The organism is Streptomyces sp. NPDC017246, assembly GCF_044331325.1.
Lineage (GTDB): Bacteria > Actinomycetota > Actinomycetes > Streptomycetales > Streptomycetaceae > Streptomyces.
In genome coordinates this window covers 553,503-609,678 of sequence record NZ_JBIRMW010000002.1, presented here as the reverse complement: position 1 = coordinate 609,678, position 56,176 = coordinate 553,503, and the positions used below count along the sequence as shown (strand labels likewise).

At 71.6% G+C, this 56,176-nt stretch carries 52 protein-coding genes and 3 pseudogenes (2 of these 55 only partly in view); 24 read left to right on the top strand and 31 right to left on the bottom strand.

Translation table 11 applies throughout. The annotated features are described in order from the left end of the window. The 5 genes from ACH4MY_RS07610 to ACH4MY_RS07590 form a co-directional block, all read right to left on the bottom strand. Positions 1–719 carry the start of a tetratricopeptide repeat protein gene (locus ACH4MY_RS07610; RefSeq protein ID WP_397998883.1) on the bottom strand. 1,285 nt of this gene lie to the left of the window's left edge, so the window shows 719 of its 2,004 coding nt (coding positions 1–719); it begins with the start codon at positions 717–719; its stop codon lies off the left edge, out of view. Beyond that, positions 716–1,168, bottom strand: coding sequence for a hypothetical protein (locus ACH4MY_RS07605; RefSeq protein WP_397998880.1), 453 nt, complete (start codon positions 1,166–1,168; stop codon positions 716–718). The genes ACH4MY_RS07610 and ACH4MY_RS07605 overlap by 4 nt, the downstream gene beginning before the upstream one ends. 253 nt (positions 1,169–1,421) lie before the next feature. Beyond that, positions 1,422–2,084: a DUF5063 domain-containing protein gene (locus ACH4MY_RS07600; protein ID WP_397998877.1), complete on the bottom strand. Its 663-nt coding sequence runs from the start codon at positions 2,082–2,084 to the stop codon at positions 1,422–1,424. A 35-nt stretch (positions 2,085–2,119) separates the two neighbouring features. Further along, positions 2,120–2,719: a recombination mediator RecR gene (gene recR / locus ACH4MY_RS07595; protein ID WP_397998874.1), complete on the bottom strand. Its 600-nt coding sequence runs from the start codon at positions 2,717–2,719 to the stop codon at positions 2,120–2,122. Between the two features lie 104 nt (positions 2,720–2,823). After that, positions 2,824–3,159, bottom strand: coding sequence for a YbaB/EbfC family nucleoid-associated protein (locus ACH4MY_RS07590; protein WP_015034576.1), 336 nt, complete (start codon positions 3,157–3,159; stop codon positions 2,824–2,826). A gap of 268 nt (positions 3,160–3,427) precedes the next feature. Between ACH4MY_RS07590 and ACH4MY_RS07585 the strand changes: the two genes are divergently transcribed. Then, positions 3,428–4,132, top strand: coding sequence for an SLATT domain-containing protein (locus tag ACH4MY_RS07585; protein ID WP_397999406.1), 705 nt, complete (start codon positions 3,428–3,430; stop codon positions 4,130–4,132). A 73-nt stretch (positions 4,133–4,205) separates the two neighbouring features. On the opposite strand, the gene ACH4MY_RS07580 is transcribed toward ACH4MY_RS07585, so the two are convergent. The 3 genes from ACH4MY_RS07580 to ACH4MY_RS07570 form a co-directional block, all read right to left on the bottom strand. Next, positions 4,206–4,859 carry a hypothetical protein gene (locus ACH4MY_RS07580; protein ID WP_397998872.1) on the bottom strand — a complete coding sequence of 218 codons (654 nt, stop codon included), beginning with the start codon at positions 4,857–4,859 and terminating at the stop codon, positions 4,206–4,208. A 153-nt stretch (positions 4,860–5,012) separates the two neighbouring features. Next, entirely contained in the window at positions 5,013–5,720 is a 708-nt protein-coding gene (locus tag ACH4MY_RS07575; protein WP_397998869.1) for a GntR family transcriptional regulator, read from the bottom strand. 76 nt (positions 5,721–5,796) lie between these two features. Continuing rightward, on the bottom strand, positions 5,797–7,161 hold the full coding sequence (locus ACH4MY_RS07570; RefSeq protein WP_397998867.1) for an aspartate aminotransferase family protein: 1,365 nt from the start codon (positions 7,159–7,161) through the stop codon (positions 5,797–5,799). A 178-nt stretch (positions 7,162–7,339) separates the two neighbouring features. On the opposite strand from ACH4MY_RS07570, the gene ACH4MY_RS07565 reads away from it, so the two are divergent. Beyond that, positions 7,340–7,963: a DJ-1/PfpI family protein gene (locus ACH4MY_RS07565; RefSeq protein ID WP_397998865.1), complete on the top strand. Its 624-nt coding sequence runs from the start codon at positions 7,340–7,342 to the stop codon at positions 7,961–7,963. Further along, positions 7,963–8,481, top strand: coding sequence for a MarR family winged helix-turn-helix transcriptional regulator (locus ACH4MY_RS07560; RefSeq protein WP_397998862.1), 519 nt, complete (start codon positions 7,963–7,965; stop codon positions 8,479–8,481). The genes ACH4MY_RS07565 and ACH4MY_RS07560 overlap by 1 nt, the downstream gene beginning before the upstream one ends. Positions 8,482–8,487: 6 nt before the next feature. Here ACH4MY_RS07560 and ACH4MY_RS07555 read toward each other — a convergent pair whose 3' ends face one another. Both ACH4MY_RS07555 and ACH4MY_RS07550 read right to left on the bottom strand, forming a co-directional pair. After that, on the bottom strand, positions 8,488–9,027 hold the full coding sequence (locus ACH4MY_RS07555; protein WP_397998859.1) for a VOC family protein: 540 nt from the start codon (positions 9,025–9,027) through the stop codon (positions 8,488–8,490). A gap of 62 nt (positions 9,028–9,089) precedes the next feature. Beyond that, positions 9,090–9,314 (bottom strand): annotated as a pseudogene (locus tag ACH4MY_RS07550) (hypothetical protein); the annotation flags it as partial. 41 nt (positions 9,315–9,355) lie between these two features. Here ACH4MY_RS07550 and ACH4MY_RS07545 point away from each other — a divergent pair. Beyond that, entirely contained in the window at positions 9,356–9,616 is a 261-nt protein-coding gene (locus ACH4MY_RS07545) for a DUF397 domain-containing protein (RefSeq protein WP_397998856.1), read from the top strand. A gap of 4 nt (positions 9,617–9,620) precedes the next feature. Here the strand turns inward: ACH4MY_RS07545 and ACH4MY_RS07540 are convergent, their stop codons facing one another. Beyond that, on the bottom strand, positions 9,621–10,541 hold the full coding sequence (locus ACH4MY_RS07540; protein ID WP_397998855.1) for a glycoside hydrolase family 19 protein: 921 nt from the start codon (positions 10,539–10,541) through the stop codon (positions 9,621–9,623). Positions 10,542–10,651: 110 nt separating this feature from the next. Then, entirely contained in the window at positions 10,652–11,134 is a 483-nt protein-coding gene (locus tag ACH4MY_RS07535) for a MarR family winged helix-turn-helix transcriptional regulator (protein WP_397998852.1), read from the bottom strand. A gap of 95 nt (positions 11,135–11,229) precedes the next feature. Between ACH4MY_RS07535 and ACH4MY_RS07530 the strand changes: the two genes are divergently transcribed. After that, positions 11,230–12,156 (top strand): haloalkane dehalogenase, encoded by a 927-nt coding sequence (locus ACH4MY_RS07530; RefSeq protein WP_397998850.1) that lies wholly within the window; start codon positions 11,230–11,232, stop codon positions 12,154–12,156. Between the two features lie 121 nt (positions 12,157–12,277). Here ACH4MY_RS07530 and ACH4MY_RS07525 read toward each other — a convergent pair whose 3' ends face one another. Continuing rightward, complete coding sequence (locus ACH4MY_RS07525; RefSeq protein WP_397998847.1) at positions 12,278–13,219, bottom strand: FG-GAP repeat domain-containing protein; 942 nt, start codon at positions 13,217–13,219, stop codon at positions 12,278–12,280. 157 nt (positions 13,220–13,376) lie between these two features. Then, positions 13,377–14,318, bottom strand: a complete 942-nt coding sequence (locus ACH4MY_RS07520; protein WP_397998844.1) for an NADP-dependent oxidoreductase — start codon at positions 14,316–14,318, stop codon at positions 13,377–13,379. Between the two features lie 183 nt (positions 14,319–14,501). Between ACH4MY_RS07520 and ACH4MY_RS07515 the strand changes: the two genes are divergently transcribed. Then, positions 14,502–16,040, top strand: coding sequence for a substrate-binding domain-containing protein (locus ACH4MY_RS07515; RefSeq protein ID WP_397998841.1), 1,539 nt, complete (start codon positions 14,502–14,504; stop codon positions 16,038–16,040). A 26-nt stretch (positions 16,041–16,066) separates the two neighbouring features. After that, on the top strand, positions 16,067–17,956 hold the full coding sequence (locus ACH4MY_RS07510; protein ID WP_397998838.1) for a serine/threonine-protein kinase: 1,890 nt from the start codon (positions 16,067–16,069) through the stop codon (positions 17,954–17,956). On the opposite strand, the gene ACH4MY_RS07505 is transcribed toward ACH4MY_RS07510, so the two are convergent. Beyond that, complete coding sequence (locus ACH4MY_RS07505; protein ID WP_397999403.1) at positions 17,944–18,849, bottom strand: LysR family transcriptional regulator; 906 nt, start codon at positions 18,847–18,849, stop codon at positions 17,944–17,946. The two genes, ACH4MY_RS07510 and ACH4MY_RS07505, sit on opposite strands and share 13 nt — an antisense overlap. Before the next feature lie 98 nt (positions 18,850–18,947). Here ACH4MY_RS07505 and ACH4MY_RS07500 point away from each other — a divergent pair, with 98 nt between their 5' ends. Next, a complete protein-coding gene (locus tag ACH4MY_RS07500) occupies positions 18,948–19,778 on the top strand; it encodes an oxidoreductase (protein WP_397998835.1) in 831 nt (276 codons plus the stop codon). Positions 19,779–19,935: 157 nt separating this feature from the next. Here the strand turns inward: ACH4MY_RS07500 and ACH4MY_RS07495 are convergent, their stop codons facing one another. Continuing rightward, a complete protein-coding gene (locus ACH4MY_RS07495) occupies positions 19,936–21,219 on the bottom strand; it encodes an adenylosuccinate synthase (RefSeq protein WP_397998832.1) in 1,284 nt (427 codons plus the stop codon). 109 nt (positions 21,220–21,328) lie between these two features. On the opposite strand from ACH4MY_RS07495, the gene ACH4MY_RS07490 reads away from it, so the two are divergent. Both ACH4MY_RS07490 and ACH4MY_RS07485 read left to right on the top strand, forming a co-directional pair. Then, positions 21,329–22,171: a diacylglycerol kinase gene (locus tag ACH4MY_RS07490; RefSeq protein ID WP_397998829.1), complete on the top strand. Its 843-nt coding sequence runs from the start codon at positions 21,329–21,331 to the stop codon at positions 22,169–22,171. 202 nt (positions 22,172–22,373) lie between these two features. Beyond that, positions 22,374–23,747, top strand: coding sequence for a hypothetical protein (locus ACH4MY_RS07485; RefSeq protein ID WP_397998826.1), 1,374 nt, complete (start codon positions 22,374–22,376; stop codon positions 23,745–23,747). On the opposite strand, the gene ACH4MY_RS07480 is transcribed toward ACH4MY_RS07485, so the two are convergent. Next, positions 23,720–24,226: a GbsR/MarR family transcriptional regulator gene (locus tag ACH4MY_RS07480; RefSeq protein ID WP_397999400.1), complete on the bottom strand. Its 507-nt coding sequence runs from the start codon at positions 24,224–24,226 to the stop codon at positions 23,720–23,722. The two genes, ACH4MY_RS07485 and ACH4MY_RS07480, sit on opposite strands and share 28 nt — an antisense overlap. 83 nt (positions 24,227–24,309) lie before the next feature. Between ACH4MY_RS07480 and ACH4MY_RS07475 the strand changes: the two genes are divergently transcribed. The 3 genes from ACH4MY_RS07475 to ACH4MY_RS07465 all read left to right on the top strand — a co-directional run bounded on the left by ACH4MY_RS07475 (position 24,310) and on the right by ACH4MY_RS07465 (position 27,028). Further along, on the top strand, positions 24,310–25,206 hold the full coding sequence (locus tag ACH4MY_RS07475; protein ID WP_397998823.1) for an ATP-binding cassette domain-containing protein: 897 nt from the start codon (positions 24,310–24,312) through the stop codon (positions 25,204–25,206). Then, on the top strand, positions 25,203–26,774 hold the full coding sequence (locus ACH4MY_RS07470; protein WP_397998820.1) for an ABC transporter permease: 1,572 nt from the start codon (positions 25,203–25,205) through the stop codon (positions 26,772–26,774). Before ACH4MY_RS07475 ends, ACH4MY_RS07470 begins: the two co-directional genes overlap by 4 nt. A gap of 89 nt (positions 26,775–26,863) precedes the next feature. Then, entirely contained in the window at positions 26,864–27,028 is a 165-nt protein-coding gene (locus ACH4MY_RS07465) for a hypothetical protein (protein ID WP_397998818.1), read from the top strand. 49 nt (positions 27,029–27,077) lie between these two features. Here the strand turns inward: ACH4MY_RS07465 and ACH4MY_RS07460 are convergent, their stop codons facing one another. From ACH4MY_RS07460 to ACH4MY_RS07420, 9 genes and pseudogenes are all read right to left on the bottom strand, one after another. Continuing rightward, on the bottom strand, positions 27,078–28,274 hold the full coding sequence (locus tag ACH4MY_RS07460; protein WP_397998815.1) for a cytochrome P450: 1,197 nt from the start codon (positions 28,272–28,274) through the stop codon (positions 27,078–27,080). Positions 28,275–28,358: 84 nt separating this feature from the next. Next, positions 28,359–29,021 carry a response regulator gene (locus ACH4MY_RS07455; RefSeq protein ID WP_397998812.1) on the bottom strand — a complete coding sequence of 221 codons (663 nt, stop codon included), beginning with the start codon at positions 29,019–29,021 and terminating at the stop codon, positions 28,359–28,361. After that, a complete protein-coding gene (locus ACH4MY_RS07450) occupies positions 29,018–30,340 on the bottom strand; it encodes a sensor histidine kinase (RefSeq protein ID WP_397999397.1) in 1,323 nt (440 codons plus the stop codon). Before ACH4MY_RS07450 ends, ACH4MY_RS07455 begins: the two co-directional genes overlap by 4 nt. Positions 30,341–30,417: 77 nt before the next feature. Beyond that, positions 30,418–32,637: an FG-GAP repeat domain-containing protein gene (locus ACH4MY_RS07445; protein ID WP_397998809.1), complete on the bottom strand. Its 2,220-nt coding sequence runs from the start codon at positions 32,635–32,637 to the stop codon at positions 30,418–30,420. A 151-nt stretch (positions 32,638–32,788) separates the two neighbouring features. Further along, positions 32,789–33,658, bottom strand: a complete 870-nt coding sequence (locus tag ACH4MY_RS07440; protein WP_397998806.1) for an alpha/beta hydrolase — start codon at positions 33,656–33,658, stop codon at positions 32,789–32,791. Between the two features lie 114 nt (positions 33,659–33,772). Next, a complete protein-coding gene (kynU, locus tag ACH4MY_RS07435) occupies positions 33,773–34,999 on the bottom strand; it encodes a kynureninase (protein WP_397998802.1) in 1,227 nt (408 codons plus the stop codon). Continuing rightward, a complete protein-coding gene (locus tag ACH4MY_RS07430) occupies positions 34,992–35,849 on the bottom strand; it encodes a tryptophan 2,3-dioxygenase family protein (RefSeq protein ID WP_397998799.1) in 858 nt (285 codons plus the stop codon). The genes kynU and ACH4MY_RS07430 overlap by 8 nt, the downstream gene beginning before the upstream one ends. Before the next feature lie 120 nt (positions 35,850–35,969). Continuing rightward, the gene (locus ACH4MY_RS07425; protein ID WP_397998796.1) at positions 35,970–36,884 is read right to left on the bottom strand and encodes a DUF3152 domain-containing protein; all 915 of its coding nucleotides are present in this window, start codon (positions 36,882–36,884) and stop codon (positions 35,970–35,972) included. A gap of 195 nt (positions 36,885–37,079) precedes the next feature. Then, positions 37,080–37,235, bottom strand: a pseudogene (locus tag ACH4MY_RS07420) (DUF3151 family protein); the annotation flags it as partial. Between the two features lie 36 nt (positions 37,236–37,271). Between ACH4MY_RS07420 and ACH4MY_RS07415 the strand changes: the two are divergent. Beyond that, positions 37,272–37,505, top strand: coding sequence for a hypothetical protein (locus ACH4MY_RS07415; protein WP_397999444.1), 234 nt, complete (start codon positions 37,272–37,274; stop codon positions 37,503–37,505). Between the two features lie 312 nt (positions 37,506–37,817). Here ACH4MY_RS07415 and ACH4MY_RS07410 read toward each other — a convergent pair whose 3' ends face one another. After that, positions 37,818–38,135, bottom strand: a complete 318-nt coding sequence (locus ACH4MY_RS07410) for a hypothetical protein (protein WP_397998793.1) — start codon at positions 38,133–38,135, stop codon at positions 37,818–37,820. Between the two features lie 412 nt (positions 38,136–38,547). On the opposite strand from ACH4MY_RS07410, the gene ACH4MY_RS07405 reads away from it, so the two are divergent. From ACH4MY_RS07405 to ACH4MY_RS07365, 9 genes are all read left to right on the top strand, one after another. Beyond that, positions 38,548–38,949: a hypothetical protein gene (locus ACH4MY_RS07405; protein ID WP_397998790.1), complete on the top strand. Its 402-nt coding sequence runs from the start codon at positions 38,548–38,550 to the stop codon at positions 38,947–38,949. 560 nt (positions 38,950–39,509) lie between these two features. Then, on the top strand, positions 39,510–40,061 hold the full coding sequence (locus ACH4MY_RS07400; protein ID WP_397998787.1) for a hypothetical protein: 552 nt from the start codon (positions 39,510–39,512) through the stop codon (positions 40,059–40,061). A 1,193-nt stretch (positions 40,062–41,254) separates the two neighbouring features. Beyond that, positions 41,255–47,230, top strand: coding sequence for a DNRLRE domain-containing protein (locus tag ACH4MY_RS07395; protein WP_397998784.1), 5,976 nt, complete (start codon positions 41,255–41,257; stop codon positions 47,228–47,230). Between the two features lie 101 nt (positions 47,231–47,331). Beyond that, positions 47,332–47,571 carry a hypothetical protein gene (locus tag ACH4MY_RS07390; RefSeq protein WP_397998781.1) on the top strand — a complete coding sequence of 80 codons (240 nt, stop codon included), beginning with the start codon at positions 47,332–47,334 and terminating at the stop codon, positions 47,569–47,571. A 113-nt stretch (positions 47,572–47,684) separates the two neighbouring features. Next, positions 47,685–48,338 carry an HAD-IA family hydrolase gene (locus tag ACH4MY_RS07385; RefSeq protein WP_397998778.1) on the top strand — a complete coding sequence of 218 codons (654 nt, stop codon included), beginning with the start codon at positions 47,685–47,687 and terminating at the stop codon, positions 48,336–48,338. A 71-nt stretch (positions 48,339–48,409) separates the two neighbouring features. After that, the gene (locus tag ACH4MY_RS07380) at positions 48,410–48,781 is read left to right on the top strand and encodes a helix-turn-helix domain-containing protein (protein ID WP_397998775.1); all 372 of its coding nucleotides are present in this window, start codon (positions 48,410–48,412) and stop codon (positions 48,779–48,781) included. Further along, positions 48,699–49,409: a hypothetical protein gene (locus ACH4MY_RS07375; protein ID WP_397998772.1), complete on the top strand. Its 711-nt coding sequence runs from the start codon at positions 48,699–48,701 to the stop codon at positions 49,407–49,409. Before ACH4MY_RS07380 ends, ACH4MY_RS07375 begins: the two co-directional genes overlap by 83 nt. Before the next feature lie 194 nt (positions 49,410–49,603). Next, the gene (locus ACH4MY_RS07370) at positions 49,604–50,050 is read left to right on the top strand and encodes a hypothetical protein (RefSeq protein ID WP_397998769.1); all 447 of its coding nucleotides are present in this window, start codon (positions 49,604–49,606) and stop codon (positions 50,048–50,050) included. Between the two features lie 77 nt (positions 50,051–50,127). Beyond that, the gene (locus ACH4MY_RS07365; protein WP_397998767.1) at positions 50,128–50,523 is read left to right on the top strand and encodes a hypothetical protein; all 396 of its coding nucleotides are present in this window, start codon (positions 50,128–50,130) and stop codon (positions 50,521–50,523) included. A gap of 449 nt (positions 50,524–50,972) precedes the next feature. Here ACH4MY_RS07365 and ACH4MY_RS07360 read toward each other — a convergent pair whose 3' ends face one another. Then, positions 50,973–52,421, bottom strand: a complete 1,449-nt coding sequence (locus ACH4MY_RS07360; protein ID WP_397998764.1) for a recombinase family protein — start codon at positions 52,419–52,421, stop codon at positions 50,973–50,975. Between the two features lie 121 nt (positions 52,422–52,542). Here ACH4MY_RS07360 and ACH4MY_RS07355 point away from each other — a divergent pair, with 121 nt between their 5' ends. Then, positions 52,543–52,962, top strand: a complete 420-nt coding sequence (locus ACH4MY_RS07355) for a DUF3151 domain-containing protein (protein WP_397998763.1) — start codon at positions 52,543–52,545, stop codon at positions 52,960–52,962. Positions 52,963–53,044: 82 nt separating this feature from the next. Here ACH4MY_RS07355 and ACH4MY_RS07350 read toward each other — a convergent pair. The 3 genes and pseudogenes from ACH4MY_RS07350 to ACH4MY_RS07340 all read right to left on the bottom strand — a co-directional run. Then, a pseudogene (locus tag ACH4MY_RS07350) lies at positions 53,045–53,320 on the bottom strand (DUF3151 domain-containing protein); the annotation flags it as partial. A gap of 120 nt (positions 53,321–53,440) precedes the next feature. Continuing rightward, complete coding sequence (locus ACH4MY_RS07345) at positions 53,441–54,895, bottom strand: MFS transporter (RefSeq protein ID WP_397998761.1); 1,455 nt, start codon at positions 54,893–54,895, stop codon at positions 53,441–53,443. Between the two features lie 81 nt (positions 54,896–54,976). Then, positions 54,977–56,176, bottom strand: the 3' portion of a protein-coding gene (locus ACH4MY_RS07340) for a YncE family protein (RefSeq protein WP_397998758.1). It continues 795 nt past the right edge of the window; the window shows 1,200 of its 1,995 coding nt (coding positions 796–1,995); its start codon lies beyond the right edge, outside the window; its stop codon occupies positions 54,977–54,979.

Sequence of the window (56,176 nt, the reverse complement as noted above, 5' to 3'; positions counted from 1 at the left end):
AGCTGCCCGAGGGTCTCGCAGAGCTGCTCGGCCCCGGTCGTGTCGCGCGGGCCCGCGTGGGTGGCGACCCGGGTGAACAGTTCGACGGCCTCGCCGGCGGCCAGCACGGGCAGGGTGAGGAGGCGCCCGATCCCGTACCAGGCGTCCGTCGTCCGGCTGGTGACGACGATCCGCCCCCGGCCGGCCCGGGCCAGGAGGTCCGCCACATCACCCGGGTCGGTGACGTTGTCGAGGACGAGCAGCCAGTCGTCGTGGGCGGACAGCCACTGCAGGGCCCGCTCGCGCAGGGCCTCCTGGGGGAGTACGTCGATCAGCGCGGGCTGCATCGCGGCGGCGAGGCCCGCGAGCCCGGCGTCCACGTCCGCGCGGCTCTCCGCGGTGATCCACCAGACGGGGTTGCGGTGCGGCGTCTGCCGCAGGGCCCAGCGGGCGGCGAGCGAGGACTTCCCCACCCCGCCGAGGCCGCTGATCACGACGGTCTCCGACTCCCCGTCGAGCAGGCCTCCCTCCTCGTCGCGCCCCACGAAGTGGGCGGCCCTGCGGGGCACGTTGACGAGTCCGGGCGGGCAGATCACCGGCACGAGGGCCTCCGGCGGCAGGGCGGTCACCCGGTCGCCGGTGTGTACCCACCCGATGTTCCCGCCGGCCGCGACGGAACGGTCCCCCGAGGCGGAGACGCCCCCGCCTCCGCCCCCGTCCCCGGCTCCGTCCCCGCTCACGCGTCGCCCGTCGTCACGCTCCCGATGTCCCCGCCGGCGGCGACGGAACGCTCGCCGGAGGCGGTGACGGGCCCGGTGGGGGCCGTACCGCCGGAGGGGGCCGCGCCGCTGGAGGGGGCCGTGCCGCCGGTGGGCGGGGAGGCGGGAGGCGCGGCGGCCGGCGGGGCCGGGGTCCGCGCGCCGTCACCGGTGACGACGGCCCCGATGCTCCCGCCGGCGGCGACGGACCGGGCGCCGGAGGCCTCCACGGAGGCGGCGGTGCCGCGCCCGAACTGCGCCCAGAGCGAGAGCCCCAGCCCGGCGAGGGCGAGCACGACTCCGGTGACGCTGGCGATCTGATCGGCCGTCCCGAGGTCGACGAAGGCGACGACGAGGAGAGCGACAACTCCGGCGGTGGCTACGCCGATTCCGCTCCGGAGGAGGGCCTTCGAGGGGGCGGTTGCTGCCATACGGCCATGATGCGGGACTCAGCCGTCCGAGGGGAGTGGTTTCCCGGCGAGTTGCCGGAGCGCCATGGCCAACTCGCCTTCACCGATGGCGGCTTCGCCGTACACGAGGAGCTCCCGCGCCGGCGCCCGGGAGCGGTCGGACTCCCCGGCCCTCGAAGAGGTCGTCCTCCCGGAGGACGTCCCCGGCCCGGCTGGGGTCGTCCTCCCGGAGGACGTCCCCGGCCCGGCTGTGGGGGCCGGGCGGCGCGGTCCGTCAGTTCTTGAGGGTCCTGATCCCCAGCGGTGCGCCGATCTCCTCCGCCATCACGCGCCCCGCCTCCTCCGCGAGGGCGTCCTCGGTCAGGTCCTCGTCCGTGTCGAGGCCGTCGAGGGCCGCGAGCGGCTGGTCGAGGCGGACGTGGGCGACGAGGGACTGGAGGGCGCGGAGGGTGGCCGAGGCGGTGGGGCCCCAGTTGGAGAAGTACGAGAACTGCCACCACCACAGGGCCTCGCTGGTCCGCCCCGCCCGGTAGTGGGCGAGGCCGTGCCGCAGGTCGGTGACGATGTCGGCGAGGTTGTCGGAGATCCGGGCCGGGACGGGGGCCTTGCGGGGCTCGTACGGGTCGAAGACCTCGGAGAAGACGTCGATCGGTTCGAGGAGCACCGCGAAGCGCATGCGCAGGTCGTCCACGTCCGGCTCGGGACCGGTGTCCGTCTCGTACCGCTCGTCCGGGACGATGTCCTCGTGCGCGCCGAGCCGGCCGCCCGCGAGGAGCAGCTGTGAGATCTCCAGGAGCAGGAAGGGGACCGCGCTGTCCGGCTCGTCGCCCTTGGCGACCTCGGCGGTCGCGACGATGAAGCTCTCGATGGAGTCGGCGATCTGGACCGCGAAGTCGTCGGGGTTCTGCGTGATCGCGTGCAGCGTGGGGTCAGACATCGAGGAGCCTCCCTGAGAGCGCGCCGGCCCGGTCGTCATACATCTAGCAGCCTCCGTCCCTCGAAGGCTCGGCCGAGGGTCACCTCGTCGGCGTACTCCAGGTCGCCGCCGACCGGGAGCCCGCTCGCGAGCCGGGTCACCTTGAGCCCCATGGGCTTGATCATCCGCGCCAGGTAGGTCGCGGTGGCCTCGCCCTCCAGGTTCGGGTCGGTCGCGAGGATCAGCTCGGTGATGCTGCCGTCGGCGAGCCGGGCGAGCAGCTCGCGGATCCGCAGGTCGTCCGGGCCGACGCCCTCGATCGGGCTGATCGCGCCGCCGAGGACGTGGTACCGCCCCCGGAACTCGCGGGTCCGCTCGATCGCGACGACGTCCTTGGGCTCCTCGACCACACAGATGACGGTCAGGTCGCGGCGCGGGTCGCGGCAGATGTTGCACTGCTCCTGCTGTGCGACGTTCCCGCAGACCGCGCAGAACCTGACCTTCTCCTTGACCTCCAGGAGCGCGTGCGCGAGACGCCGTACGTCGGTCGGCTCGGCCTGGAGGATGTGGAAGGCGATCCGCTGCGCGCTCTTGGGACCGACGCCGGGCAGCCTGCCCAGTTCGTCGATGAGGTCCTGAACCACGCCTTCGTACACGGAACGCCCTTTCAAGGGAGTGCTTGATTCTTACGGTAGTGGCTTAAAGCGAGCCTAAGAAGCCCGCGGGAGGAGGGGGCTCGAAAGCCCCGCGCCCGGAGGCCTCAGAAACCGAGGCCCGGCATGCCTCCCATGCCCTGCGCCAGCGGGCCGAGCTTGGCCTGCTGGAGCTGCTGCGCGTTGTCGTTGGCGGCCTGCACGGCGGCCACGATCAGGTCGGCGAGCGTCTCGGTGTCCTCGGGGTCGACCGCCTTGGGGTCGATGACCAGGCCGCGCAGCTCGCCGGAACCGGTCACGGTCGCCTTGACCAGGCCGCCGCCCGCCTGTCCGTCGACCTCGGTCGCGGCGAGCTCCTGCTGGGCGCGGGCGAGGTCCTGCTGCATCTTCTGGGCCTGCTGGAGAAGCTGCTGCATGTTCGGCTGACCACCACCGGGAATCACGGTCACTCCTGAGGTTCGGTACGTCCGTATGTCGGTACGCCGAGCCTACGTGGTCCCCGCCCGCCCTGCCTCCATCACTCTTTCGGGTGAGAAACTGCGGGCTTCTCTACCTGATCAAGACCCCCTTGCGGGCGGAAATCCTGGGATTCCGGGCCCACCGCCCACCATTCGGCGGTAGGAAGGGCAGGCACCACGTGCACCGCACGTCACAGAAGGACATGAGCACTGAGCTGAACAGAGGAGTCCCCCGGTGAGCCAGCAGCCGGAGATGCAGCCACCGGGACCCCCCGGGGGAGACGTCCACCGCGATCTGAGCGGTACGCCGTTCCCCCTGGGCGACTGGGGCGAGCCCGCGGAACGGCTCGACGAGCTGTACCGCTGGGTGGAGTCCCGTGCCCTGCGCACCGCCGAGTGGTACCTCTCCGACCGCGTCTGGAAGCGCCGCAGCGCCCGGATCCTGCGGATCGGCACGGCCGCCGGGGTGATCGTGGGTGCCGCGCTCCCGCTGCTCGACGTGACGGGCGTGGCGGAGGGCACCGTCGGCTGGGGCTATCTCTCGCTGCTGCTCGGCGCCGCCTGTCTGGCCTGTGACCGGTACTTCGGGCTGACGTCCGGCTGGATGAGGGACGTGGCGACGGCGCAGGCCGTGCACCGGCGTCTCCAGGCGTTGCAGTTCGACTGGGCCTCGGAGAGTGTCCGTGAGGTGCTCGGCCCCACGGAGGGGACCGCGAGCGAGGCCGCCGAGCGCTGTCTGGGCGTGCTGCGCCGCTTCTCCGAGGACGTGACGGAGCTCGTACGGGCGGAGACCGCGGACTGGATGGTCGAGTTCCGCTCGGGTCCGGCGCCGCTCGCGCTCCAGTCGGTGGGTGTGATGCCCGCGCGGCCCGAGAGCGCCCACCCGGCGGGTCGCTTTCCGCTGCCGCCCGGCACCCGTCCGAACATGCCGCGCCAGCGGCCCCCGGAGGCCCGATAGGGCCGTCCGGGGCCGCCCGGAGCAGTACCCGGGACCGCGTCCGGGCCCCGGGTTTCCGGGACCCCGGCGGGTCTCAGCTCAGGATGATCATGGAGCCTTGTGCCAGGCTCCGGGTCGCCGCCGCGTGCAGCCCCAGCCACACATGGCGCTCCCGCGCGAAGGGGCCGCCGTCCGGCTGGGTCGGTACGGCCGCGGGTTCCTCCAGGGAGGTCGGTCGCTCCGGCGGTACGGGGGCGGCCGGCGGGTTCGCCGGGTCGATGCCGATCGAGGGCGCCACGAACTGCAGCTCGCGCAGCAGCCCGTACGAGGAGCCGAGCGGCCCGCCGCCCTCCAGGAGCTCGTCGCTGGCCAGCGGCACCGGGAAGTCCACCGGCACGTACGCGCCCGCGTGGTCGTAGTGCCAGACCAGGTGCGACTGCTGGGCCGTCGCCTCGAACATCTCCAGGAGCTGTTCGTAGTCCCCGCCGAGCTCGCCGACCGGTTCGACCGGCAGTCCGCACATCTGGAGGAGGTAGGCACGGCGCAGGAAGTGCAGGGCCTCGTAGTCGAAGCCGGCGATCGGGGCGACGTCACCGGAGAGTCCCGGCATGTACGCGTAGACGGGCACGGTCGGCAGACCGGACGCGCTGAGCACGGCGTCGTACGCGGCGATCTCTTCGGCGAAGGGATTGTCGGGGCTGTGGCACAGCACGTCGACGAGGGGGACCAGCCACAGGTCACAGGCCAAGGGAGGCTCGCTCTCCGTCAGTTGCGGGGGACGCTCGCAGGTCGTTTTGCGGGGACGGCCAGGGTAGTCGGCGCCCCTCGGGAACCGTCCACCCGCTGAGGAACTGCCCTCGAAGACTCGCCCTCAACCCGACCGGCCCCGGCTCGGTCCCTCTCAGCGCCCCCGCCGCTCCAGGCGGTCCGCCCACTCCAGCGAGTGCGCGTTGTACTGCCGTACGACGTCGACGGCCGCCTCGGCGTCGCCGCGGGTGATCGCGTCGACCAGCTCCACGTGCTCGCTCCACAGCCAGCCGAGCATGTCGCGCTCGGAGCGCAGGTACGGCACGGAGAAGACCCAGGCCTGGACGCGGAGCCGGTGCAGGAAGTCGGCGATGTAGTCGTTGGCGGAGACCAGGCGGCCCAGCTCGCGCCAGTAACGGATGTCGTACCCGATGAGGATGTCGAGGTCCCCGGCGCGGGCCGCGCGGGCCGCCGCCTCGCCCCGGCGCCGTACGGAGACGAGCGCGACCCCGACGCCGAGGTCGGGTTCCGTGGCGGCGGAGCGGGGCGGCACCGTGGAGGCGTCGCGGCGGAAGAGGCCGTCGACGACGAGCATCCGGGCCTCGACCATGCCCCGGTAGTCGTCGACCGAGTACTGGTGGACGCGGAAGCCGCGGTGCTGGTCGGAGTCGAGGAGGCCCTGCGCGCAGAGGTCGACGAGGGCTTCGCGCACGGGCGTCGCGGAGACGCCGTACTGCTCGGCGATCTGCTTGACCGTGAATTCCTGTCCGGGCTGGAGACGGCCCGCGAGCACTTCGTCACGCAGCGCGTCCGCGATCTGCTGTCGCAAGGTGTTGCGGGTGACAGCTCCGCTCGCGGGCATGGGTGGGCCCCCTCCGTCCGGCTTCGGACACCCTAGTCCAGACGGAGGGGGGCCTTCCCTGACGAGCCCCGTGCGGTTACGCGGTGTGCGTGTCGGCCACCGAGAGGGCCGCGTCCAGGGCCGCGAGGCCTTCCTTGGCCTCCGCCTCGGTGACGTTGCAGGCGGGGACGGCGTGGGTGCGGTTCATGTTGACGAAGGGCCACAGGCCGTTCTTCTTCGCCGCCGCGCCGAAGGCGGCCATGGGCGCGTTGGCCTCGCCGGCCGCGTTGTACGGGACGAGCGGTTCGCGCGTCTCGCGGTTCTTGACCAGGTCGAGCGCCCAGAAGACGCCCATGCCGCGGACCTCGCCGACGGACGGGTGGCGCTCGGCGAGCTCGCGCAGGCCGGGGCCGAGGACGTTCTCGCCGATGTGGGCGGCGTTCTCGACGACCTTCTCGTCCTCCATCACCTGGATGGTGGCGACGGCGGCGGCGCAGGCCAGCGGGTGACCGGAGTAGGTCAGTCCGCCCGGGTAGGGCCGCTTGTCGAAGGTGGCGGCGATCTCGGCGCTGATGGCGACGCCGCCGAGGGGCACGTATCCGGAGTTCACGCCCTTGGCGAAGGTCATCAGGTCGGGCACGACGTCGAAGTGCTCGGCGGCGAACCACTTGCCGGTGCGGCCGAAGCCGGCCATGACCTCGTCGAGGACGAAGACGATGCCGTACTTGTCGCAGATCTCGCGCACGCCGGCGAGGTAGCCGGGCGGCGGGGTCATGATGCCGGCGGTGCCGGGCACGGTCTCCAGGATGATCGCGGCGATGGTCGCGGGACCCTCGAAGGCGATCGTGTCCTCCAGGTGCTGGAGGGCCCGCGCGCACTCCTCCGCCTCGGTGGTGGCGTAGAAGGGCGAGCGGTAGAGGAACGGCGCCCAGAAGCGCACGACGCCTGCGGTGCCGTTGTCGGAGGCCCAGCGGCGCGGGTCACCGGTCAGGTTGATCGCGGTGGAGGTGGCGCCGTGGTACGAGCGGTAGGCGGAGAGCACCTTCGTACGGCCGGTGTGCAGCCGGGCCATGCGGACGGCGTTCTCGACGGCCTCGGCGCCGCCGTTGGTGAAGAAGATCTTGTCCAGGTCGCCGGGGGTCCGCTCGGCGATGAGGCGTGCGGCCTCGGAGCGGACGTCGATGGCGAAGGCGGGCGCGAAGGTGGTGAGCTTCGCGGCCTGCTCCTGGATGGCGGCGACCACACGCGGGTGCTGGTAGCCGATGTTCGTGTAGACGAGGCCGCTGGTGAAGTCGAGGTAGCGGTTTCCGTCGTAGTCCCAGAAGTACGAACCCTCGGCGCCGGCGACGGCGAGCGGGTCGATCAGGCCCTGGGCGGACCAGGAGTGGAACACGTGCGCGCGGTCGGCGGCCTTGACGGCGGCCCCGGCCTGGGGATCGGGTTCGATGACATGAGGGGTCATGGGGTCGAGGGTAAGGAAGTGCAGGTAGGACGGGCTATGGCCATCTTGTCCACCGAGACCGGGGCAGACGCGACACGTTGTTTTGTGACGGCACTTGATTGACAGCATGCTGTCGAGATGACAGCCTGTTGTCATCAGCCGAACCAAGGGATCGACCACACCGACCAAGGGGTCAGCCATGGGAACGAAGACCGTCCACCTCGCCGTCTACGACACCCTCGCCGACTGGGAGACGGGCCACGCCACCGCCTGGCTCGCCCGCGCCGGCTACACGATCAGGACCGTCGGCCCGGTCGCAGGGGAGCCCGTCACGACGATCGCCGGCATCCGGATCGTCCCCGACCTCGCGCTCGGCGACCTCCGGCCCGAGGACAGCGCGCTGCTGATCCTTCCCGGCGCCGAGAAGTACGACGAGGGCGACGAGCTCGCCGCCTTCCCGGCCGCGGCCCGCGCCTTCCTCGACGCCGGCGTGCCGGTCGCCGCGATCTGCGGCGCCACCGCCGGACTCGCCAAGGAGGGCCTGCTCGACGACCGCCCGCACACCAGCGCGGTCTCGTTCTACCTGGACGCCACCGGCTACAAGGGCGGCGAGCGGTACGTCGACGCGGACGCGGTGACGTCCGGGGGCGAGGCCGGGACCGGCGACCTGATCACGGCGGGCCCGACCGAGCCGGTCGCCTTCGCGCGGGAGATCTTCGCCGCGCTCGGCGCGTACGAGGGCAAGCGGGACGCCTGGTACCGCCTCTTCCACGACTCGGACCCGGCGGCGTTCGTCGAGCTCCACACGGAGGACGACGAGTAGTGACCGGCGAGACCACCCGCGCGTCGCAGGACGCCCTCTCCCGCACCGCCCTGAGCGTCTTCCGCCTCAACGGACAGCTCCTCGGCGTCTCCGAGAAGCTGGCCGAGCCGGCCGGCCTCACCGCCGCCTGGTGGCAGGTCCTCGGAGCCGTCCTCCCGGAACCCCTCCCGGTCGCCGGAATCGCCCGGGTCATGGGCATCACCCGCCAGAGCGTCCAGCGGATCGCGGATCTGCTCGTACGGGAGGGGCTCGCGGCGTACGAGCCGAACCCGGCCCACCGCCGCGCCAAGCTCCTCGCCCCGACCGAGGCGGGCCGGGCGGCGATCCGCCGCATCGACCCGGGCCACGCCGAACTGGCCGCCGCGCTCCTGCGGGAGCTGGGCGGCCAGGAGGCCTTCGACGAGACGGTCCGGGTCCTGGCCAGGCTGTCGGATGCCCTGGAGGCGGCCGGCGCGAGCCTTCCGGACCCCTCGGGCGCCTCGGACCCCTCGGGCCCCAACGACGCTCAGGGACTCTGACTACGCTCAGGGACCCTGGCGGTCCCGCGGACCCGTCGCCCGCCCCGGCGGACCCGCCGGGGCGTCCGGGCCCTGCCGCAGGGCCCCCGACACGTACTCCATCGCACGGGTGAACTCGGGGTCGGTGAGCCGCCGCCCCATCTCCTCCTCGTCGACGTCCTCGACGTGGGTCTGGATCCACCACAGGTTCCCGTAGGGGTCCCGGACCCGCCCGACCTTGTCGCCGAAGAACAGATGCGTCACCTCGGTCACGGAGGTGCCGCCCGCTTCGACCGCCCGCCGGTGCACGTCCTCCGCGTCCTCCACGTACAGCCGCACGAACGCGGGCGTCGGCGCCCAGCCCGGCGGACTGTCGAAGGCCATGATCCGCCCGTTCCCGATCCGCAGCTCCGCGTGCCCGATGCTGCCGTCCTCCAGGACGAACCGCCCCAGGTCCTCGGCGCCGAACGCCCGCTCCAGATAGTCGATGAGCCCTGCCGTGTCGTGGCCGATGACCCAGGGCGTGACGGTGGTGTAGCCGTCCGGGACGGCCTTGATGTCGCTCATGGAACGAGGCTAGGGAGCAAATAGGTCAGCTCCCGGCCTCATTCCACCCCTCGCCTCCCCGTTCACGCGAGCAGCTCACACACGACGCTCCGCAGGAGCAGCGGATGGACGAACCGGCCGGGCTCGGTCGGCGGGAAACGCCAGGCCAGCGGCCAGGTCCGCCCCGTGAGCGCCGGTACCGGCACATAACTCACGTGGGCGGGGCCGGCGTTGAACCGGGTCACCCCCCGCGGCCACGCCTTCCGCGCCGTCGACCCCGGCGGCACGAGGAAGTGGACCCCGCGCCGCCGGCGTCGAATCGCACGCCTGCCTGGACGTCGGCCGGGGGGTGAGAACGCAGGTGCCCGAGGCCCCATGTCCCTCATCGAGACCTCCGATCACAACCGGCTCGTCTACCTCGAAATCCAAGACGAAAGCGTTTCCGGTCAACGGCTCCGCGAAGTCCTCGTACAGCGACGACGGCGGGGGCAACTGCGTAGAGGTCGCCGCCCGCCCCCACGTCGTCCACCTCCGTGACTCGAAGCAGAGCGACGGGCCCACGTTCGCCGTGGAGCCCGCCGCCTGGAGTGCCTTCGTCGCTTGGCAGTGATCGACTAGCAGGACAGGTTCGACCCGGCGGGGACGCCGAGGATCTGCGTGAACTGCTGGTACTTGGTGACCCGGCTCTGCACCTGGGCCGGGTTGCGGCCGTTGCATTCCAGGCTGCCGTTGATCGCCCAGATGGTCTGGCCGAAGCCGGCGCCGTTGACCATGGCGTTGTGGGCGGTCATCGTGCCGGGGCCGCTCTGGGTGTTCCAGTACCAGAGGCCGGTCATCATGGCGACGGCCGGGTCCTGCTCGACGCGCCAGGGGTTGTTCAGCAGGTCGATGCCGAGGGCGTCACCGGCGGCCTTGTAGTTGAAGTTCCAGGAGAGCTGGATGGGGCCGCGGCCGTAGTAGGCGGCCTGGCCGGCGGGGCAGCCGTAGGACTGGCTGGTGTCGCAGTAGTGCGGGTAGTTGGCGGTGTTCTGCTCGACGATGTGGACGAGGCCGCCCGTCTCGTGGGAGACGTTCGCGAGGAAGGCCGCGGCCTCCTGCTTCTTCACCGTGTCGCTGCCGGTGTTGGCGAAGCCGGGGTACGACTTGAGGGCGGCGGTGAGGCCCGCGTACGTGTAGAAGGGGTTCCGGCTCGGGAACATCTGGTTGAACTGGGCCTCGGAGACCACGAATCCGGAGGTCGGCGGAGTGGTGGGCGGGGTGGTGGGCGGAGTCGTGGGACCGCCGCCGCAGACGCCCTGGTCGGCCCAGACGCCCCACTCGCCGGTCGTGCCGGGAGTCTCGTTCTGGGTCCACCACTTGGCCGACCAGTTGTGGCCGTTGTGCGAGGCCGTCATCCCTCCCGTGTAGACGCTGGAGGAGTTCCACGCGGCCGCGCAGGCGGCGGCCGCGCCGGCGGAGGCGGCGGGGAGGAACAGGACGGCAAGTCCGACGACCGTACAGAGCGCGGCCAGCGAGGTGACCAACTTACGCAGCATGCGTGCTTCCTTCCGGGTGGGGCCGGGTCGGGGAAGCACAGCGAAGCGCGATTGGTCTGGACCTGTCAAGGTCTAGACCAGAAATGGTGAAGGTTGGGACTCCACTTATCTCAGCGGCTGATGAGTCGCTCCAACAGGGCGGCGAGCAGCGTCCGTTCGGTGACGGTGAGTGGACCCATCAGCTCGTCCTGCGCGTCGGTGACGACCTTGTCGAGCCGTTCGAGATGACGGCGGCCGCGCGCGGTGAGGGTGATGACGTTGCGGCGGCGGTCCGCGGGGTCGGGGGTGCGCTCGACATGGCCCTGGTCGGCGAGTTCGTTGATGACGGCGACGAGATCGCTGCGGTAGATGCCGGTGCGGCGACTGAGGCCGGCCTGACTGGTGGGGCCGTACTCGTCGAGCGAGACGAGGACCGTGTAGTGCCACTTGCGGGCGTCCTCGGCGGCGAGGCCCGCACCGACCAGACGGTCGGCCCGGGCGGCGGTGAGGGCGAGCAGACGACTGGGGAGGGCGCGGAGGCGCGCCGGGGTCTGCCGCTCGTCCGGCTCGGAGGCGTCGTGGTCGTGGCCGTGGATCTCTTCGGGCTCGCTCATGTCGCGCAGATTACCCGTTGCGTTAGTGCGCCGAACGATGTAATTTCGTTAGTGCCGGAAACGTTAGCAGTCTGAACGTTAGGGGAGTGAACGCCATGCCTACGATCGACGTCCTCGACTCGACGATGTACTACGAGGAGCGGGAGCCCAGCGGATCCCAGGGGTCCGCGGGATTCCAGGGAGGCGGAGGGGCCGAAGGGTCCTGGGAGGGAGCGGGTACGCCCTTCGTCTTCCTGCACGGCAATCCGACCTCCTCCCACCTCTGGCGGCATGTGCTGCCGGCGGTCGGCGGCGGACGGCGACTGCTCGCTCCGGACCTGATCGGGATGGGCCGCTCGGGGAAGCCGGACATCGCCTACGACTACGCGGACCAGGCGCGCTATCTGGAGGCGTGGTGCGAGGCGATGGGGCTCGACGAGATGGTGCTCGTCGGGACCGACTGGGGCGGGTCGCTCGCCTTCGACCTGGCCGCGCGGCACCCGGAGAGGGTGCGGGGGGTGGCCTTCATGGAGACGATCCTGCGGCCGATGACCTGGGACGAGTTCCCGGAGAAGGCGCGGGGCCGCTGGCGGGCCTTCCGTACGCCGGGGGTGGGCGAGGAACTGGTCCTGGAGAAGAACGTCTTCGTCGAGGAGTCGTTCACGCAGACCGTGCTGTCGGGGCTCGACCCGGCCGACCTGGACGTCTACCGTGCGCCCTACCCGACGCCGGAGTCGCGGCGGCCGATGCTGGAGTGGGCGCGGGCGATGCCGCTGGGCGGGGATCCGGCGGAGGTGGTGGCCCGGGCGGAGGCGTACGGGAAGTGGCTGGCGGCCAGTCCGGAGGTGCCGAAGCTGCTGCTGACCTTCGAGGACTCCCCGACCCTGATGATCGACCCCGCTACGGCGGCCTGGTGCGAGGAGCACATAGCGGCCCTGACCACGGTCGCCTGCGGCCCGGCGGGCCACCAGGCCCCCGAGGACCGGCCGGAGGCGATCGCGGAGGCACTGACGGCCTGGGCGGACCGGCACGGTCTGGCCTGAGCCGGGGGCGCCAGGGGGCCAGGGGGCCGGGGGCCGGGCCTGGCGCAGCCCCGGGCTCCGGGGCGCGGGGCTGCGGAACGTCGGGGCTGCGGAGCGTCGGGGCTACGCCGGGCGGGTGCGGCTAGAGCAGGTTGAAGACCTGGAAGCCGTGGCCGATCTTGGCCGGCTTCTCGAACGGGGCCTGGGCGTTGCCCGAGCCCGCGTAGCGGAACAGCTCGCCGTTGGGCTTGCGGGCGATCAGGTCCGCGGTGCCGTCGGCGTTCAGGTCACCGACCGAGAGCAGTCGGTCGTAGATGTTCCAGCCGCCACCGATCTTCGTACGGGCCGAGAAGGGGGCCTTGTAGTTGCCGGTGCCCTTGTAGAGCCACAGGACGCCGCTCTTGTCGCGGGCGACGATGTCGGCCTTGCCGTCACCGGTCAGGTCGCCCTGGCCGGCGATCTGGTTGTACACGTCCCAGCCGCCACCGACGCGGGTGCGCGGGGTGAGGTCACCCTGCGGGTAGGAGAGGTACGACCACAGGACACCGGCCTTGTCGACGGCGATGAGATCGGCCTCGCCGGCCCCGCCGATGGTGCCGGGAGAGAGGACCGTGCCGTAGATGTTCCAGCCCCGGCCGACCTGCTTCTCGTTGTAGTCGAGGTCGTCGTCGATCCAGCTGAAGTACAGCGTCCCGTCCTTGTAGACGGTCCAGCCGCCGTCGCTCCACCCGTCCTTGTCGTTGTCGACGTCGATCGAGTCGGCGATGTCGCCGGAGGGGACCGGGATGTGCTCCCCGGGCTCGAAGCCACCCGTCTCGTTCGGGAAGTAGAGGTACATCTCGGTGCTCTGCTTGTGGATGGCCGTCATGGCGAAGCTGGGCGTCTCCACCGGAACGTCCTCGGCGGCGAAGGTGCCCGCGCGCTGGGATCCCTTGTGCTGCTCGGCCACGGCCGTGGCGCGCGCCCGGTCCGCCCCGGCCGGGTCGCCGGCGGCGAAGGCCGTACCGGCGGTGGCGGCCATCGCGACTGTGACGGCGGCGGCCGCGATCGCACCCCGGAACGCACGGTTACGTCGGATGATCATGAAGATTCCCCCCTGGGATTCTCTCGACTCATGCGGTACCTCGACGGCGGCACATGTCATATGCCGCCGGAGAACTGAAGCTTCTCACACGGGAATGACAAGACTCGGGCCAGGCCCACGGCCCGGCCCGAGTCCCTCCACCGAGGTGGATTCCTCCTCAGATCAGCAGCACTATCCGGCCCGGACGGTGGCCCGCCTCCGCACGGCGGTGGGCCTCGGCGGCCTCCTCCAGGGGGAGGACGTCGGCCACCCGGGTGATCAGCTCGCGAGCCGCCACCTTCTCCAGCGTCTCCTTCAGCCGGGTCGCGTCCGTCCCGGCCCGGACGCCCTCCACACGGATGTTCCGTTCGGAGACCGGGACCCGGTCGGGAGCGATCGCGACGAAGACACCGTCGTCCTTCAGCGCCGGAAGGATGCCCTCGCCGACGAGTGCCCCGTCGAAGACCCCGTCCACCCGCTCCGGGACGATCTCGCTCACCCGGGCGACCACCTCCTCCGGTGTGCCGCGCCGGACGGCGTGGTCCGCGCCGAGAATCCTCAGTTCGCTCTCGTCGCCCTCGTGGACGACGGCCACGACCCGCAGTCCGGCCGCCGCGGCGTACTGGACCGCGAGGCGGCCCACCACCGCACTCGCGCCGGTCACGAGCAGCGTCGCCCCCGCCGGGAGCGAGAGCCGGTCGAGGCCCTGCTGGGCCGTGGCCGAGGCGAGCGGGACGGACACGGCGACCGTGAACTCCACGTCGTCCGGGACCGGGGCCAGCCACTCCGGCGCGACCCATACGACCTCCGCGTAGGTGCCCTCGCCGGTCAGCTCCTCGTACCAGGGCACGAAACCGGCCACACGGGTCCCGGGGGCAAGCCCGGGCACGGGATCGAGCAGCTTTCCCGCGAAGTCCGTCCCCAGGACGAACGGGGGCTTGAGCGCGCCGACCGCGTCGGCGTAGTAACCGGCGCGGATCCGCAGATCCGCCTGGTTCACACCGGCGGCCTTGAGCCGCACGCGCACCCTGCCCGGGACGTCCCCGGCCTCCGGTTCGGGGCGCCGGGCCATTCTGAGCACCTCGGGTCCGCCGTAGGCGGTCACTTCGACGACACGCATGGGGTACTCCTCAGACAGAAGGCCCCCTCGTGGCCATTACACCCACGCTCCACACCCCCGGCAACCCCTGATGAGCCGCCCGCGCCGGGCCGGCCCCGGTCCCCGCCGACGGAAGGAAGAACTCCAGGTGGCGGGAAGCGACGTACTCCCCGCCGTCGCACACACGTCCGTACCGTCGCGCGGGTGGACTGGCTTACCGCTGAGAACCTCATCGCCGTGGGCACCGCACTCCTCGGTGTCCTCGTCTCGACCGGCGCCGTCTGGTACGAGCGGCGGGTGCCGCACCAGCGGCGTCTCGGCTACCGCGTCCAGCTCGACACCGCCATCGGCGACGGGGCGACGGAGGGTGCCGTGACCGGCCCCGGCGCGACCGTGCGCCGCGGGTTCTTCAACGCCACCCCGGCCCTGGAGAACTCCACCCTCGTCCTGCTCCGGATCGAGAACGACGGCGCCCTCGCCATCACCCGTGACCACTACACCGACGGTGGCGACCACGGGCTCACGGTGGGGTTCGGCACCCGGAAGGTGACGGCGGTCGTGGTGACCGCCCCCGACCACCCCGGCCTCCTGACCCACTTCCGCGACTGGACGGGCCCCGCGGACGGCGACAGCACCGTCACCCTGCCCAAGGTGCCGCTCAACCGGGGCGCCCACTACAAACTGCTCGTCCTGCTCACCGACGGTCCGATCGGCGTCCCCGTCTCGGTCCACGGCACCCTCGACGAGGGCATCGTCCACGTCAACCGCAGCACGACCCCCGACGACACACCGCCCGTCTTCAGCCGGGTCGCGCGGACCGTCACCGTGGTCCTCACCGTCTGCGTCGTCGCCCTCGCGGCGATCATCGTCCGGGAGCAGACCCCGCCCCCCATCGGCTGCGCCACGGGCACGCTCACCGTCACCGGGTCGACGGCCTTCGCACCCGTCGTCCGGGAGCTCGCGAAGAAGTACGAGAAGGACTGCCCGGGCGCGAAGGTGATCGTGGACGCCCACGGGTCGACGTCCGGGATCCGGAGGCTGGCCGAGGAGGGGGCGAAGACCGGCAAGGGCTCCCCCGCCGTCGTCGCCCTCTCCGACGGACGCAAGCCGGGCGGCTACCCGCAGCTGCGGGAGAGCATGGTCGCCGTCTCCCTCTTCACCCTCGTCCTCAACGACGGGGTGCCCGTCGACGACCTCACCCTGGACCAGATCCGCCGTGTCTACCGGGGCGAGATCACCGACTGGGGCGAGCTGGTCCCCGGCCTGCACCGGCGGATCCTGCTGGTCAGCCGGGACGCCAACTCCGGCACCCGCGAGGTCTTCCAGCGCCGGGTCCTGGGACGCAACGAGCCCGCCAACTCCTCCCTGGACTGCGCGACCAGCGACGACCCCGAGTCCAGGGTCGTCCGCTGCGAACTCGACTCCACGGAACAGGTGCTGTCCACCGTGGCCAGGCTGCCCGGAGCGATCGGATACGCCGAGTTCCGGAACGGCGGCCCGCTGAAGGGCCTGCACCGGGTCGCCGTCGACGGCCACCGGCCGAGCGTCGACGAGATCGGCGACTCCCCCTACCCGTACCGGGAGATCGAGTACGCCTACACCTGGGGCGAGCCGCCGGCCGACTCGTTGACCTCCAGCTTCCTCACCTATCTGAGCCGGGGCAGCGGCCAGGACGTCATCCGCACCCACGGCCACCTGCCCTGCGCCACCCCGAAGGGGCTACGGATCTGCGGGGACGGCTGACCCCCGGTCTGGCATGCTCTGACGACGTGGATCCATTGAACGCGGAAGACCCGGTCGTCATCGGCCCGTTCCGTCTGCTCGGTCGTCTCGGGGTCGGGGGGATGGGCCGGGTGTTCCTGGCGCGTTCGGTCGGCGGGCGGACCGTCGCGGTGAAGGTGGTGCACGCGGAACTGGCCGCCCAGGACGAGTTCCGGCGCCGGTTCGCCCGCGAGGTCGCCGCACTGGAGCGGGTCGGCGGCACGGGCACCGCGCCCGTCCTCGGCTCGGACACGGACGCCGAGTCCCCGTGGGTGGCGATCGGCTATGTGCCCGGCCCCTCGCTGCGGACCGTGGTCGGCGACGAGTTCGGGCCGCTGCCGCCCGCGACCGTGAAGGCACTGGCCTCCGGGCTCGCCCGCGCCCTCGTCCACATCCATGCCGCCGGACTCGTCCACCGCGACCTCAAGCCGTCCAATGTGCTGCTCACCGTCGACGGACCCCGGATCATCGACTTCGGCATCGCCCGCGCCGTCGACACGATCGCCGACGGCGGCGGCCTGACCAGCACCGGCGCGGTCGTCGGCTCCCCCGGCTTCATGTCGCCCGAGCAGGTGCGCGGCGACCGCCTCACCCCCGCCTCGGACATCTTCTGCCTCGGCTCGGTCCTGGCGTACGCGGCGACCGGCCGTTCCCCCTTCGGGACGGCGGACAGCGGCGTCCACGCCACCATGTTCCGCATCGCCCACGACGAGCCCGACCTGACGGATCTCGCGCCCGAGCTGGCCGGGCTGATCCGGGCCTGCCTGGCCAAGGACGCGACCGGCCGGCCCTCGGCCGAGGAGATCGCGGAGACCCTGCCGGTCCCCGATCCCTGGCTCCCGGCCGATGTCCTCGCCCGGCTCGGCCGCCACGCCGCCCGGCTCCTGGAGGCGGAGACGGAGAGCGCGACCGGGACCGGCTCCCCCGCCCGCGCCGCCGGCGACCCGACCCCGCCCACCCCCCTGCCGTCCACGGCCGCCACGGCGCCCCGGCCGCCGGCCCGGCGCTCCCGCCGTACCGCTCTGATCGCCGGCCTCGCGACCCTCGCGGTGGCGGCCGCGGCCACCGTCGCGTACTCCTTCCGGCCCGACCAGGGCGGCGACGGCGACGGCGACGGCGGGAAGAACGGCGGGGGCGGGACGGGCAGCGCCTCCGCCCGCCCCGCCGGAATCGTCCCGGCCGCCTTCCTCGGCGCCTGGGAGGGCGTCCTCCAGGGCTCCCCCGACCATCCCCGTGAGACCGCCCGGATCGAGATCAGCCAGGGCGCGGCGGGCAGCAAGAACGCGGTCTACGTCCAGGTCACCGACAGCCGGATGTGCATGGGCCGCTCCCGGCTCGTCTCGGCCGACGAGGACAAGGTCGTCTTCGGGGAGTCCGACGTGACGACCAGCGTGCCCGCCGCGCGCTGCGTCCCCGCCGCCCACCAGACCCTCACCCTGCGCTCCCCCGACGTCCTGGAGTGGAGCTCGGGCGCCGCGAGGACCACCTTCCGCAAGGCCCCCACCGGCACCGCGGTCGTCCCCGCCCGCTTCCTCGGCCGCTGGTCGCGCATCCCGGCCCCGGAGATCTACGGCGAGAACGACGAGCGCTACACCTCGCAGGTGACGATCACGCAGGGCCCGGTCGGCGCCCCCGTGATCAGCATCCTCAACGGCTACCCGCGCGTCGTCGACGGCGTGCCCACCGACGAGGACTGGTCCTGCGGTCTCACGTCCGTCCTCGCGGGCGTCGGCAACCTCCTGATCATCGGCCCCCACACCCGGGACACCACCGCCTGGGACCGCGAGTGCCAGGAGGGCATGTCCGGCTACGTCGCCGTCGACAGGCTGAACGGCAAGGACCGGCTCCTCGTCTACCCGATGCTCGACGGCGAACCGAACGAGTACTACCGGTCCTGAGGGACGGCCCCGGCCGCCGCGCGGGCGTAGGCGTGGACCAGGGGGCGGGTGTCGTCGGCGCGCCAGGCGAGGGCGAAGCGGCTGGGGGTGACGCCGTCGACGGGGCGGACGACGACGCCGTCCCGGGCGAGGAGCGGTGCGTTGCCGGCCGCGACCAGGCAGATGCCGAGGCCGCCGACGAGCGCCTCGTACGTCTCGTCGGCGCTGGCGATCTGCCCGCCGACGACCGGCGGCCGGCCGCCCCGGGAGTCCAGGGCCAGCCAGTGGTCGCGCAGTTCGGGGCCGGTGTCCGGCAGGGCGAGGAAGGGCTCGTCGAGGAGGTCGGCGAAGTCCAGGCGCTCCCGGGCGGCCAGCGGATGGGTCTCGGGGAGGGCGACGAGCCGGGGTTCGACGGCCACCACGACCCAGCGGAAGCGTTCCGCTCCGGCCAGCGGCAGCCAGACGAACGCCACGTCGCTGGCGCCGTCCGCGAGCCCGGCCGTCGGGTCCTCCCACCCCACCTGACGCAGCTTGAGCCCGGCCTCCGGATGGGCCTCGGTGAAGCGGGAGCGGATCGCGGGCAGAAGTCCGCCGCGCCCCGGGCTGGTGCTCATCCCCACGACGAGGGTGCCGTCCGCGGCCTCCCGGGCCAGCCGTACGGCCTCGTGGCCGGCCTCCCAGGCGGCGAGCACGGCACGGGCGTGCGGCAGCAGGGCCGTGCCGACGGAGGTGAGGGCGACGCCCCGCCGGTCACGGTCGAAGAGCGGCGCGCCGAGCTGCCGCTCCAGGGCGCGTATCTGTTTGCTGAGCGCGGGCTGCGAGACGTACAGGTGCTCGGCGGCCCGGGTGAAGTGGAGCTCTTCCGCGACCGCGAGAAAGTAGCGCAGCTCCCGCACGTGCACGTCGGTGATCATCATGCCCCTGGGTTATCACGACAGATCTTGGACGGCCAAAACCCTTGTGTCACAAGCTTGTTGTGTCACCGAGAAGCAGGCAACGAGGGAGCACGCACATGAGCAAGGTCTGGCTGATCACGGGCGCCAACAGCGGTTTCGGACGCGCCTTCGCCGAGGCCGCGGTCGCCGCCGGCGACGTCGTGGTCGCCGCGGCCCGCCGCACCGAGACCCTGGACGAGCTGGTCGCCGCCCACCCCGACCAGGTGGACCCGGTCGCCCTGGACGTCACCGACGCGGCGGCGGTCGACCGGGTCGTCGCGGAGGTCGCCGAACGGCACGGCCGCATCGACGTCCTCGTCAACAACGCGGGCCGCACCCACGTCGGTTCGGTCGAGGAGACCGGCGACGCCGAACTGCGCTCCCTCTTCGACGTCCACGTCTTCGGCCCGGCGGCCCTCACCCGCGCCGTCCTGCCCCATATGCGGGCCCGCCGCTCGGGCGCGATCGTGCAGCTCAGCAGTGTCGGCGGCCAGATGTCGATGGCGGGCTTCGGCGCGTACAGCGCGACCAAGTTCGCCCTGGAGGGCATGTCGGAGGCGCTCGCCGCGGAGGTCCGCCCGCTGGGCATCGACGTCCTGATCGTGGAGCCGGGCGCCTTCCGCACCGGCCTCTTCGGCAACCACAGCCTGAGCGGCGACGGCATCGCGGACTATGCGGACACGGTGGGAGCGACCCGTGCGTTCGTGGAGACGGGCGGCGGAACGCAGCAGGGCGACCCGGCGAAGGCCGCGGCGGCGGTCCTCGCCGCGCTGAACGCGGAGGAGACCCCGCTGCGGCTCGCCCTGGGCGACGACTCGATCGACACGATCCTGGGCCACCTCGACCAGGTCCGGTCGGACCTGACGACCTGGGAGAAGACCGGCCGGGACACCAAGCTGGACGCGTGACCGACGGGCACCCCGTGCCCTGACGGACGGCGACTCACACGTACTCGGCGGGTACCCGGCGGGTACGACGACGCCCGCCGCCCGCGCCTGGTGAAACAGGCGCGGGCGGCGGGCGTCGGAGTGCGGCGTCCCGCAGATCCCGCAGATCCCGCAGGTCCTACAGGAACGAGTTGATCTCGATCGTCTCGGTGCGGCCGGGGCCGACGCCGATCGCGGAGATCGGGGCGCCCGACATCTCCTCCAGGGCCTTCACGTACGCCTGCGCGTTCTTCGGCAGGTCGGCGAAGGTCTTGGCCTTGGTGATGTCCTCGGACCAGCCCGGCAGCATCTCGTAGATCGGCTTCGCGTGGTGGAAGTCGGTCTGCGAGTAGGGCAGCTCCTCGACGCGCTTGCCGTCGATCTCGTACGCGACGCAGACCGGGATCTGCTCCCAGCCCGTCAGCACGTCGAGTTTGGTGAGGAAGAAGTCGGTCAGGCCGTTGACCCGGGTCGCGTACCGCGCGATGACCGCGTCGAACCAGCCGCAGCGGCGGTCACGGCCGGTGGTGACACCCCGCTCGCCGCCGATGCGGCGCAGCGCCTCGCCGTCCGCGTCGAAGAGCTCCGTCGGGAACGGGCCGGCGCCGACACGGGTCGTGTACGCCTTGAGGATGCCGATGACCCGGCTGATCTTCGTCGGACCCACGCCGGCACCGGTGCAGGCGCCGCCCGCGGTCGGGTTCGAGGAGGTGACGAAGGGGTACGTGCCGTGGTCCACGTCCAGGAGGGTGCCCTGGCCGCCCTCGAAGAGCACGACCTTGTCCTCGTCGAGCGCGTTGTTGAGGATCAGGGTGGTGTCCGCGACGAACGGCTTGATCTGCTCCGCGTACTGGAGCATCTCCTCGACGATCTGGGCGGCGTCGATCGAGCGGCGGTTGTAGAGCTTGGCGAGCAGCTGGTTCTTGCCCTCCAGCGCCGCCTCGACCTTCTGGACGAGGATCGACTCGTCGTACAGGTCCTGGACCCGGATGCCGACGCGGTTGATCTTGTCGGCGTAGGTCGGGCCGATGCCGCGACCCGTGGTGCCGATCTTGCGCTTGCCGAGGAACCGTTCCGTCACCTTGTCGAGGGTGACGTTGTACGGGGTGATCAGGTGGGCGTTACCGCTGATCAGGAGCTTCGACGTGTCGACGCCGCGGTCGTTCAGTCCGCTCAGCTCGGAGAGCAGGACCGCCGGGTCGACGACGACACCGTTTCCGATCACCGGGGTACACCCCGGCGACAGGATTCCGGAAGGGAGAAGATGCAGCGCGTACTTCTGGTCGCCGACGACGACGGTGTGGCCGGCGTTGTTGCCGCCCTGGTAACGCACTACATAATCAACGGATCCACCGAGGAGGTCGGTGGCCTTTCCCTTGCCCTCGTCACCCCACTGAGCACCGAGCAGCACAAGTGCGGGCACAGGCGTACACCCCTTCCGGGTGGGGCATGTCCAAGGTCAGGGGCCGAGGCCGCCTCACCGGTGTGCCCCGGAATAGACGAAGCCCCTGGCGCAATAGCGCAAGGGGCTCTTGCACAAAGATGCTACCCGAGGAAGGACCGAGGTGTCGGCTCACGACCAGCTGCTGGTGGTCATCGACCCGGTCGCCCGCCGAACTGACGGCGAGTCCGTGCGGATCGCGAAAGATGTGTTGTCCGCGGGCGCGGAAGCGAAGATCTGCCTGCCGGACAGCCCGGAGGAATTCTGCCGAGCCCTGGCCCGGCGCGGCTCCCGGCGCCCCGTGGTGCTCGGTGACGACCGCGCGCTGCTGCGCACGGTGGCCCTCCTCCACCGGGAGCGGGAGCTCTCCCGGGGCTCCCTCTCCCTCGTGCCCATCGGCGCTCCCGACGCCCTGGAAATCGCCCACGCGCTCGGCGTGCCGCGCTCCACGCCGGCGGCCGCCCGCGCGGTCCTCGACGGGACCGTCCGCCGTCTCGACCTGCTGGTCGACGACAGCGACGGTGTGGTCCTCGGCGACCTCCTGGTCCCGGCCACGACCGCTCTGGGCTCGGCGGCCCCCTCGGTCTGGGGGACCTGCCGCTCCCTGGTCCGCACCCTGGTCCGCCCGGCCCCGACGGCCCTCGCGGTCCGCACCCTCCGGCTCCGGGTGGAGGTGGACGGGGTGCTGCTCACCGATGTCGACACCCCTCTGGAGAGCCTGACGGTCCACTCGGCGGGGGGTACGGCCGAGGTGGTCGTGCACCCCGCGGCCGCCCCGCCCCGGCACGCCACCGTCCACACCCTCACGGTCTCCGGCCCGGACTTCCGCTACCGCGCGGACAACCGCGTCACGGGGCCGGTCCGCCGCCGGACCTGGACGTTCAGGGCCGGGGCCTGGGGCCTGACCCTGCCCGGAGGAACCCCCACCGCCTAGGGTCTGTCGTCACATTCCCGTCGTCGCCCGCAGGACGGCCCTGCGGCGTCTGGTGCGTGCTCTCGGCGTGCCGGGGGGAAGTGCTCGTACTGGACGTACTCGCACTTTCGCCCGGTGCGGCGAGAGTGCGTGCCAGGCGTCGCGGGGCAGACGGGAATGTGACGACAGGCCCTAGGCTCACCGCTGACGATCGGGGGGGCGCATGCGTGCGCGGGAGACGGCCGGGACGGCCGAGGCGCTGGAGCGGTACCGGCGGCAGGCGGTCCGCTGGGTGCGGGGCGGCGGCGTCGCCGTCGCCGCGGCCGTGGCCCTGGGCCTGGTCCTCGCCCTGGGCTTCGAGGACGTTCCGGTGGACAGCCCGGTCTCCGACGCCGTACCGGCCCTGACGGTGCTCGGCCTGGGTGCCGTCATGTTCGGCCTGGCCACGCTGCGCCTCGCCCGCCGGATGCGACGGGTCCTGGCGGCCGGGGACTGGTCGGCGCACCCCGTCGCCGCGCTGCCCCGCGGCGTGCTGGTCCTCGCCGGTCCGGAGCCCGGCGTCCGGCTCGCCCGCCAGGTGGTCGGGGTCAAGGACCGGTACGCCAAGGCCGAACCCGGCCACGACGGCGTCCTCTGGTGGTGCGGCGACCCGCGCGGCGGCGGGGTGATCGCCCCGCCGGGAGGCGGCGAGCTCTTCTGGACCCGTCCCGTGCGCGGCGCGGGCGCCCGCCGCCGGGCGATCTCCAGGGCCGAGCGCCGGGGCCTCGCGGACCGGGCCGCGGCGGGGATCCCCCAGCCGGCGGCGGCCGCTCCCGCGCTCTCCCACGGACCGCTCGCGGAGGCCGCCCGGCGGCAGGCGGCCGGGGCGGGGCGGCGGGTGCTCCCGTGGCGGCGCCACCGACCCGAGCCGGATGTGCGGACGGTGGCCTGGTGGCGGGTGCGGGGGCTGCGGGAGATCGCCGGGGTGGACTCGGTCGGGTTGTGCCTGCTCGCCGTGGCGGCACTGTTCGCTCTCGGGTGGCTCTTCCCGGAGGAGGGCTCGGGCGCCTGGCTGATCGGGGCCCTCGCGATGGCGGGCTGCTGCCTCGGCGTGTTCCGGCTGGTGACCTCCGGCCGCCCCGCCGCGCGCCTCCTCGCCCGTACGGCCGCCGCGCCGGTGGCCGTACGGAAGCGGTACGTGTCCCTGACCGACCCGTACGGCGGGGCCCCGGTCCTGGTCGTCTTCCCCGCGCACGGAGGACCGGAGGACCGTCCCGAGGGCCTGCTGCCGCTGCTGAGGTTCCGCGCGCCGGGCGAGCCGGTCGGGGAGGTGGACCTGCACGGCCTGCCGGAGCGCGACGCCGACGGGCGCCGCGTCGTGGTCGCCCGGAGCGGCGGACGGGTGCTGTGGCCGACGGGGCCGTACCTGGAGGCCGGCACACCGGAGTTCGCGGCGGTGGCTCAGGCGCTCGCGGGGACGATCCCGCACGACGGGCCCGCCCGGGCGCAGGCCGTTCCCGGGCAGGCGGCTCAGGAGCAGGCCGTTCCCCGGCCGCCGGCTCAGGAGCAGGCCCTTCCCGGGCAGGCCGATCAGGACTCCGCGCGCGATTCCTTGTAGGCGCTCCAGCGCTCCAGGATCCCCAGCATCTCGCGCTGGAGGAACGCGAAGAACTCGGCCGTCTCGGCGGTGCGCGCGCCCGCCGCCGTGGCCGGGCCGAGTGTCTCGGCGCCGTCGCGGAGTACCTTCTCCCAGCGGGTGAGGACCTGGTCGCGGCGGGTGAAGGTCTCGTACCAGAGCTCGTTGTGGAGGACGTACCGGTCGCGCCGGGTGCCGGGGTCGCGCTCGCGGCTGACCATGCCGACCTGGCTGAGGTAGCGGATCGCTCCGGAGACGGCGGCGGGGCTGATCCGCAGCTGTTCGGCGAGCTCGGCCGAGGTCATGGAGGCGGTCTCGGAGGCGAGGAGCGCCGCGAAGACGCGGGACGCCATGCGCTGCATGCCGGCTTCCGTCAGCTCGGCGGCGAAGCGCTCCACGAAGCGGGAGACCGCGTCCTCGCTGCCCGTGCCGTTGTCCTCGGTGGTGGTCATGCCGGTCATCGTCTCCCTCGCTCGCTCCACCGCCCAACTTTATACGCTTCCTTAACTTCACAAGTTTGTGAACGTCGCGTACGTTCAAAAACATGACGAAGGCAATCAGCATCGCCGGACTGCACAAGTCCTTCGGCCGCACACACGCCCTCGACGGCCTCGACCTCGCCGTCGAGACGGGCGAGGTCCACGGCTTCCTCGGCCCCAACGGCGCCGGGAAGTCCACCGCCATCCGAGTCCTCCTGGGCCTCCTGCGCCCCGACTCCGGCGCCGCCCGGCTCCTCGGCCTGGACCCCTGGCACGACGCCGTCGAGCTGCACCGCCGGATCGCGTACGTCCCCGGCGACGTGACCCTCTGGCGCAACCTGTCCGGCGGCGAGGTCATCGACCTGTACGGCAGGCTCCGCGGAGGCCTCGACAGGGCCAGGCGCGCCGAGCTGACCGAACGCTTCGAGCTCGACCCCACCAAGAAGGGCCGCACCTACTCCAAGGGCAACCGGCAGAAGGTCGCCCTCGTCGCCGCCTTCGCCGCCGACGTCGACCTGCTCGTCCTCGACGAGCCGACCAGCGGCCTCGACCCGCTGATGGAGGAGGTCTTCCGGAGCTGCGTCGAGGAGGCCCGCGACCGGGGCCGGACCGTCCTGCTGTCGAGCCACATCCTCAGCGAGGTCGAGACCCTCTGCGACCGGGTCAGCATCGTCCGCAAGGGCCGCACCGTGGAATCCGGTTCGCTGGCCGAGCTGCGGCACCTGACCCGTACCAGCGTCACCGCCGAACTCGCCGCCGCGCCCGACGGCCTGGCCCGCCTCCCCGGCGTCCACGGCCTCGACGTCCAGGGCCTCCGGGTGAAGTTCCAGGTCGACACCGACAGACTCGACGCCGTCCTGCGCTCCCTGACCGCCTCGGGCGTACGGAGCCTCACCAGCACCCCGCCCACCCTGGAGGAGCTCTTCCTCCGCCACTACGCGGACGAGGTGACCGCGCGATGAGCGCCGCCCTCACCGGCACCGGGACCCTCACCCGGCTCGCCCTGCGCCGCGACCGGCTGATGATCCCCGTCTGGGCGCTCGTCGTCGGCGGCATGGTCGCGAGCGGCGCGGGCTCCCTTGAGGGCCTGTACGGCACGGCCGCCGAACGGGCCGAACTCGCCGCCTCCATGACCGCCAACAGCTCCATGCGGGCGCTCTACGGACCGGTCTTCGACGACTCGCTCGGCGGGCTCGTCGCCTGGCGGTTCGGCACCTTCGCCAGCGTCCTCGCCGCCGTCGCGAGCCTGATCGTGGTCGTCCGGCACACCCGCGAGGAGGAGGAGACCGGCCGCCAGGAGATGCTCTCCGCCGGCGCGGTCGGCCGCCGGGCCCCGCTCACCGCCGCCCTCCTCGCCGCACTCGTCGTCAACGCCGCCGTCGCCCTGATCGTCACGGCGGCACTCGCCGGACAGGGCGCGGCCGGGGCACTCGCCCTCGGTCTCGCGATCGGCGGCACCGGCATGGTCTTCGCGACGACGGCCGCGCTCGCCGCCCAGCTGACGGAGAGCGCCCGGCTCGCCAAGGGCCTGACGGGCGCCGCCCTCGGTCTCGCCTTCGTCCTGCGGGCCGCCGGCGACTCCGGGACCGCGGACGGCGGCAGCGTCCTGACCTGGCTCTCGCCGATCGGCTGGGCCGAGAACGTCCGCGCCTTCGCCGGTGCACGCCCGTGGGTCCTGCTGCTGATCCTCTCGGCCGTCCTGGTCCAGACGGCGGCGGCGTACGCGCTGACCGGCCGGCGGGACGTCGGGGCGAGCTTCCTCGCGACCCGGCCGGGACCCGCCGAGGGGCGGCTCGCGACGGCGGGCGCGCTCGCCTGGCGGCTCCAGCGCGGCACACTCCTCGGCTGGTCGCTGGGCTTCCTGCTCGGCGGGCTGGTCTTCGGCGGGATGGCGGAGGACGCGGCCGACATCGTCGGCGACAACGAGCGGGCCCGGCAGATCTTCGAGCGGATGGGCGGGCAGAGCGCCCTCACGGACGCCTTCCTCGCCACGATGGCCGGCCTGCTCGGGATGGTCGCGGCCCTGTACGCGGTCGGCTCGGTGCTGCGGCCGCACGGCGAGGAGACCTCGGGCCGCGCCGAACCGCTCCTCGCGAACGCCCTCGGCCGGCTCCGCTGGGCCGCCGGGCACCTGGTGATCGCCTTCGGCGGCTCGGCCCTGATCCTGACCCTCGGCGGGCTCGGTCTGGCCCTCTCGTACGGGCACGACGCCGGCCCGATCCTGGGCGCCTCGCTCGTCCAGATCCCTGCGGTGTGGACCCTGGCCAGCCTCGCGGTCCTCCTCTGGGGAGCGATCCCGAAGGCGGCGCCCGCCGCGTGGGGCGCGGCCGGTCTCTGTCTGGCCCTGGGCTGGATCGGCCCGGCGCTCGACCTGCCGCGGGCGGCCCTGAACCTGTCCCCCTTCGGCCACCTCCCGAAGCTCCCGGGCCAGGAGATGGCGTGGACCCCGGTCCTGACCCTGACGGCCCTGGCGGCGGTGCTGGTGGCGGCGGGTCTCGCGGGGCTGCGGCGCCGGGACCTGACGAGCTGACCTCGTCCGGGCGGCTCGGGGCCGGCTCGACGAAGCCGGGTCGGCGGGTCGGGGCCGGCTCGGCGAAGCCGGGTCTGACTCCCCAGCCGATGGACGCCCGGCGCCTCGCCGACTTCGACCACCGGTGCGCGGTCTCCCTGGCCGAGCTCGTCGGCGGCGACCTGGTGGAGTTCCCCGGCGGCCACAACGGGAACACCAGCCACCCGGAGGCCTACGCGGCCCGCCTCCGCCAGGTCCTCGCCGACGCCCGCTGAGCGGCCGGCGGGGACGCCGTCCCGCGCCCCGGGCCGCACCCGGCACGGCTCACACCTCCACCAGGAGCTCCTCGAAGCCCCGGATCACGTACCCCGGCTTCCGTACCGGCTCCGCCGCGAGCCGCATCCCCGGCGCCCGGCGCATCAACTCGCCGAAGACCGCCGTCAGTTCGAGGCGGGCGAGCGGGGCGCCGAGACAGTAGTGGATGCCGGCGCCGAAGGTGATGTGCGGGTTGTCGGCGCGGGTCAGGTCGAGGGTGTCGGCGGTCGGGCCGAAGCGGGCCGGGTCGCGGTTGGCGGAGCCGAGGAGCAGGGCGACCTCGGAGCCGCGGGGGACGGTCAGGCCGCCGATCTCGATGTCGTCGAGGACCCAGCGCTCGAACATCTGGAGCGGGGTGTCGTACCGCAGAAGTTCTTCCACAGCTGTGGACAACTTTTCGGGATCCGGCAGAACACCCTCCCTGAGCAGGGTCCACCAGCCGTTGACCGTGGTGTTCACGGTGGCTTCGTGGCCCGCGTTCAGAAGGAGGACGCAGGTGGAGATCATCTCCTGTTCGGTCAGCTCCTCCACCGCGATCAGGGACGAGATCAGATCGTCCCCGGGCTCCCGCCGCCGCCGCGCGATCAGCTCCCGCAGATAGTCCGAGAACTCGACCGAGGCCTCGACCGCCCGCCGGGCCGTCTCCTCCGAGGGGTTCAGCTCGAACATCCCGCAGATCGCCGCCGACCAGGGCCGCAGCCGTCCCCGCTCCTCGTCGTCGTCCGGGACGCCCAGCATCTCGGCGATCACCGCGACGGGCAGCGGCTCCGCGACCGAGGCCTGGAGATCGCCGCCGCCGGCCGCGACCAGACCGCCGACCAGATCGGCGGCGAGCCGCCGTACCGTCGGCGCCAGGTCCTCCACCGTCCTCGGCGTGAACGCCTTCGACACCAGCCGCCGGATCCGGCCGTGGTCGGCCGCCTCCAGATCCAGCAGCCCGTGGTCGTTGAGCGTGTGGAAGGGCTCGTACGCGGCGTCCGGAGCCTCCTGCCCGAACTCCTCGTGGGTGAAGCGGTGGGTGTACGTCCGCCCGAGCCGCCGGTCCCTGAGGAGCGCCGACACGTCCTCGTAGTGGGGGATCAGCCACTGGCGGGTCGGACCGTGCCAGTGGGCACGGCCCGCCGCCCTCAGCTCGGCGTAGGCGGGGTACGGATCGGCGACGAACCCGGGGGACCAGGGGTCGTACACGGTGTCAGCAGCGTCCATGGCCGGACGCTACCCGCGCACCGGGCCCGGCCGCAGCCGCCGCCGCGCACGGGCCCGCCTCCAGCCGCCGCGCACCGGCCCGCTCTAGCCGCCGACGCGCACCAGGCCCGCCTCGTACGCGAACACCGCAGCCTGCGTCCGGTCCCGCAGCCCCAGCTTCACCAGGATGCGGCTCACATGGGTCTTGATCGTGGACTCGGCGACGACGAGGTGCTCGGCGATCTCGGCGTTCGACAGGCCCTGCGCGATGAGCACGAGGACCTCCGTCTCCCGCTCCGTCAGCTCCCCGATCTGCGCCATCGCCGGCGGGCGCGGGGAGCTTCCCGGCGCCTTCGCGAACTCGGTGATCAGCCGCTTGGTGACGGTCGGCGCGAGCAGCGCCTCACCGGCCGCGACGACCCGCACCCCGTCCGCGAGCTGCCGGGCCGAGGCGTCCTTGAGCAGGAAGCCGGAGGCCCCCGCGCGCAGCGCCTGGTACACGTACTCGTCCAGGTCGAAGGTGGTCAGGACGAGCACCTTCGCGTCCGCGTCGGCCGCGACGATCTCCCGGGTCGCGTCGATGCCGTTCAGCTCGGGCATCCGGATGTCCATGAGGACCACGTCGGGGTGGAGGGCGGCGACCTGCGCGACCGCCTCCCGGCCGTTGACCGCCTCCCCGACGACCTCGATGTCCGGCATCGCGCCGAGCAGCACCGAGAACCCCTCACGGACCATGATCTGATCGTCGACGATCAGTACGCGGATCACTGGTCGGCCTCCTCACGGCTCACGGGGACGAAGGCCGCCACCTCGTAGCCACCGTCCTCGGTCGCCTCGGCCGTCATCTCCCCGCCGAGCATCGTCACACGCTCCCGCATGCCGGTGATGCCGTGACCGGCCCCCGGCGAGGGCTTCACGAGGCCGCGCGCGGGGCCGTTGGCGATCCGCAGACCGAGTCCGCCGAGGACATAGCTGACCTCGACCTTCGCGGCGGCGCCCGGCGCGTGCCGCAGCACGTTCGACAGGGCCTCCTGGACGATCCGGTACGCGGAGAGCTCCACGCCCTGCGGCAGCTCGCGGACCGCGCCGGTGACCGTCTTCTCGACCTGGAGTCCGGCCTCCTGGACGTTGCGCACCAGCGAGTCCAGGTCGCCGAGGGTCGGCTGCGGGGCGTCGGGCGCCTCGTAGTCCTCGGCCCGGACGACACCGAGGATGCGGCGCAGCTCGGTCAGCGCGGCGACGGCGTTCTCACGGATGGTGAGGAAGGCCTGCTCCAGCTCCGGCGGCGGGTTCTCGACCCGGTAGGGGGCGGCCTCCGCCTGGATCGCGACCACCGACATGTGGTGGGCGACGACGTCGTGGAGCTCGCGGGCGATGGTGGTGCGCTCCTCCAGGAGGGTCCGCTTGGAGCGCTCCTGCTCGGTCACGGTCAGCTGGGCGGTGACCTCGCGGTCGGCCTCGCGGCGGACCTGGAGGACGGTGACGGCGAGCAGGACCAGGGCGGCGACGAAGAGCATCGGGACGGAGTCGGAGCCGCGTCCCACGCCGAGGAACATCTCCGCGAAGAGGCAGAAGGCGGCCGTGACGAGCCACATCCACGCGGAGGCCCGGGGCCGGGAGCGGGCGGCGACGACGCCGAGGACCACGAGGTGGGAGAAGAAGGTGATGTGGGACCAGGGCCAGCCGGCGTCGTAGCCGGTGAGGTAGCCGATGACGGGCGCGGTGGCGAGCGAGGCCCAGAAGGCGAGCACCGGCCGCACCAGGGTGAGCAGCACGATCGCGGGCGGGGTGCAGACGACCATGAGCGTCAGCGGGGCGAAGGTGGTGTCGAACTCCTCGTACCCCATGGCGAAGGAGATCATCGCGAGGAAGGCGACGACCGCGTGCGGGAACAGTCCGAGGTGCGGGCGTATCCCCTTCGGCAGGAAGCGCGCCACCTTGGGGTTCACGTCGGCCGGTTGCATCGGGCGGTAGGCCGAAGCGTTGCGGAAGAGTTCCTGCCGCAGCCCGCCGAGGACGACCTGGACCAGGTGGAACTCGGGGGCGCGACTCGTCTCGGGGGTCTGTGTCTGGGTCACGTCGACCACGGTACGGGGGGCGGGGGACCCGGTCATCCCGCTCGTTGCGGATCCTTCCGGGTCCCCCTTGAGGACTAGGGCGGTCCTCAGGAGACGTGGGTGAACGCGTTCCCCTCGCCGGCGTACAGCATCGTCCGCTGCGGGCTGAAGGGGGCGGCGTTGACTCCCGTCGAGCGGTAGTACGTCGTGCCGCCCGGCCCGTACGCGATCAGGTCGGGGCGCCCGTCGTTGTCGAGGTCGCCGGCACCCACGAGCTGGGAGAAGGCGTTCCAGCCGCCGCCGATCCTGATCCGGGGCGCGAAGGTGCCGTCGCCCTTGCCGAGGTAGAGCCAGAGGACGCCGTCCTTGCCGCGGGCGACGAGGTCTCCGGCGGAGGCGCCGGCGATGTCGCCGACGGCCGTGAGGTGGTTGTAGACCTGCCAGCCCCCGCCGACCCGGACGCGGGGCGCGTACGGCTTCGCGTAGTCGCCGGTGCCCTTGTAGAACCAGAGGTCGCCCGCGTTGTCCGTGGCCACGAGGTCGGGACGGCTGTCGCCGTCGAGGTCCGATCCGGCGGCGATCTTGTTGTAGATCTGCCAGCCCTGGCCGACCCGCACCCGGGGAGCGAGCGTGCCGTCGCCCTTGCCCAGGTAGAGCCACTGCACGCCGGCACCGTCGACCGCCATGACGTCGCCGTGGGCGGCGCCGCCCGCGTTGCCGACGGCCTCGATCTGCGGGTAGACCCCCCAGCCGTGGCCGACGCGGGTGCGCCCGGCGACGTTGACCTGGCCGTAGTCCGGGCGGTCGCGCAGATCGTCGCGCCACAGCTGACCGGACGCGTCCCTGGCGAGGACGTCGGTGGAGCCGTTGTCGTTGAGGTCGTGCGGGTTGTACGTCCGGCCGAGGTTCATGAACCAGCCCTGGTAGGCGGGCTCGCCGGCGCCGTCCAGCGGCGTCGCCTCGGCCTCCACGGCGTACTTGCCGTTCGGCGCGTCGGCGTCGTCGACGACACCGTCCCAGTCGAAGGAGAACCGGGTGCCGGTGGCCGGGGCGGGCACCCGCGTCCGGAACTCCCTGCCGGTGGCGATGTGCGTGAGCGTGACGTCCAGGGTGGCGTCGCGGTCCGACAGCGTCCATCCCAGGGTCACCTTGCCGCCGGACTTGTCCAGGTCCACCGCCTCGGGGACGTGGACCTGCTGGATCGTCAGCGGGATCACCAGCTCGGCGGTGTCGGCCGCCTTGGTGACCGTCGGGGTGCCGTCCTCCGCCGCCGTGATCCGGAACAGTCCGTCGCCGTCGGCGGCGCGGCTGCCCTTGAGCACCGGGCGGCCGTCGGCCACGTCCGAGGCCGTCGACGCGGTGACACCGAGGTCGCGGGTCTCGCCGCTGGTCAGGGAGACGGCCCGGGCGGGCGTCGAGGGGTTGCCGTAGACCAGCCAGTCGCCGACGAGCACGTGGTACCACTCGTCGAGGTGGGAGCCGAGGACGGTCCTCTTCGCCTCGCCCGTCGAACGGTCGACGGACGTGATGAAGTCGCCGGTGCCGGACTCGTAGCCGAACCAGGTCACGTGCGAGCCGGAGAACGACAGGCCGCCGTACCCGTACCCGGACTCGCGGGAGGCGTACGTCTTCGTCACCGACCCGGCCGCCACGTCGATCAGGGCCCGGCCGCCGGTCCGCAGGTCCGCCGGGCCCGTCTCGTACCCGACGAGGACGGAGCCGTCGTGGGCGAGCGAGCCGAAAAGGTCGGTGGCGTCCGCGGGCAGCCCCGAGACCGGGCGGCTGGTCGTGTCGGCGCCGTTTCTGGTCACGATGCGCAGTTCCGCCGGGCCGTCGCCCTTCTTCACGTGCGCGAGGACGCTCGTCGGACTCAGCACGGCCACGAACTTCGCGTCGAGCGCGCCGAGGTCGATGTCGACGCCGGGGGCGGAGGGGGTGGCCATGTTCCGCAGGGTGATCGCGCGCATGTCGGCGGACCAGCTCGCGTCGCCGAGGACGAGCACGTCGCCGGCCCCCAGGGTCCAGCCGCCGTCCTCGGGCTCCTGGAGCGGGATCGGGCTGCCGCCGTCGTACGGCGTCCAGAGGAGCTTCCGAGTGCCGTCGCGGCCGAAGGAGTAGCTGAGGAAGCCGGTGGTGCCCACGCCCCCGAGCTCGGATCCCTCGGGGAAGACGGGAAGGCCGGTGGCCTCACCGGCTTCGGCCGGGGCGGCGACCGGAGCGGCGGCGAACGCCGGGGCGGTGGTCAGCGTCCCGGCGCCGAGGGCCGTGACAGCGAGGACGGCCGTGACGGCCGGACCGAGACGGGTACGGGTGGAGCGGAGCCGCAAGGTGAACCCCTAGGAGAAGATCGGACACGGAAGTACCGCTCCCGATCAGACTCCTGACGGTGTCGCATAGTTGTACGAGAGAGCCCGGCGATCCACCCCGAACCCCGAACCCCGAATCACGGCTCTCGGCTCTCGGCTCTCGGCTCTCGGCTCACCAGGCGAGCTGGGCGATCTCCTCCGCCACCACCGCGCAGGCGTCCGCCGCCGGGTCGATCAGCGGGAAGTGGCCGACCTCCTCCAGGAGCGTCAGGCCGACCGTCTCGCCCGCCTTCGCCGCCGCGTCGGCGTAGGCGTCGGCGACGGTGTACGGGACGTCGACGTCCTCACGGCCCTGGACGACGGTGGTCGCGATCCCGGTCGGCAGCAGCGCCGACGGGTCGGCGTGGGCCGCCCGCTCCTCGTACGAGGAGGGGTCGCCGAGCAGCTCGGTGACCGCTCCGCCGCACACTCCCAGCTCGACCGCCCGAGCGAAGTCGGCGATCGGGGCGAGGGCGACCACCCCGCGCAGCGCGGGCGGGGCGGGCAGCCGCCAGGGGGAGCCGACCGGCAGCACGTGCCGGGCGGCGGCCCACAGGGCGAGCTGGCCGCCCGCGGAGTGGCCGGTGAGGACGATGCGGCCGGTGTCGGCCTGCGGCAGATGCGCGGCGGCGAGCTCCGGTACGGCGTCGAGCGCGGCGGCCACGTCGTCGAAGGTCTCGGGCCAGCGCCCGGCGACCGGGCCGGCGCCACCCTGTCGGGGGATGCCGCCGCCACGCCGGTACTCGACATTGGCCACGGCGAAGCCCCGGCGGGCCAGGAAGTCCACGAACGGGGTCAGGTGCCGCCGGTCGTACGGTGCCCGCCAGGCGCCGCCGTGCAGGGCGACGACGAGCGGCGCCCGGGTGGCGCCGCCGCGCGGGGCGTAGAAGTCGATCACCTGGTCGGAGTGGTCGCCGTACGCGGCGGTGGCGTCGGGGGCGACGGCCGGGTGCGAGAAGGCGGACGCCTCTTCGGCGGCGGCGCGCGCGGCGGGGTCCGGCATGCTGTTCCAACCTCTCGGGTACGGGGCCGAATTGGCCTGACCTGCGGGGACGGTACCAGGAGTGGAGCCCCCGCAGATCGGGCGATCATCGGACCGTACGAGACGGCCCCGGCCTCAGGAGGCGCGGTCGGCCGGAACCTCCGCCGGAACCGCCGCCAGGACCTCCGCGAGAACCCTCGCGGCCCGCTCCGCGTCGGCGAACCCGACGTACAGCGGGGTGAAGCCGAACCGCAGCACGTCCGGGCGACGCAGATCGCCGACGACTCCGCGCCGGATCAGCTCCGCCATGACGGCGGGCGCGTTCTCGCAGCTCAGCGCCACCTGGCTGCCCCGCTCTCCGTGCGTCCCGGGTGTCACCGAGCGGACCCGGCCCGCCGGGGCGTACGCGTTCACGCACTCCAGGAAGAAGTCCGTGAGGGCCAGGGACTTGGCCCGCACGTCCTCGATCGCGACCCCGTCCCAGACGTCGAGCGCCGCTTCGAGGGCCAGCATGGAGAGGATGTCGGGCGTGCCGACGCGGCCGCGCACGGCGCCCTCGGCCGCCTCGTACCCGGGGGTCATGGCGAACGGGTCGGCGTGCGAGTTCCAGCCGGGCAGCGGCGAGTCGAAGGCGGCCTGGTGGCGCTCGGCGACATACAGGTAGGCCGGCGAACCGGGCCCGCCGTTCAGGTACTTGTACGTGCAGCCGACGGCCAGGTCGACCCCGTGCGCGTCCAACCCGACGGGCAGGGCACCCGCGCTGTGGCACAGGTCCCAGACGGCGAGCGCGCCCGCCGCGTGCAGCGCGGCCGTGATGCCGGCCAGGTCGTGCCGGCGCCCGCTGCGGTAGTCGACGTGGTTGACGAGGGCGGCGGCCGTGCGCGGGCCGGCCGCGCCGGCCATCCCCGCCGGGTCGACGGGCACGATCCGGTGACCCGTCATCCGCGCCGCGGACTCCGCGATGTACCCGTCCGTGGGAAAGGTCGTCGCGTCGACGAGGATCTCGTCGCGGTCCTCACCACTCAGACGAGCGGCGGCGACGACCGCTTTGAAGACGTTCACACTGGTCGAGTCGCCGACCACGATCTGCCCCGGGGCGGCGCCGACGATCGGCGCGATCCGGTCGCCGATCCGCTCGGGCGCGGTCCACCAGCCGGACTCGCCCCAGGAACGGATGCGCAGCTCGCCCCACTCGCGGGTGATGACGTCGGCCATCCGGGCCGGGACGTGGGCGGGCAGCGCGCCGAGCGAGTTGCCGTCGAGGTAGACGGTCCCGGCGTCGAGGGCGAACTTCTCGCGGTGCTTGCCGAGTTCGTCGATCGCGTCGAGGCGCGCGGCCTTCTCCCCGTAGGTCTCAGACATGGCTGCGCGCCGTCCAGAGCTCCGGGAACACGTTCTTCTGGGCCCGCTTCTCCAGCCAGGCCACACCCGCGGAACCGCCGGTGCCGGTCTTCGCGCCCATCGCGCGGCGGGTCGCCACCAGGTGGTCGTTGCGCCAGCGCCAGACGAGCTCGGCGACATCGCTCAGGGCCTCGCCGAGCCGGACGAGTTCGCCGTTCTGGTCGGCGTCCGCGTAGATCCCGGCCCAGACCGCCTCGACCTCGGCCGAGGGCTCGTACCGACGCGCCAGATCGCGGCCGAGGACGGCGGCCGGGACGGGCAGGCCGCGGCGGGCGAGCAGCCCGAGGACCTCGTCGTACAGGCTGGGCTCGTGGAGCGCCTTCTCCAGCTCGGAGTGCACGCGGGGCGCGCCCCGGTGCGGGACGAGCATGGACGCGGACTTCTCGCCGAGCAGGAACTCCATCCGCCGGTACATGGCGGACTGGAAGCCGGAGCCCTCGCCGAGCGCGGCCCGGTAGGCGTTGAACTGGGCGGGGGTGAGCTGGGCGAGCGGCCGCCAGGAGTGGTTGAGGGCCTCCAGCTCGCGCACGGAGCGCTTGAGCGCGTCCATCGCGACGGGGACGCGGTCCTCGCGCAGGGCGCGGCTCGCGGTCTCCCACTCGTGGACGATCACCGTGAACCACAGCTCCATGACCTGGGTGGTGACCAGGAAGACCATCTCGCCGGGGTCGTCCGAGCGGAGGTGCTGGAGGTGGGTGAGGACGTCCGCCTGGACGTAGTCCTCGTACGGCGTGGTACCCGCGAAGTCGAGGTTCGGGTCGACGGCGACCGAACCTGCTCCGGAGTCGGGAGAACCGGGGAAGAGTGACATTGCTGTCTCCTCGATACGAACTACCGGGTAGCGGTCTGCTCCACCGTGCGCGCCTTCTCGCGGCACGGGAGCCCCGGTCCCCTCGGGAGGCGTGCTGCGTCGCGCGCCGTCCCAAGCGCATCATGACACGATCGGCCCGGTGATGTAGCTCCCGTCTTCGTCATACGGAAATGCGTTCGACCGACAGCCGTTCAGGCCCTTGATCTGCTGCATCATCGCGGGCGCGAGCCTGCCCGGACCCGGGCAGTCCATGTGCTGCCGGATACCGATCTCGTGTCCGACCTCGTGGTTGATGATCAGATGCCGGTACTCGGCGGCCTCCCCCGCGAAGGTGGGCGAGCCCAGCATCCACCGCTTGAGGTTCACCACGACCCCGTCGGTGGTCTCGCAGTTCAGCTCGCCGTGGGTGTCCAGGCCCTGCCGCAGGCAGAGCGCGTCGGCCGTGTCCGGGGTGGCGATCCGGATGACGAAGTCGGCGTCCTCCGAGACCAGCTGGAAGCGGCCCCGGCCGTGCGCGGCCCAGCCGCGCGGATGCGCCAGTATCCGCTGGATCTCGGCGGCCGCCCCGCGCGCCGACAGCTCGATCCCCTCCTCGACCTGGACCCGGTAGCGGCGCAGGACGCCGCCGTCGCCGATCGGCGCTCCGGAGGCCTGCGCGGTGGTGAAGGTCCCGGCGCCGGACTGCGGCACGGCCGCCTTCTTCGGGGGTGTCCTCGGGTTCGTCCGCTTCGCCTGCGGCGACGTCGACGGCGGCTTCGGCTTCTTCGGCTTCGCCGTCGTGGGCCGGGGGGCGGGAGCGGCCGTCGTCGGGACCGGGCTCTCCGTGCTCGGCTCCGGAGCCGGGGTGGTCGCCGCGGCGGCCCTGTCCTCGGCCACCGGACCGTCGAAGTGGCCGAGGGCCACGCCCGCGCCGAGCGCGACCGTCACCAGGGCCAGCGTCGGCAGCGCGAGCCGGCCCGCCGGGCCCCGTCTGCCTCTGCCCCGCCGCCGGCTCTGCTTTCGTCGCCGTCCGGCGGATGCGGCACGCTTGCCCACGGCAGACTTCTCCCCTGCGTCGGCCGGCTGTGGGGGAAGAGGAGTTGGGGCCTCGGTACCGGCGTCTTCGGTCCTGCGGTCCCGGGGATCGTACCGGCCGCGATCGAACACGATCGAACGGCTCGGGGGGTCCGTCCGGATTTCCCCCGGTCCATGGGACAGGGCGAAATCCGGACGGTGTCAGGCGGAAAAGGTTCAGCCGAGCGTCTCCGCGGCGGTCTCCGAGGAGTCCCGCAGGAAGGTCGAGCAGCGCTCGAACTCGTCCTTCTCGCCGATCTCGCCGGCCGCCCGGGCCAGCGCGTGCAGCGCGCGCAGGAAGCCGCGGTTGGGCTCGTGCTCCCAGGAGAATGGTGGAAGATGTACGCGATGGCGGGAGGGGATTACGACATGACCGAGCAGGAGTGGCTGGACAACCTCGCGGCCCAGCTGCCGGAGCGGAACCTGGAGTGGATGACGGACCTCGCCAGGATCTGCTCCACGGAGTGGACGGGCGACAAGCCCCCGACGGGGGACACCTCCCCGCCCGCCGTGGAGGCTGTCCCCCTTCTTTACGGCGACGCCTCGACGGCGACCGGCCAGCCGACGAGGTTCCAGGCGCCCGCGCAAACCGACGGGAGCTGACCCGACGGCCTCTTCATCCGGTGCCCTCTCCAGACGCTCCTCGACGCGGCCTCCCCCGCACGACGTCAGGGGAGGCGGGGCCGTTGCGCCACGCGGTTTCGCCGGGTCTTCCAGCGTCTGCGAGCCCAGTCGCCGGTTTCGCCGACGGCGACCAGAACGGCGGCGGACGCGACGCTCGGCGCGAGGCCGGCCGGGTGGCTCGTCGCATGCCCCAGAAGCCAGAGGGCCAGGGTGAGTACGGCCCACCAGGCAATGATCGATACGGCCTCACGTCGCCTGCGGCTGGTGCGGGGCACTGTTGCGGGCATGGCGTCAGGAGCCTTGGCGCGTGGTCACGACCGGGCGGTACTCACGCACCCAGGTGGTGACGCCCAGAACCAGGCAGCCGGCAACGGCGAGGGCCCCGCCGGCCGCCGTGCAGGCGAGGGTGATGTCGGGGGAGGCGCCGACTATGCGGGGGAGCGCGTTGACGGGCGCGGTGGCGTAGATCAGCAGGAGGGCGCAGCCGCGCGGCCGTACGGGAGCCAGTCGGCGACGCAACCGCTCGGGGACCCGGTCTGTGGCCATGGCCAGGCCCGTTGGCAGCACCGTGAAGGAGAAGAACGTGAGACCGATCCACTGCCACGTCATGGGGGCTGACTCCTGGGTATGCGCGGCAAGGTCCGCGTGGGCGGCTGTCGATTGCCGAGGTGAAAGCGCTGTACAGCGGACTACGGGGTGATGGTGACCCTACCGAGGACGTGGAGGGCCGCATCAGGGGGCCGCGCCGTCTGTCTGCGTGAGCCAATGCTGCCGGAGCCCGGCAATGTGTTCCCCGACGTGGAATGGCGTGCTCGGTCCTGCGCCGGGGCGAGCAGAGGGGGAGCCCGTGGCGAGGTCACTGAGCAGAGGGTCTCGCGCCTTCCCGTTCGCCGACCGGCAGCACTCATCCTGGCTGATGCTTCATTGCCGGGGTCCTCGGGCCGTACTCCGGGAGCAATGTGGCAAGCGCGCTCCCCGTGGCATGGCGGGTCGGAGCCAGGAGTAGCCAGGGGAGGGGAACATGGACTGGCTGTGGGACGTGTTCGGCGATGTCTTCATGCTGGTCTTCGGGCCGCTGATCGTGTGGACCGCCTGGGAATGGTGGCGTCAGCCCGATCGGGCTCCCGCGTGGGTGTCTCGTGGCCCTCGGTGGGCGGTGCGCTGCTGGGCGGCCGGTTTCGTTCTCATGGGAATCGGCATGGGCAGCAGCGGTGTCTACGGCCTGGCCGGACTGCCGGAGCCCTGGGTGGTCGGCTTCTGCCGTGTCGCCGGGCCGATGCTCTACCTCATCGCCTTCTGGCGCCCGCCCGTCCATGGGACGCGGCGGCGCGGTGAGAGGCGGTCGCCGGTTTCCGGCGCGGCCGACGGGATGACGGAAGGGGGTCGGGACGATGACGGATCGCCGAAGGATCACATGGCGTGAGACGGGCTGGGTGCTCGCGGGCTGTTGGGCGGTGTGCGGCCTGGGTGGGGTACTGCTGTCCTTCGTCGGCGAGCCGTCGCCACCTGTCGCCTTCGCGGTGATGACGCTGCTCGTGCAACGGTTCTGGCGGCGTCGGGACTGGGGCGCGGGTGTGTTCGCAGGCTGCGCCGGTTCCGTCGTCGTCCTCGGCGCTGTGGAACTTCTGCGGCCGTTGACGGGCCGGGGCGTGGCGGACCCGCTCGCCACCGGGCTGGGGGCGTCGGTGGCAGTCGTCGCCTTCACGGTGATCACACAGGCAAGGTCGGTTCGAGCGGGGAGGACGAGTGCCTGACAGTCCGCGGCGTCTCGCCTTGCCGTCGGTTTCGGCCTCCGCACGTCGGCGCACGGTGTGGCACCGGACATGGGGTGCGTGCGCGGCCCTTCTGGGCCTCGCGGTGACCCTGCTGGCGGGAGCGATCCTCCTGGGCGTGGTACCGGAGCTGATCGACGACGAACAGGCGTATGCCGCTGCCTCTCCGTGTCCCGCTTCCGCAGGCGTGGCCGAGGGCTGTCTCCGTGACGTGACGGCGACGGTAGTGAGCACGGTGATCAAGGACGAGGCCGAGTACGAGGAGTTCTCGGTACGTCTCAGTGGACCGCGCGAGGTCTCGGATGTTGTCGACATGGACGCGGCCGGCCCCCTACTCAAGGATCTACGGCCTGGTGACGTCGTGACCGTCACGCTGTGGCAGGACTACGTGGTCGCCGTGGCGAAGGACGGCCTGTCCCAGGAGACGGCCGACACCCCGCTGGGTGAGCCCCAGCTCGCCGCCGCGGTGGGATCTGCCCTGCTGCCGGCCGGCGCCTTCACTGCCTATGCCGGAGGCCGGGTGCTCGTCCGGGCACGCCGCTACGGGGAACGAGGGCTTCCCCGGCTCCTCGTGGTCCACGGCAAGGCGGCGTTCGGCGCGATGCTGTGCGCTGTGCCGGCCATGGTCGTGGGGGACCTCACCGGCGTCCCGCTTCAACTGGCGGTCTGGCTCGGGCTGCTGCCCGCGGTCTGGTGGTACGTGCGCCGCCGCGAGCTGCGGGGCAGAGGTCGGCACGCCGCCCCGGCTCTCCAGGACCGATGACCGACGTCGGCAGTCAGCGGAATTCTGCCGCGTGCCGCCCGGACCCCCTTCCCGCAATCACGAGCAGCAGAAGGAGAATTGCCCCTATTCCTGGCCTCTGCCAACCAGCAAGCAATCAACCAGCTTGCCCAGCAAGACACTTCCGAGTCAGATCCACTAAACCGAACACGCCATCAAGATCACCAGTCTCGCTGCAGCGCGGGATTCACCGAAAGCGCCCCTATCGCTTCGGAGCATCGCAATTGCCAAGCCAACCACTATCGCCATCAACAGCCACAGAATGGCACTGGCAGGCAATCCACTGTTCCCCAGGCGGTGTTACTCCCCCCACGGCTTCTCCTACCTTCGGAACAGCCCTGTTCACGCAACGTCGCGAAGGCGTCGGGCACACCCACCGCCCCTCACCACCCGCGCGAGGATCGACCGCGCCGCAACCGGCGATCCACGAATGCCGCCAGGACCGAGCCGACCACCGGCGGCCCTGCGACCCATCCGATCACCGACGCCGCCCGCCCGGGCTCCCCGCCGGTCATCAGCGTCACCGTCCCGACGCCCAGAGAGAGAACCAGCAGCACGGAAGCCGAGCCCCCAGAGCACACCTGCCCACACAGACCTCTGGATCAACCGCGATGGTAGGCGCGGCTGGAAGATCACCTGGCCTCCCGGCCAGATAGATACATGAGGGACGACCATCATGAACCCGTCCATGACCATGCCAAGCACGGCGGGCACCGTCTCCGACACCCGTTCCTATCTCCACCCTGCGGTGATCTCGCCATGACGAGCCGATCAGGCACAGGATCTCGATTAGCCGGGGCGCTTTTGGCACGAGCGGCACACACTGTCGAGTCTCGCGTGAACGCTGCCTCGACGCCGCCACAGAAACTAATCACACCCCTCTTCACGAGATCTTTACACGTCGGAATATGATCCTCCGCTAGTCGCACTGACGACTGTTCAGGGGAGGAATTTCACGTATGAACGACCACGTATCGCCACCAGGCTGGACAGGTGGGAGATTGCTGTCCAGGCGGGCTCTGCAGAGAGTGGCGCTGGCGACGGCGGCGCTGATGGCGGTGGAGACCGCCATTGTCGTGGGCACCACGGGGCAGGCGGTGGCCTTGCCGCCGCAGCAGCCCGTTGCCGTTGACACCGCGCCTTATCCGACCGAGGCGGCTGACCTCGCGTCGGCTATGGTCGCTGCTCGCCTGTCGGGCAAGCGGGTGGAGGCGTTGTCGGAGCGGACGGAGTCGACCACGACGTGGGCTAATCCGGACGGGACGGCCACGTCGGACTCCGCGTCGGGTCCGGTCCGTTTCCGTGACAAGGCGACGGGCGCGTGGCGGAACATCGACGTCGGCCTGACGAAGTCGGTGGACGGTTCGGTGGTCGCGAAGAACCATCCCCTCGCCCTGAAGCTGGGCGGCAGGACCCCCGCCAAGCTGGCGGCGCGCGTGATGGCGTCAGGTGACGCCGGTGAGCCGCAGACCGCACCGGTACCGCTCGTGTCGCTGGATGCCGGGGACGGTCGGTCGCTGGACCTGTCGTGGCGTGGTGTGCTGCCGGAGCCGGCGCTGTCGGGGACGACGGCCCGGTACGCGGACGTACTCGCGGCGACGGACCTGGTCATCGAGTCGACCCGTACGGGTTTCGAGCAGTTCCTGGAGCTGAAGGACCGTACGGCGGTCGACGCGACGGGGTCGGTGACGCTGACGCTGAACGCCAAGGGCATCATGGCGCGGGCGAACGCGGACCGGTCGGTGACCTTCCTGGATGCCGAGACCGGCAAGCAGGTCGGTGTCCTGCCCGCACCGGAGATGTGGGACGCGACGGTCGACGAGAAGTCCGGCGAGCACACCCGGCGCGCGGACGTCGGGCTGAAGGTGACGCAGAACGGCGACGCGATCGACCTGACGCTGACGCCTGACGCGGCCTTCCTGGCCGACCCGGCGACGAAGTTCCCGGTGACGGTCGACCCAGCCGTGAACATCGGGGCGAGCTTCGACACGTTCGTGCAGGAGGGCTACACGAACGACATGTCGACGTCGACCGAGCTGAAGCTCGGCAACAACGGCTCCGGTCAGATCGCACGCTCGTACCTGCACTTCCCCATGGCGAAGATCACGGGCAAGCAGATCCTCGGCGCGAAGCTGAACCTGTGGAACTTCCACTCCTGGTCCTGCACCGCGAACAGCTGGGAGGTCTGGGACACCCCGCACGCCTCGACCGCCACCCGGTGGACCAACAAGCCCGGCTTCACCAACAAGTGGGCCACCTCGACTGCGACGAAGGGCTTCTCGTCCTCCTGCGCGGATGGCTGGGTCTCGCAGGACATCAAGAACCTCGCAGTCGCCTGGGCCGCCAACGGCAACAGCAGCAACTCGATGGGCATCAAGGCCACCAACGAGTCCGACCCGTATTCGTGGAAGCGGTTCAACTCCGGCAACGCCGCCTCGAACACGCCGTACGTGTCGGTCACGTACAACACCATTCCGGTCGCCGGGAACCCGATGACCGTCACGCCGGGCCGTGCGAACGGGGGCAAGAACTGGGTCACCACAACCACGCCGTACATGGGCTACGCCGCCAGCGACGCCGAGACGACGTTCCTGCGCTCCAAGTGGGAGCTGTGGGAGGGCTCGACGAACCTGGCCGTGTACGACTCCGGCACCTACGACCCGGTTCTGAACAAGACGGTCTCCTACCAGGTCATGCCGGGCAAGCTCGTCAACGGCCGAACCTACTGGTTCAAGGGCCGCGTCAACGACGAGAACGCCTGGTCGAACTGGACGCCGTCGGTGTACTTCACCGTCGACACCACCAAGCCCGCCACCAGCACCGTCACCTCCGATGACTACCCGGCCAACACCTGGTCCGGAACCCCGGACCAGGTGACCGGCAAGTTCTCCGGCTCGTTTGATTTCGAGCCGCCGGCCAGTGACGTCGCCGAGGTGCAGTACAAGCTGGACGGAGGGACCTGGCAGTCCGCCACCACTACCGGCACCGCTGTGACCAAGACCCTTACCTTCGCCGCGGGCAAGCACACCGTCACCGCACGCGCGGTGGACCCTGCCGGCAACATCTCCACTGAGAGCAGCCACGTCTTCTATGCCGGATCCGGAGCCGCGCTGCTCACACCCGGGCAGGGCGAGCGCCCGGCGCGGCGTGTGGCACTGTCGGCCGAGGGCCAGCCCTCGTACACCGGCGTGACCTACCAGTACCGCCGCGGTGAGACGGACGCGTGGAAGAACGTGCCGGTCGCCGATGTCCGCAAGGGCACGGAGACGGTGGCCACGTGGCCGGTCGCGGTAACGGGCGGGAAGCCCGCCGGGATGACGTGGAACATCACCGACAGCCTGGCCGAGGACGGTCCGATCGAGGTCCGTGCCGCATTCACCGACGGCACCACCACCGCCTACTCCCCGGCGAATGACATCACCATCGACCGCAACGCCGGCACCGCACCCTCGCAGGGAGCAGGGCCCGGCTCTGTGAACCTGCTGACGGGTGACTACACCCTGTCCGCTACTGACGCCTCCCTCTTCGGGGTGTCGGTGTCGCGTACGGCGTCTTCGCGCCGGGCCGATGCAGGTGCGAAGCAGGAGGGCCAGGCGGCGATCTTCGGTCCCCAGTGGACCTCCGGCACAGTCGCGGAGATCAGCGAGTCCGCGTGGACGTCTCTCAAGCAGACCTCGGCCACTTCGGTGGCCGTGGTGGACGCCGACGGCGAGGAGGTGGGCTTCACCGCCACCAACAGCGGCGGCTGGAAGCCCGAGCCCGGTGCCGAGGACATGACGCTGACCGGCTCCACGAGCACGCCGTTCACCCTCAAGGACACCGAGGGCACCGTCACCATCTTCACCAAGCCGGACGCGGCGGCCACCACGTGGCAGGTCGCCTCTTCCACGCTGGACGGTCTGGAGCAGTCCACCACCACGGTCATCTCCGAGAGCGTGACCGTAGACGGCAAGAAGCTCGCCCGCCCGAAGCTGGTCATCTCCCCGAGCTCCGCCGCATCCGCCGCCACGTGCACGGCCACGCCGTCCACGAAGGGCTGCCGCGCGCTGGAGTTCGTCTATGCCACCGCCACCACCGCGAGTACTTCTGTCCTCGGTGACTTCACCAACCAGGTGAAGGAGATCCGCGGCTGGTCCACCGAGTCCGGCGCAGCCACTGCCACCGCCAAGACGGTGCAGAAGTACGCCTACGACACCGCAGGCCGTCTGCGCGAGACGTACAACCCGCTGATCACTCCCGCGCTGAAGACGCAGTACGTCTACGACAGCGCCGGCCGTGTCACCAGCCTGACCCCGCCCGGGCAACTGCCGTGGTCCTTCACCTACGGCAAGGCCGGGAATTCCGCGACGGCCGGCGACGGGATGCTCCTCAAGACCAGCCGCAGCGGTCTGCAGCAGGGCAGCAAGGATGTCGAGTCGGGTACGTCGTCGACGAGCATCGTCTATGACGTACCGCTCACCGGCGCCAAGGCTCCCTACTCCATGTCCGCCACGGACGTGCAGACCTGGGGCCAGAGCGACGCTCCGGCCGACGCGACCGCAGTCTTCCCTGCCGACGCAGTCCCCGCCACGCACTCGGGCGACGACCTGACCGCCGCCGACTACGGCCGCGCATCGGTCACGTACACCAACGCCTCCGGCCGCCAGGTCAACACCGCCGCCCCCGGCGGCCACATAGCTACGACTGAGTACGACCAGTTCGGCAACACCGTCCGTGAACTCACGGCCGGCAACCGGGCCCTCGCCCTCGGCGGTACGCCGAAGGACCAGGCCACCCTCGCCGACCTCGGCACCATCGGCCTGTCCACCCAGGACCGCGCCGACCTGCTCACCACCACCTCCGTCTATGACGTCAAGGGGCAGCGTGAGCTGGAGGAGTTCGGGCCGCTGCACCGGATCTCGCTGAACGGCGAGTCAGCCGTTGCACGCTCGTGGACGGTCAACGAGTACGACGCCGGCCGCCCGACGGACGGCACGGCGAAGGTCGAGAACCAGGTCACCAAGGTCACCACAGGCGCCCAGATCCTGGGCACCACCGCGATGGCAGACCCGCGCGTGACACAGACGGTCTACGACTGGGTCAAGGGCCTACCGATCAAGACGATCAAGGACCCGTCCGGTCTCGCGATCACCGACACCACCGAATACGACACCCAGGGTCGCGTCACCAAGCAGCTCCTGCCCGGTGCGACCGGCACCGACGCCGCCACCCGCGTGACCACCTACTGGTCCGCCACCGGCACAGGCACCTGCCAGGGCCGCCCGGAATGGGCCGATCAGGTCTGCACCACCGGACCGGCCGGAACGATCACTGGCGGCGGTACGAACCCGGCCCAGCTGCCGACAGCCACGACCGAGTACAACTGGTGGGGCAACCCGTCCAAGGTCACCGAGACCGCCAACGCGGTTACCCGCACCACCACGAACAGCTACGACGGCGCCGGCCGTCCCCTTCAGACTGTCATGACCGGCGGGCTCGGCCAGACGGTTCCGGAGTCCACGACCGAGTACGACCCGGCAACAGGCCAGGCCGTCAAGACGACGTCGCCGACCGGAGGGACGATCACCAAGGAGTTCGACAAGCTCGGCCGCGTCGTCAGATACACCGATGCCGACGGCGGGGTCACCAGCACCCAGTACGACGTGCTGAACCGCCCGGTGAAGGTGTCCGACAGCGTGCCCTCCACGGCCACGTACAGCTACGACCACGGCTCCGAGCCGGGTGGTATGGCCACCTCGATGACCGACTCGGTCGCCGGGACCTTCTCCGTTCGGTACGACGCTGACGGTGCTGTCGCGGAAGAGAAGCTGCCCGGCGGCTATACCCTCGCCATCGCGAAGGACACCACCGGTGCGGTGTTGGCCCGGACGTACACCCGCGACAGCGACAAGCAGGTCGTGTACTCCGACTCCGTCGCAGAATCGGTCCATGGTCAGGTCGCCCGGCACAGTGGCTGGTCCTCGCAGGACTACGCCTACGACTCGACCGGTCGCCTCATCGACGTCGCCGATGTCATCGCCGACACGTGTATCCGACGCGCTTACGGCTTCGACAAGCGGACGAACCGCACCAGCCTGACCACAGCGGAGGGCGCTGCGGGTGCCGCCTGCCCCACCTCCGGAGGGGCCAGCACCATCTACACCTACGACAGCGCCGACCGACTCGTTGACGCCGGCTACGTCTACGACGCCTTCGGGCGTACCACCGACCTGCCGGGTACCCAGGTCGCCTACTACGCCAACGACATGGTTCACCAGCAAACCCAGGGCGCCGTCCGCCAGACCTGGCAGCTGGACGCCATGCAGCGGTTCCGCTCCTGGACCGTGGAAGAGAACGCCGGTACGTGGACCACGACCGCTGCCCGGCGCAACCACTTCGCCAACGATGGTGACAGCCCACGCTGGATCGTGGAGGACGTCACCGGCGGAGCGGTCACGCGTCTCGTCGACTCCGCTGCCGGAGATCTGACGGCGACGACCAGTGCCGAGGGGCACACGGTGCTCCAGATGACCAGCGTCCACGGTGACGTTGCTCTCCAGCTGCCACTGGACCAGGCAGATGCTCCTGTGGTGCTGGACAACGACGAGTACGGCAACCCTCGCTCGGGACAGCCCACCGCCCGCTACAACTGGCTTGGAGCGGCCAAGCGGTCCAGCGAGACCCTTGGGGGTCTCACTCTGATGGGTGTGCGGCTCTACAACCCGTCCACCGGCCGCTTCCTGACCACCGACCCCATCCACGGTGCCAGCGCGAACGCGTACGAGTACGCCTTCGGTGACCCGGTCAACAGGGTCGACCTGGACGGCAGGAAGCCGACGAAAACCACCAACTGGAAGCGGATCTCCACCTACTGGGTCAACGGCAAGTGGTACAAGTCGACCTACAGCAACATGCCTCGTCCGCTGCGAGCCTTCTTCCAGGGCATCATGGGCAGGTTCATGGTCGGGGTCTACATCGACAGCATGCTCTGGCAGTCCCGGACACGCTGGGGCGTCTGGGAGCGCTACGTAAAGGGCGCCCGGAAGACGAAGCGCGGCAAGGTCACCACGGGCTACTACAACTGGGCAGAACGGTCCCGGATCACTGCGTGCATCCCGTGGGTCGGCTGCTACACGAAGACCTCGCCGTGGGATGACGGCAGGTGGGGGTAGCAACAATCGGCGGACTGTGACCTAGCAATCAGCCGAGGGTGCGGGGTGCGGTGCGTAAACGCCCCCGCACCCTCGGCCGCGCGACTCCTTAAGGACCATTCATGCTCACCTTGAACATCATTCTTGGCCTCGGCTGTCTCACCGTCTTCTTCCTCGTCATCAGCCGATCCGCCGGATGGAAGGACGTCCTGCTCTGGGCTGCGGTCGCTGTCTTGGTGGTGGGTGGCATCGCACCTCGGCTCGTGGGCATCGCCCCGGGAACCGCGGCAGCGGTCGTCATCACAGCCGTGTCGCTCGCTGCGCTCGCCTTCGTGCTCGCCGCGATCACCAGGCGCCCCTGACGTACGACCTGGGAGGGCGGCGCCCAGAATGGTTAGGGAGGCTTCGCCCTTCCGCGTGATCGGTGCGCGGTAGCGTCGCCGAGGGAACCCGTCAGGGAAGGAACAATCACCGGATGCCGCACAGGACTGATGTCGCCGACAGCCGCGGCCTGATCCTCGACTTCGCCGGCGTGCTTACTGCCAGCCCGATCGATGTACACCGCGCCTGGTGCATGTCAGAAGGGCTGGCTCCGGGCGCGTGGCGCAGCACTCTCAACGAACACCCTGAGGGCCGGCGTCTCTACGCGGCTCTGGAGGTCGGGGAGATCGGGCAGGCCGAGTGGAACGAGGGCACGGCCGCACTGTTGGGTGCGCATGTGGATCCGGTGAACCTGATGGGGAGGGCCTGGGCCGGGGTGCCTGCGGCTCGCCGGATGGTCGCGCTGGCTCGTGCCGCGCGCGCCGCCGGCCATCGGCTCGCCCTGCTGTCCAACAGCTTCGGGCTCAACCCGTTCAACCCCTACGAGCACCTGGGCATCTGGGACCTGTTCGACGTCCATGTCGTCTCCGAGCTGGTGGGAATGGCCAAGCCCGATCCGGCGATCTACGAGCTGGCCTTGGAACGGATCGGGCTGCCCGCCGAGCGGTGTGTGTTCGTGGATGATCACGCGGTGAACCTGCCTCCGGCAGCCGACCTGGGCATCGCCACCGCTCATGTCACGGACGAGGATGAGGCCGTGGCCGAGCTGGAGACCCTCCTCGGCGTCACGGCGGAGATCACCGCGTGAAGGCAACTGCAGTCTGAGTAGAGGCTGTCGGGCCGGATGCTCTTGCCAGTACTGTCCGCGTGGGGCCCATCATGCGGAGGTTCTGGATCATGCAGTGGTCGGAGTACACCACCTCTGAGCGCCTGAAGGCGTTGCGTGGAGGCATGACACAGGAGCAGTTGGCGGAGGCGGCTGGCGTGTCCGTCGGCGTAGTCCGCAAGCTCGAACGCGGCGGGACCGCTTCTCTCCCGTCCCTGCTGTCGATCGCCGACGCACTCGGTACGGACATCGCCGTGCTCCTAGGCCAGGTTCGACGCTGCGGATCCGGGAGAGCGGGAGGCCGCCGCCGGCGTCCTGATCGACACCTTCCAGACCGCAGGCATGGCCGCCAACGTCCTCGGCTCCCGAGACCTCGCGTATGCGGCGCTGACGTACGGCCGCCAGATCGCCGTGCAGGGCGGTGACGATCTGCGCGATGCCCATCTCGCCGCCACGACCGCGTGGGTCAACCTCCGGGATGGCCGCACAAAGCAGGGGTTCCTCCTCGCTGCGGCCCAGGCCGACCGGATCGAGCCGAAGATGAGCGAGCATGATCCGGACCGGCTGAGCGTGTACGGGCAGCTCGTCACGAACGCCGCCGTCGCCGCCTCCCGGGGCGGAGCTCACGCCGACAGCGCTCGCGAGTACCTCTCCCAGGCGCACGCCGTCGCCGCCCGCATAGGCGACGAGCACGCCCGTGGCGCGCACGCCCAGCCATACGGACCGATGTACGCCGCCACGCAGGCCATGAGCATCGCCGTGGCCCTCGGCGACACGGCCGGCGCGCTGCGGCTCATGGACACCGTCCGCCTGGACGACTCCGTGCCTCTCGCCACTCGGGCCCGCTACGGCCTGGACGTCGCCCTCACCCAGGTCGAATGCCGCCGGTGGGACGCCGCTGCCGACACCCTCCAGGCCGTCTGCGCGATGGCCCCGGTGTGGGTACGCCACCAGATGCTTCCCGGCGTCATCATCAGCCGACTCGCAGGGGTGTCCGTCAACCGTCTCAGGGGTCTCGCCGACTCCGCGGGCGTACCTCTCGGCGTGCGCTGACCCTCCCCGACACTGCCACGACCCGTAGGAGGCGACGAGGCTTCCGCCAGCCTGACTACTACGGGTCGTGACACACCCCTGAGCAGGCTCGATCCCGCTGCCACGGAGCGTGGCACAGCAGCCGGGTACGGACCGCCACCGGTGCCACAGGCCGTGCCTGGGCCCGCGCACGGCTGCCCAGCAGCCTTGTGGGCATGCCGAGTAACCCGCCCGGCGGCCTCGGGCACGTGCCCATCGCCGTCTACACCTGCGCCGCCACCTCCCCCACCATCCGCGAGGGCGAGGAGAACGGCCGCCGCTACGCCGAGGCCCGCCATTGGCGCGTCGCCGGTGCCTGGTCCGACTCCGACCCGGCGGTTCCGCTCGCGGAGCGGCCCGGATGGCAGGCCGTCACGTTCGCCCTGTCCGACGGGATGATCCGGGGCGTCGTCGTCAGCGAGCTGGCCCATGTGGCCACCGATGCCGCCCAGTTCGCTGCTCTCGGTGTCCTCCTCCGCGACCGGGGAGGGTTCCTCGTGGACGCGTCGAGCGGCGTCCCGGCGCGTCGAACCCCGGGTCAGGCCCCTCGTCGCCGCGCCATCGCGGACGCGGCCTCGGGCCGGTTCACCCAGCCGGACCCGCCCGAGGGCAACGGCTCGTGAGCGCCCGCGCTCGCCACCGGCCTCCCCGTCTCCGCCTCCGTCACACCCGTGCACCACGCCCGAAAGGCGAAATCGTCGTGTACGCGTTCGGCCTCTGCATCGACCAGCCCTACATCGTCCCCGGCCTCACCGCCCTCGCCGGCCTGGCCGACGGCCTCACCCCGGCAGCCCGCCGCGCCACCGCCGTACGGGTGCTCACCCTCGACCTCACCCCCGCGCAGGCCCTCCTTCTCTCCGACTTCGCCCAGCGAGTCGGCTTCGGTTCCTTCTGCCTTCGCCACGGCTCCCCGCTGCGGACCTCGCGCATGGCGGACGCCTCGTACATCACCGTCACCACCTACCTGCGCTTCGAGTTCACACCGGACTTCGTCCGCCGCCCCTACCTGATCTACGTGGACGCCGACGTCCTTGTCCGCGGCGACCTCGACCCTGCCCGTGCCGGACGACACCGGTATCTACACCTTCCCCGATGACCTCCACCACGCCCACCAGACACACACCCGGCAGCTCGCCGCCCGCCATCGCACCCACGACCACCGCGTCCTGGAGGTGCGCTTTCCTTCCTGCGCCCCGACCACACCCTCTACCTCGACGTACCGGCCGAGACACTCCACCTTCGCCGCAAGACCGCCGGCCACACCGCCGCCGAGTCCGAGTACTTCCTCCACGAGCCCGGCTTCCTCCGCCACACCCGCGACTACTTCGTCCACACGCCCCGGCGCCCCGCGACGGGAGAACACAGTGGCGCGGCGCCGGAGGCCGGGCTCTTTGACTGAGGACGAATGGCTGCGCCGCGTGGAAGCTCAGCTCCCTGACCGCGACGAGGAGTGGGTCGACGATCTGCTCCGCATCTTCGGCATAGACCGGTCTTGAACGAACAGAAGCCGGGCCCCCGCTGTCGCAGGGGCCCGGCTTCTGTTCGTCACCTGAGCACCGGCTCGATGTCCGCCGGGTCGAAGATCGGCCCCTTGGACGCGGGCTTGACGATGACCGCGCGGAAGACCTTGAGGACGGCGGCGCGCTGCTGCTCGATCGTCAGCTTCTCCCACCGATCCCGGATGTCGACGGGGCCGGCCGCGAACGTCGCGGCCTCGGCGCGGTGCAGGGCCCGCTCCCGCTGCAGTTCCGCGATCTGCTTCTCCAGGTCCTCGGTGAGAGCGATATAGCGGGCGGCTGACATGCGCTTCTCCTGCCACGCCTGCCTGAACTCGGCCATGTCCCGTTCCAGGGAGGCCAGCTGTTCCTCCTTGGTCCATTCCGGCGCGCGCTCACGGACGTTCGCGAGCGCCTTGTCGGAGCTGAGGAACACGGCCTTCCTGATGAGGCGGTCGACCGGTTCACCCGCCCTGGCCACGCCCCCGCATCCGCCGTCGTTCTTGCCGGGGCACGCGTACCTGAACTGCGACGACGTCTTCGACTTCCGGTACGACGGGAAGGCCCGCATCTTGGCGCCGCACTTTCCGCACCGGGCGATGCCCGAGAGAAGGTACTTGGTGGCGTAGTCCCGCACCTCCCGCCCCTCCGACTCCCGCCTGATCTTCTCCGTGAGCAGGTACCAGTCGTCGGGGGTGATGATCGGCTCCCAGTCGCCGACGACGGGCTCACCGCGCTCGTCCAGGAAGAGCTCACCCTGGTGCATCCGGTAGCCGCACATCCGCGGGTTCATCACCATCCGCTTGATCTTCGAGTCGTCGAAGAAGCCGCCACTGTGGGACCTGACCCCCTTGTCCCGCCAGTCACGCGCGATCGACGCCCACCGGATGCCGCCCAGGAAGTCCTTCACCGCCTCGCGGAGATGCTCGGCTTCTTCCGGGACCAGCGTCCTGCGGTCCTCGCGGTTCCACCCGTACGGTGCCCGGCCGCCGGGGAGCTTGCCCTGCGTCGCCAGCTCCAGGTGCTTGCGCTTCGTGCGCCGCGAGGTGTCCGCCGAGGACTTGTTGGCGATGGTGACCTTGATCCGCGCGATGAACCGGCCATTCTCCGTGGAGAGGTCGATGTCCGACGCGGAGACGGAGTCGAAGACGAGGTGGCGCTTCCCGCGCTCGGCGTCCTCGTACTCGTCGATCCACGCCTCCAGTTCGCGCGGCTGGCGCGTGAAGCGGTCGATGTCCCAGGCGACGACCCCGTCGATCCGCCCGGCCTTCAGGTCTTCCAGCATCTGCCGGAACTCGGGGCGTACCGTCTTCCGCTTGTACGCGGAGAGGTCGTTGTCCTCGTAGACCTTGGCGACCTCCCAGCCCCGGGCGGCGCAGTACAGCCGGCAGTCCTCCTCCTGCCGCGCGACGCCCAGCCCCTCGGCCTCGTCGTCCTTGCTGATCCGGGTGTAGATGCCCACCTGCATGGCCCCGGAGGACCCCCGTCGTGCCGCCATGGCCGGATCGTCGCATATCGCTATTGGTTACATCAAGCGCCGTTCTCGTCCCCTCTTGGGCCACGGCCGATTTTCCTCGTGGGCATCCCGGACGCCCGTCCCCGAGTGGCAGACTGCTTCCATGACGACGCACAAGAACCTGCTCGGCGGCCCGGAGCCGACGTACCTGCCCGAGAACGAAGAGGCATACCGCCTCCTGGGCGAGGAGTCCCTCGCGCCGGCCGAAGTTGTGGCCAAGCACCCCACGTTCTCCCTCGCGTGGGCACAGCTCGCCGACGACGCCTACGAGGCGGGGCGCGTGGTCGAGTCGTACGCGTACGCGCGCACCGGCTACCACCGCGGACTCGACCAGCTCCGGCGGACCGGCTGGAAGGGGCACGGCCCCATCCCCTGGAGCCACCAGGCCAATCGCGGCTTCCTGCGCTGCCTCGCCGCCCTGGCGCGCGCCGCCGGCGACATCAACGAGAAGGACGAGACGGAGCGGTGCTGGCAGTTCCTTCAGGACAGCAGCGCGGAGGCGTACACCGCGCTTAGGCGGTAGCCGTCACCGCAGCCGGAAACAGCTGTGCCTCCGCTGCTCAGGCAGTGGAGGCACAGAAACTCGAACGATCACATGTGGCACCATTCTCCCACGGCACCGGGCCGTGGCCCTTCCAGCCGTCGCGGCGCAGCGCGTCGAGGCCGCGGTGGTAGCCGGTACGGGCGTAGGCGTACGACTCGACGACCGATCCGCGCTCGTACGCGTCGTCGGCGAGCTGGGCCCAGGCGAGCGAGGAGGTCGGGTACTTCGCGGCGACGTCCGCCGGCGCCGTACCGTTCGCGAGCAGCTCGCGCGGACCCGGGTCGTCGGGCAGGTGGGTGGGGGCCGGTCCCCCCAGAAGGTTCTCGTGGATGGCCATGGGGTCAGTCTGCCTCAGTCCCGCCCACCGAAGCCCCCACGCCCGCCCCGGCCGCCCGCTCGGGCCGGCCCCCGCCCGCTCGGGCCGGCCCCCGCCCGCTCGGGCCGGCCCCCGCCCCGCTCAGGCCGAAGCGCCCCGGCCGCCCGGGTCGAGCGGCGGGGACGTCACCCCGCAGTGCACCTTGCACTCCGGGTGGCAGTCCGCCCCCGCCGGAGTGCGCATCGTCGTCCAGGCGATCACCGCGCCCACCACCAGGATCCCCGCGCACATCGGCATCGCCCGCCGGAACGTCGCCTCGAACTCCGCCGCCGAGCGGTACGCCTCCGGCCCCATCCCGGCCAGCATCGGCAGGGCGGCCACCGCGAGCAGCCCGGCCGCCCGCGCCGCCGCGTTGTTGATGCCGCTCGCGAGACCCGCCCTGGCGACGTCCACCGAGGCGAGCACGGTCGCGGTCAGCGGGGCGACCAGGGCCGTCATGCCGAGACCGAGCACCAGCATGGCCGGCAGCACGTCCTGTACGTACGAGGCGTCCTCGTCGACCCGCAGCATCAGGAGCATGCCCGCGGCGCACAGCAGCGGCCCCACCGTGAGCGGGATCCTGGGCCCGATCCGCTCCCCCAGCTCCCCGGACTTCGCCGACAGCAGCAGCATCAGGACGGTCGTCGGCAGCAGGGCCGTACCCGCGCCGAGCGCCGAGTAGCCGGCCACCACCTGGAGCTGGAGGGCGGCCAGGAAGAAGAAGCCGCCAAAGGCCGCGTAGACGCACAGGGTGACGAGGTTGACCGCCGTGAACATCCGGGAAGCGAAGATCGACGGCGGCACCATCGCCGCCTCGCCGCGCCGGCGCTCCACCACCACGAACCAGGCCCCGACGGCGATCCCGGCCGCCCCGGCCCACCAGGCCTCGCCGATCAGCGCGTACGTCACGAGGGCGAGCGCCGCCGCGCCCAGGGCCGCGCCGAGGACGTCGAAGCGGCCGCGCGCGGTCTCGTCGCGCGATTCCGGCACGTGCCGGAGGGCGACGGGTACGCAGAGTGCGGCGAGCGGCACGTTCAGGAGGAACACCCACCGCCAGCCCGGCCCGTCGACCAGCCAGCCGCCGACGAACGGCCCGATCGCCGCCCCCACACCGCCGAAGCCCGACCACAGCCCGACCGCCCGGGCCCGGTCGTCCTCGTGGAAGCTCGCCTGGATCAGGGCGAGGGAGCCGGGGGTGAGCAGCGCCCCGCCCACGCCCTGGAGGGCGCGGGCGGCGATCAGCACCCCGGCGTTCGGGGCGAGCCCGCACAGCAGCGAGGCGAGCGCGAACCACACCACCCCGATCACGAAGACCCGGCGCCGCCCGTACCGGTCGCCGAGCGCCCCGCCGAGCAGGATCAGCCCGGCCAGGGTCAGCATGTAGGCGTTGACCGTCCACTGGAGCACGGCCAGGTCGGCGCCCAGGTCCTCGCCGATGTGCGGCAGCGCGACATTGACGACGGTGGAGTCGAGCAGGGCCATTCCGGAGCCGAGCACGGTCGTGAACACGATCCATCGACCGGTCCCCGAGGCCATCCGCACGTCCCGCACGCCCATGCCTGCATGGTCCCCCGAACGCCGAAGCCCCGCCCACCGGAATCCGAGGAGACGGTGGGCGGGGCGACGACGGCCGACGGGTCAGCGGGTGACGTTGAAGTACTTCCACGCGCCGTGGATCGTGGTGTTCACGTTGTCGCCGGACGTGCCGTCCACGTACGCCGTGCGGACCCGGGCGCGGACGCCGGCCGCTCCGGCGCCGTCGAACACGATGTACGCCATTCCGCCGCTGTTCAGCCGGACGTAGTCCTCCGAGCCCGTGCGCCAGGCGCCCGCGTACCAGACCTGGACCTCGTACTTGGTCTTCCGGCCCGGGTACGGGTTGTTCCACGCGGTGACCATCACGTCGCCGGTCTGGTGGTACGACTGGTACCAGATGGTGCCGATCTTCGACCACTTGTAGTGCCGGGACAGCGCGGTCGTCAGACCGGCCCGGGTGTACACGGTGGAGCCGACGTGGGCCCGCCCGGAGCGGGTGTCACCGGCGAAGTCCGCGGTCACCCAGGTGTCGCGGGTCATCCGGGTCGTCACCGACAGCTTGCCCGCCGAGTTGACCGTGCCGCGCTTGAGCAGCCGCTTGGGCTCCGACCCGTACGGGTCGGCCCAGATCTCCACCACCCGGTTCCGGTACGACCAGCCGAGGGACGCCGTGTACGTCACATTGGTGCCGTAGTTCACGGTGCGACGGTTCTGGTCCAGCGTCAGCGCGGTCTTGAACGGGGTCACCTTGACGACCGCCGTGCCGCTCGCGCCCACGTGCGTGGCGTCGCCCGCGTACGCCACCTTGTAGGTGACGTCGCCCGCCGCGGTCGGGGTGTCGGGGAACGAGAACGTGCCGTTCGCCCCGAGCTTCCTCGTCCCGAGCGCCTTGCCCTTCGGGAACTCGGCGTCGTACCGCGTCACGGTGAGCGGCGTGCCGGCCGGCAGGTTCAGCGTCGCCGCGACCGTGCCGGAGACGGTGATCGCCTTGAGGACCGCCACGGTGGACGGGACCCTCACGGTGACCGTCGGCAGGGACTTGGTCGGGGTGTCCAGGACGTTCAGCCGGACGCTGTTGCCGCTGGAGGCCGTGGTCACCGCGAACAGGCGGCTGCCGCCCGGCTCCCAGGAGAGGGCGCTGTCGGCGAGTCCGTCGCCGCCGCTGTAGACCCCCGTGTTCGGGAAGTCGTACTGCCGCACGGCCTTCGTCTCGCCCGGCCGGTAGACGAACACGTCCGCGGCGTAGGCGGCGTCGGAGCCGGCCGCCACGGTGCCGTCGGGGGCGACGGCCACGGCAGCGCC

Bases quoted from the DNA above. Each gene is read 5' to 3' on its own strand.
- ACH4MY_RS07460 (WP_397998815.1), bottom strand. From the start codon at position 28,274: ATGGACGCTGCTGACACCGTGTACGACCCCTGGTCCCCCGGGTTCGTC.
- ACH4MY_RS07500 (WP_397998835.1), top strand. From the start codon at position 18,948: ATGAGCAAGGTCTGGCTGATCACGGGCGCCAACAGCGGTTTCGGACGC.
- ACH4MY_RS07390 (WP_397998781.1), top strand. From the start codon at position 47,332: ATGCTCACCTTGAACATCATTCTTGGCCTCGGCTGTCTCACCGTCTTC.
- ACH4MY_RS07375 (WP_397998772.1), top strand. From the start codon at position 48,699: ATGGCCGCCAACGTCCTCGGCTCCCGAGACCTCGCGTATGCGGCGCTG.
- ACH4MY_RS07380 (WP_397998775.1), top strand. From the start codon at position 48,410: ATGCGGAGGTTCTGGATCATGCAGTGGTCGGAGTACACCACCTCTGAG.
- ACH4MY_RS07355 (WP_397998763.1), top strand. From the start codon at position 52,543: ATGACGACGCACAAGAACCTGCTCGGCGGCCCGGAGCCGACGTACCTG.
- ACH4MY_RS07475 (WP_397998823.1), top strand. From the start codon at position 24,310: ATGACGAAGGCAATCAGCATCGCCGGACTGCACAAGTCCTTCGGCCGC.
- ACH4MY_RS07520 (WP_397998844.1), bottom strand. From the start codon at position 14,318: ATGCGTGTCGTCGAAGTGACCGCCTACGGCGGACCCGAGGTGCTCAGA.
- ACH4MY_RS07605 (WP_397998880.1), bottom strand. From the start codon at position 1,168: ATGGCAGCAACCGCCCCCTCGAAGGCCCTCCTCCGGAGCGGAATCGGC.
- ACH4MY_RS07505 (WP_397999403.1), bottom strand. From the start codon at position 18,849: ATGATCACCGACGTGCACGTGCGGGAGCTGCGCTACTTTCTCGCGGTC.
- ACH4MY_RS07485 (WP_397998826.1), top strand. From the start codon at position 22,374: ATGCGTGCGCGGGAGACGGCCGGGACGGCCGAGGCGCTGGAGCGGTAC.
- ACH4MY_RS07415 (WP_397999444.1), top strand. From the start codon at position 37,272: ATGACCGAGCAGGAGTGGCTGGACAACCTCGCGGCCCAGCTGCCGGAG.
- ACH4MY_RS07480 (WP_397999400.1), bottom strand. From the start codon at position 24,226: ATGACCGGCATGACCACCACCGAGGACAACGGCACGGGCAGCGAGGAC.
- ACH4MY_RS07385 (WP_397998778.1), top strand. From the start codon at position 47,685: ATGCCGCACAGGACTGATGTCGCCGACAGCCGCGGCCTGATCCTCGAC.
- ACH4MY_RS07345 (WP_397998761.1), bottom strand. From the start codon at position 54,895: ATGGGCGTGCGGGACGTGCGGATGGCCTCGGGGACCGGTCGATGGATC.
- ACH4MY_RS07575 (WP_397998869.1), bottom strand. From the start codon at position 5,720: ATGCCCGCGAGCGGAGCTGTCACCCGCAACACCTTGCGACAGCAGATC.
- ACH4MY_RS07405 (WP_397998790.1), top strand. From the start codon at position 38,548: ATGGACTGGCTGTGGGACGTGTTCGGCGATGTCTTCATGCTGGTCTTC.
- ACH4MY_RS07600 (WP_397998877.1), bottom strand. From the start codon at position 2,084: ATGTCTGACCCCACGCTGCACGCGATCACGCAGAACCCCGACGACTTC.
- ACH4MY_RS07465 (WP_397998818.1), top strand. From the start codon at position 26,864: ATGGACGCCCGGCGCCTCGCCGACTTCGACCACCGGTGCGCGGTCTCC.
- ACH4MY_RS07470 (WP_397998820.1), top strand. From the start codon at position 25,203: ATGAGCGCCGCCCTCACCGGCACCGGGACCCTCACCCGGCTCGCCCTG.
- ACH4MY_RS07535 (WP_397998852.1), bottom strand. From the start codon at position 11,134: ATGAGCGAGCCCGAAGAGATCCACGGCCACGACCACGACGCCTCCGAG.
- kynU (WP_397998802.1), bottom strand. From the start codon at position 34,999: ATGTCTGAGACCTACGGGGAGAAGGCCGCGCGCCTCGACGCGATCGAC.
- ACH4MY_RS07360 (WP_397998764.1), bottom strand. From the start codon at position 52,421: ATGGCGGCACGACGGGGGTCCTCCGGGGCCATGCAGGTGGGCATCTAC.
- ACH4MY_RS07410 (WP_397998793.1), bottom strand. From the start codon at position 38,135: ATGACGTGGCAGTGGATCGGTCTCACGTTCTTCTCCTTCACGGTGCTG.
- ACH4MY_RS07565 (WP_397998865.1), top strand. From the start codon at position 7,340: ATGGGAACGAAGACCGTCCACCTCGCCGTCTACGACACCCTCGCCGAC.
- ACH4MY_RS07530 (WP_397998850.1), top strand. From the start codon at position 11,230: ATGCCTACGATCGACGTCCTCGACTCGACGATGTACTACGAGGAGCGG.
- ACH4MY_RS07370 (WP_397998769.1), top strand. From the start codon at position 49,604: ATGCCGAGTAACCCGCCCGGCGGCCTCGGGCACGTGCCCATCGCCGTC.
- ACH4MY_RS07440 (WP_397998806.1), bottom strand. From the start codon at position 33,658: ATGCCGGACCCCGCCGCGCGCGCCGCCGCCGAAGAGGCGTCCGCCTTC.
- ACH4MY_RS07525 (WP_397998847.1), bottom strand. From the start codon at position 13,219: ATGATCATCCGACGTAACCGTGCGTTCCGGGGTGCGATCGCGGCCGCC.
- ACH4MY_RS07430 (WP_397998799.1), bottom strand. From the start codon at position 35,849: ATGTCACTCTTCCCCGGTTCTCCCGACTCCGGAGCAGGTTCGGTCGCC.
- ACH4MY_RS07395 (WP_397998784.1), top strand. From the start codon at position 41,255: ATGGTCGCTGCTCGCCTGTCGGGCAAGCGGGTGGAGGCGTTGTCGGAG.
- ACH4MY_RS07570 (WP_397998867.1), bottom strand. From the start codon at position 7,161: ATGACCCCTCATGTCATCGAACCCGATCCCCAGGCCGGGGCCGCCGTC.
- ACH4MY_RS07585 (WP_397999406.1), top strand. From the start codon at position 3,428: ATGCAGCCACCGGGACCCCCCGGGGGAGACGTCCACCGCGATCTGAGC.
- ACH4MY_RS07540 (WP_397998855.1), bottom strand. From the start codon at position 10,541: ATGCTGCGTAAGTTGGTCACCTCGCTGGCCGCGCTCTGTACGGTCGTC.
- ACH4MY_RS07555 (WP_397998859.1), bottom strand. From the start codon at position 9,027: ATGAGCGACATCAAGGCCGTCCCGGACGGCTACACCACCGTCACGCCC.